This is a genomic window from Mycobacterium sp. E2699, assembly GCF_001666745.1.
GTDB lineage: Bacteria > Actinomycetota > Actinomycetes > Mycobacteriales > Mycobacteriaceae > Mycobacterium.
In genome coordinates this window covers 1-57,163 of the sequence record NZ_LZJH01000077.1, presented here as the reverse complement: position 1 = coordinate 57,163, position 57,163 = coordinate 1, and the positions used below count along the sequence as shown (strand labels likewise).

Below are 57,163 nucleotides of genomic sequence, written 5' to 3'. Positions count from 1 at the left end.
CCGGGACGCGGCTGGTCGATTTTCGTCGGCGTGATCAGCCTGCTCGCCGGTGTCGTCGTGCTGGCGTCGCCGTTCGCGTCGATCGTCACCCTGGCGATCGTGGTCGGCGTCTGGTTCGTGGTGATCGGCGTCTTCGAAATCGTGTCGTCGTTCAGCATCCGCAAGGCGTCCAAACAACTCACACGGCAAGGCATGGCGCCGGTCTGACCCAACTACTACACTGTGTCGTAGCTGGCCGTAGTCAGGAGAGATGACAATGAACGTCGTCGACATTTCGCGGTGGCAGTTCGGTATCACCACCGTCTACCACTTCATCTTCGTACCGCTGACCATCGGCCTGGCTCCCCTGCTCGCCGTCATGCAGACGCTCTGGGTGGCCACCGGAAACGCCGCCTGGTATCGCCTGACCAAATTCTTCGGCAAGCTGTTCCTGATCAACTTCGCCATCGGCGTGGCGACGGGAATCGTGCAGGAATTCCAATTCGGCATGAACTGGAGCGAGTACTCCCGGTTCGTCGGCGACATCTTCGGCGCCCCGCTCGCGATGGAGGGCCTGTTCGCCTTCTTCTTCGAATCCACCTTCATCGGCCTGTGGATCTTCGGCTGGAGCCGGCTGCCGCGGCTGATGCACCTGGCGTGCATCTGGATCGTGGCGATTGCGGTGAACGTGTCCGCCTTCTTCATCATCGTGGCGAACTCGTTCATGCAGCATCCCGTCGGCGCGCACTACAACCCGACGACGCACCGCGCCGAGTTGAACAGCATCGGCGCGCTGCTCCGCAATAACACTGCGCTGGCGGCGTTTTCGCACACCGTGACCGGCGCGTTGCTGACGGCGGGGACGTTCGTGGCCGCCGTGAGCGTGTGGTGGCTGATCCGTTCGCGTAACACGGCGTCCACCGTCCCCGAGGCGGATGCCCGCACCGTGTTCCGCCCCGCGGCCATCCTGGGCTGCTGGGTGGTGCTGCTGGCCGCCGTCGGGCTGTTCTTCACCGGCGACCGTCAGGGCAAGCTGATGTTCGTTCAGCAACCGATGAAGATGGCATCGGCAGAATCGTTGTGCAGCACCGAAACCGACCCGAACTTCTCGATACTGACCGTCGGCACGCACAACAACTGCGACAGCATCACCCGCGTGATCGAGGTGCCCTACGTGCTGCCGTTCCTGGCCGAGGGCCGCACCAGCGACGTCACGTTGCAGGGGGTGCGCAATATCCAGCAGGATTTCGAGCACCGATTCGGTCCGAACGACTACCGGCCCAACCTGTTCGTCACGTATTGGTCGTTCCGCGCGATGATCGGCTTCCTGGCCATTCCGGTGTTGTTCGCGCTGGCGACGTTGTGGTTCACCCGGGGCGGCCGGGCGCCCGGCCAGCGCTGGTTCTCCTGGGTGGCGCTGCTCACCATTCCGACGCCGTTCCTGGCCAACATCTCCGGGTGGGTGTTCACCGAAATGGGCCGCCAGCCATGGATCGTCGCGCCGAACCCGACGGGCGATCAGCAGGTGCGGTTGACCGTTCGCGAAGCCGTCTCCCAGCACGCCCCCGGCATGGTCGTCACGTCCCTGGTGACCTTCACCGTCGTCTACGCGGTGCTGGCGGTCATCTGGTTCTGGCTGCTCAAGCGCTACGTCGTCGAAGGGCCGCAGGAACACGACGCCGAACCGGCACCGCCTCGCGCACCCAGCGACGACGAGGTGGCACCGCTTTCGTTCGCGTATTAAGGAGCTGACCGGTGGCATTGCAACAGTTGTGGTTCGGCATCATCGGGATGCTGTTCCTCGGTTTCTTCATTCTGGAGGGCTTCGACTTCGGCGTCGGCATGCTGATGGAGCCGTTGGCCCGCCTCGCTCCTTCAGGCACCGGCGAACCGGAACTGCGGCGGCGCACCGTCCTCAACACCATCGGCCCGGTCTGGGACGGCAACGAGGTGTGGCTGATCACCGCCGGCGCCGCGATGTTCGCCGCCTTTCCCGGCTGGTACGCCACGGTGTTCTCCACGCTGTATCTCCCGTTGCTGGCGATCCTGTTCGGCATGATCGTGCGCGCCGTGGCGATCGAATGGCGCGGCAAGGTCGACGACACGAAATGGCGCGCCTGGGCCGATTTCGGGATCGCCGCCGGATCGTGGCTGCCCGCGGTGTTGTGGGGGGTCGCGTTCGCCATCCTGGTCCGCGGTCTGCCGGTGGACGCCACCGGCCATGTCGACTTGTCGGTCACCGACGTGCTCAACCCCTACACCCTGCTGGGCGGTCTGGCCACCGCGGGGCTGTTCTGGTTCTACGGCGCGGTGTTCGTGACCCTGAAGACCTCGGGCACCACCCGCGATGACGCGCACCGATTCGGTGTGTGGCTGTCGCTTCCGGTGACCGGATTGGTTGCGGCGTTCGGGCTTTGGACGCAGCTGGCACACGGCAAGGGCTGGACCTGGTTGGTACTGGGCGTTGCCGTCGCCGCGCAGCTCGCGGCGGTGCTGTTGGTGTGGCGGCGCGGGTCGGACGGGTGGGCGTTTGCCTGCACCGCCCTGGTGGTCGCGGCCGTGGTCATCCTGCTGTTCGGCTCGCTGTATCCGAACCTGGTGCCCTCGACGCTGAACCCCCAGTGGAATGTGACGATCTACAACGCCTCGTCGACCCCCTACACCCTCACGATCATGACGTGGGTGACCGCGATCATGGCGCCGCTGACGGTGGTCTACCAGGCGTGGACGTATTGGGTCTTCCGGCAACGTCTTTCGTCAGACCGGATACCGCCGCCGATCGGGCTGGCAAGGCGTCCGTCCTGAGCAGCCGGGCGCCGCTGGACCCGCGACTGTGGCGGGCGTCGGCCGCGTTGCGGCGCTACCTGGTCACCGCCGTGGCCTGCGGGGTGGTGATCTCGGGCTGCGCGATCGGCTCGGCCATCGTGCTGGCGGCCACGGTCGCGCGCGTGGTCGCACATCCCCCGGCGCGCGGCCTGCGCGTGTGGCTGGCGCCACTGTCAATCCTGCTGGCACTGTGGATCGTTCGCACGGTGACGCAATGGCTGCAGGCCCGCCTGGCTCAGCGGGGAGCCGGCGCGGTCATCGCCGACCTCAGCGCCCAGGTGCTGTCGGCGGTGACGGCGCGGCAGCCACGCGAACTGGCCGCCCAGCGTGACGCCGCCGCCGTCGTGGTCACCCGCGGCCTCGACGGGCTGCGCCCCTACTTCACCGGCTACCTGCCCACCCTTCTGCTCGCCGCGATCCTGACCCCGGCGACCGTCGCCGTGATCGCGGCCTACGACCTGAAATCGACCGTGATCGTGGCGGTCACCCTGCCCCTCATACCGATCTTCATGGTGTTGATCGGGCTCGCGACGGCCGATCGCTCGGCGGCGGCGCTGCAGGCTATGACGACCCTGCAGGCCCGACTGCTGGACCTGATCGCCGGCATTCCGACACTGCGGGCGCTGGGACGCGGCCGGGGCCCCGAAGACCGGATCGCCGAACTCGCCGCCGCCCACCGCCGCTCGGCGATGGCGACGCTGCGGATCGCGTTCCTCTCGGCGCTGGTGCTCGAACTGCTGGCCACGCTCGGCGTGGCGCTGATCGCGGTCGGCATCGGCCTTCGCCTGGTGTTCGGCGAGATGACGCTGACCACCGGGCTGACGGTGCTGCTGCTGGCGCCGGACGTGTATTGGCCGCTGCGCCGGATCGGCGTGGAATTCCATGCCGCACAGGACGGTAGGACCGCCGCCGACAAGGCGTTCGCCCTCATCGGCGAGCCGGCCGGCCCAGCGGCGGGCAGTCGGACCGTGGACGCGAGCGGCGCCGAGATCCGCTTGGACAGCCTCAGCGTGGCAGACCGGGACGGCCGCGCCCCGCGCGACCTCACGGCGGTGATCGAGCCGGGGCGGGTGACGGTGCTGACCGGACCCAACGGCGCCGGCAAGAGCACCACGCTGCAGGCCATCGCCGGCATCACCGTGCCGTCGTCGGGCCGGGTCACCGTGGCCGGGGTCGACGTCGCCGACCTGGATCCCGCCGCGTGGTGGCGCCAGCTGTCGTGGCTGCCGCAGCGCCCGGTGCTGGTCCCGGGCACCGTGCGCGACAACCTGGTCTTGCTTGGCGGCGTGGACGATCTCGACGAGGCCTGTGCGGCATCGGGTTTCGACGCGGTGCTGGCAGACCTGCCCGACGGAATGGACACGACGCTCGGGCGCGGCGGCGTCGGGCTGTCGCTGGGACAGCGGCAACGGCTGGGCCTCGCGCGCGCGCTCGGGTCGGCGGCGCCGGTGCTGCTGCTCGACGAGCCCACCGCGCACCTGGACGCGCGCACCGAGCAGCGGGTGCTGCGGGCCGTCGTCGCCCGGGCACGCGCCGGAGCCACGGTCGTCGTCGTCGGCCACCGGGAGCCCGTCGTGGCGGTCGGCGACCGGGTGGTCGAGGTGGCCGCGGAGGCCGGAGTCGATCATGTCGCGGTCTGATCCTCCCGTAGGCGCCGCGGGTCGCCGCGAGATCGCCGTGCAAGCGTTGACGCTCCTGCGCCCGCGGCTGCCGCCGGTCCTGGCGGCCGTGGCACTGGGCGTGCTGTCGCTGGGCAGCGCGCTGGCCCTGGCCGGGTGTTCGGCATGGCTGATCACCCGGGCCTGGCAGATGCCGCCCGTGCTGGACCTGTCCGTCGCGGTCGTCGCCGTGCGCACGTTCGCGATTTCGCGGGGCGTGCTGCACTACTGCGAGCGGCTGGCCACCCACGACACCGCGCTGCGCGCCGCCGGCACCGCGCGGGCGCAGATCTATCACCGGCTCGCCGGCGGTCCGGCGGCGGCCGCCGTCCGCCTGCCCAGCGGTGAGCTGGTGGCCCGGGTGGGCGCCGACGTCGACGAGCTGGCCAACGTCCTGGTGCGCGCCGTGGTGCCGATCGCCGTCGCGGCGGTGCTCGGCTTGGCCGCCACCGTGGCCGTCGCGGTCATTTCGCTACCGGCGGCGACGGTGCTGGCGATCTGCCTGGTGGTCGCCGGCTTCGTCGCCCCCAGGCTGGCCGGCCGGGCCGCGGCCACACAGGAAGAGGTTGCCCGCCAACACCATTCAGATCGCGACAAATCCGCGATGATCGCCCTCGAGCACGCGCCGGAGCTGCGCGTCGCCGGCGCCCTGCCCGGCGTCATCGCCGATTCGCAACGCCGCCAACGCGCCTGGGCCGACGCCCTGGACGCCGCCGCCCGACCGGCCGCCATCGCCGAGGCGATGCCGACCGCTGCGATCGGGGCCAGCGTCCTGGGTGCGGTGGTGGCCGGGATCGCGTTGGCGCACAGCGTCGCACCCACCACCCTGGCCGTGCTGATGTTGTTGCCGCTGTCCGCTTTCGAGGCGACGACGCCGCTACCGGCCGCCGCGGTCCAGCTGACGCGCTCGCGGATCGCCGCGCGACGCCTGCTCGACCTGGCCCCGCCGGACCGCCCGGCCGAGCCCGGCGAGGTCGTGCCCGCGTGCGGGGCGCTTTCCGTCGACGTCCGTTCCGGTCACGCGGATTCGGCGCGATCGGTCCCGGTGCGACTCGACCTGGCGCCGGGTGCCCGGCTCGCGGTGACCGGCCCCAGCGGTTCGGGCAAGACGACGCTGCTGATGACGCTCGCCGGGCTGATCCCCCCGCTGGACGGGCGGGTAACGCTGGACGGAACCGACATCGGCCGCTTCGGCGAGGACGAATTACACAGGGCCGTAAGCTTTTTCGCCGAGGACGCGCACGTCTTCGCCACCACGGTCCGGGACAACCTGCTGGTCGCCCGCGGCGACTGCCGCGACGACGAGCTGACGGCGGCGCTGCGCGCCGTGGGCCTCGGCGGGTGGCTCGCCGGTTTGCCCGAAGGCCTGTCGACGGTGCTGACCGGTGGCGCGCAGGCACTCTCGGCGGGACAGCGCCGGCGACTGCTGCTGGCCCGCGCCGTCATCTCGCCGGCCCGCGTCGTGCTGCTCGACGAGCCCACCGAACACCTCGACGCGGCCGACGCCGACCGGGTGCTGAGCGACCTGCTGGGCCCGGACGCCGGCCTGATGTCGGCGGAGCGGACCGTCGTGGTGGCCACCCACCACGTGCCTGAGGGCATTCGGTGTCGGGAACTTCACGTCGATCACGTCGCGGCCTGACAGGCTCACAACGAGGCGGTAAGGCTCCACAATGCTTCGCGATCAACCGATTCCGAGCGGTCCACCGGGCTGATCACGACGTCCGTCGCGCCCGCGTCCAGATAACGCCGCAGCTGCCGCAGCACCGATTCCCGGGTCCCGATCGCGGCGAGTTCGGTGATGTTGGCGACGCCCTCCCTTGCAATGACGTTCCGGTACGACGGGATGGTCTGGTAGAAGCTCAACTGCTCGCCAGCGGTGGCGCGCGCGGTGTCCGCGTCGTCGGACAGCAGCACGGGAACCGCGGCGATGATCCGCGGTGACGGGCGGCCTGCGTCGGCGGCCGCCTTGGCGATCGCCGGCGCGATGAATTCGGCGATGGTGCGAGGCCCGGCGAGGTAGGGCAGCGTGCCGTCCGCGAGTTCGCCGGTGACGCGCAACGCCTTGGACCCCATCGCGGCGACGTACACGGGCACAGGCGTTCCGCCGGCCACCGCCACAGGAAACGCGGGGCTGGCGCTCAGCTCGGCGCCATGGACGTCGACGCTGCCGGTGTCGAAGACGGCGCGCAGGATGGTGAGATGCTCGCGCAGCCGCTGGATCGTGTTCGACCAGTCGGTGCCGAACGTCTGGCGTTCTATCGCACGGGCGCCGAGGCCGAGTCCGAGGCTGAAGTTGCCGTGCGAGGCGGCTTGCGCCGTCTGAGCCAACGAGGCGACGATCAACGGGTGTCGCGGGTTGATCGGCACCACCGACGTGCCCACCCCCAGCCCAGGCACGGCGGCCCCGATCAGGCCCGCCAGCGCGATCGCGTCGTAATGGGCCTGCTGGGCCAGCCAGATCTGGCGGACGCCGAGTTCGTATGCACGCCTTGCCTGTCCAATCACGTCATCGACGAGGTTTTCGGCATCCTGGCGCGCCGTGATGATGATTCCAGTGGTCATGACGCAACCAACGCACCCGGGTCGGCCGGGGATTCCCCTCGGATCTTATTGATCCCAATCCAGGCGGCGCAGGACGTCCTCGATTGTCTCGGCGTTGCCGTACGGATCGCGCAGCCGCGCCGGACAACGCCCCCACAGCACCAGCGGCAGCTCGTGGGGCAGTAGCTCTATCACCACGCCGTCGCGGCCCGCGGTGGCCGACAGGCCGCGGCCCGGCGCCACAACCAGATCGGACCGGCCATCGCTGCGCAGAACAACCGGCCGCGACACCACGTCGGCGCCGTCGACTGTAGTTGCGACAGGCTCACGATGAATGCGCGCATGGCCTCGTCGCGCAATCCCGATGTTTCGGCCATGGGGCCCACCCAACAGGCCCGCGCGGCCGGAGGCTAGCGGCTTTGCGACATCACAGCCGGCCTTGGCTACCTTCAGTTCTCGGCGGCCAGCACGTCACGCACCGCGGCGTCGACGGTGCTGAGCAGGTCGGCGTCGATGCCGGTCCGACCGCGAACCAGTATCGAGGCGAAATTGGCCGGCGGCAGGCCCTCGGCCGGGCACAGGCCATCGGGAAGCTTTCCGATCATCGGGAGCAGCGCCACCCCGAGACCCGACCGCACGGCCGCGTAGAGCCCGGACAGATCGCCGCACTCGACGGCGATCTCGTAGGCGATGTCGCGCCTTTCGAGGATCGAAAACGCCGGTTCCCGCAACGTGCACGGTTCCGAGAAGATCACCAGCGGCAGCGGATCGCGCGTCGACGCCGCGAAGGTGCGGGCCGAAACCCATTGCAGCGGGACCGATCCCGACGCGTTGACGCGATCCAGGCCCGCTCCGTCGAGCATGACCGCCACGTCCACCAGCCCGCGTTCGATGGAGTCGGCCAGCGACACATTGCGGTCGAGCCGAAAGCGCACCCGCCGGTCGGGAAGTCGCTCGCGCAGCGCCCCGGTCAGGCCGGCCAGCATCACGTCGGCGCCGTGCTCGGTAGCGCCGATCGTCAACAGCGCCTGTTCGGTTGCGCCCAGGTCGTCGAGCGCCGCGTCGTGGGCGGCCAGGATGGCGCGGGCGTGCCGCAGCACCTTGTGGCCGGCTTCGGTGAACACCATGCCGCGGCCCGAGCGTTCGACCAGTGTCTGGCCGACCACCGCTTCGATCCTGCGCAGGTGCTGGCTGACGGCGGACTGGCTCACGTGCAGCGCGGCGGCGGCACGGTGAAATCCGCCACAGTCGGCGACGGCGACGAGGCTGCGCAGGGGTGCGATGTCCAGGACCTGAGCCATGTCTGCACCCTAATTCGATTCGTATTCACGATCAATAGCCGAGGTAACCATGTCGAAAATTGGATTTTGGACCAATCACCGATAAGTGCTCACGATCGATCCCGACCCGTAATAATCGTTGGACTCGGTCAGTCGAGCACGCGAACATGGGTGGCATGGACTTGCCGCGCATGCCACTGTCCACCGCTTCCGCGGTGACCCTCCTCTACGCGTTGGGCTATCCGATCGGGGCCCTGGCCGTGGCGGCGATGACGCCGATGGCCGCCCTGGTCCTCCGGTTCGCTTTGGCCGCTTTGATTTTGGCGGCCTGGACCCTGCTGGCCAAGGCGCCCTGGCCGCGGGGGGTGCAGTTCGGCCACGTGCTGGTGGCCGGCCTGCTGATCCAAGCCGTCCAGTTCTGCTGCCTCTACGAGGCTCTTCAGCTGGGCTCGCCCGCGGTGCTCGGGGCGGTGGCGATCGCGATGAATCCCGTGACCACGGCAATCCTCGGTGCGGTGTTCCTGCGGGACCCGCTCGGCCCGCAGCGGTTGGCCGCACTGGTCCTCGGCGTCGTCGCGGTGCTCGCCGCCTGCGCCCGACGGCTGATGAGCACTCACGGCCTCGACCCCGTCATCGTGCTGCTCGTCGTTGCCCTGCTTGGTCTTTCGGCGGGCGGCGTCTATCAGCAGCGGTTCTGTGCCGGGGTCGACTTCCGCGCGATGAGCGCGATGCAGAACGCGGTGGCGCTGATTCCCGCGGCGGCCCTTGCGGCCCTCACGCCCTTCGCCGTCCACGACGGGATCAAGGCGGCGATGGCGGTCGGCGGCATCGTGCTGTTGAATGCCACGCTGGCGGTCAGCCTGTATGTGCGCGCCATCAATACCCACGGCGCGGCGGCGGTGGCGATGCTGTTCGCCGTCATTCCCGCGGTCGCAGCGGGCCTGTCGTGGCTGATGCTCGGCCAGCGGCCGGATCCCGGCGTCGGGGTCGGCCTGGTGGTCGGCGGACTCGCCTGCTGGCTCAACAGCAGGGCGTCCGGCCGGCGCCGCGACGCCAAGCCCCCCGCCAAAGCCCCGGAGGCCCAGGCGCTTTCCAGGGCATGCGCCGTCGGCTAGAGGTGCCGCCGGCGCGGCATGAACTCGAGCGTCAACAACACGACCACCAACGGAAGCAGTTGGGTCATCGAGATCAGCGCGTAGCGCCGCGCGTCCATGGCGTGGAACTTGCGCACGTAGCGGTACAGCGACTCCAGCGCGATCAGCGGGTCGAGAATGTGGATCAGCCGGTAGAAGACACGCTGGACCCGGCCGCGATTCTTGTCCTCGAAGATCTCGGGGAACGCCGCGAATGACAACGATACCCGCTGCGCCCCAGCCTCTTTGGCGGCCATGATCATGTCGATGCTGAGCCGTTCGTCGATCCCGTTGGGGGAACCGCGGCGGCGCCAGGGGACGTCAAGCGTGACGTCGCTGCCTCCGCCGGCGGTCGCGTAGCGGTGGAAGCCCTGCACGCGACCGTCGGCGTCCCTGGCGATGATCAGCTGAATGCCGGGGAACCGTCCTTCCAGCACGCCGTCGAGGTTCATGTAGAAGCCGCGGTCGTGGTGGGCGCCGCTGGGAGAGGCCCGCACCACCTCGGTGAGCTCCGCGAGCAGCTTCTCGTCGAGTTCCTGCTCGGCCACGATCTCGGTGGTGATGCCGGCGTTGTGCGTGCGCTTCACGGCCTGACGCAGGTTGCGGAACTTGCGGCCCACCATGTCGAAGCCGGCCACGTCGACGACGACGTCGCGGCCAATCGGGACCGCCCGCAGCGATTGTCCGATGACCGCGGGGTCACGCCACAGCTCGAGTCGCCGCTCGCTGCACCCGACCACCGCGATGCGCCAGCCGTGCGTGTGACACATGGCGGCGAAGTCGGCGACCAACTCGGGGAATCTCGCCTCGTCACCGATGGGGTCGCCGCCGACCGCCGCGTACCCCAGCCGGGTCCGGTAGGCCAGCGCGGCCCTGCCGTCGGCGGTGAAGTGGTAGCACTTGCCCGTCTGCATGGCGAAGGGCGCCAACGGGTCGTCGCCGGTGGCGTCGATCAACGACCACACCCGGGGCAGGTCATCGGGCCTCGGACGGGCCGACGTCGGCCACATCAGCACCATCCCGGAGGCGACGATCAGCACATTGCCGAGCAGGTCGAAGGACAGCACGTGCGCCCCCAGCCCGGCGACCACGAAAAGCGCGGCGGCAACGGCGTGCACGGTCGTGACCGGGCGTCCCAGGAAGATGCCGCGCGCGATGAACGCCACCGCGCCCAGCACGGTCAGCGACCAGCCCAGCCGGTCGGCGTAATGCCAATAGGGCTGCTGGTGGTGGCGGGCAAGGACGACAATCAGCCAGCCCGCAGCGCAGAGCAGGGCCAATGCCCCCATCCAGCGGGCCGCAAGTGAATCGACATGGACGACTACGCGTTCCCGCGCGCGGGGCTTCGCTGAGAGGTCGACGGGTCCGTTCACTCTCACCTCCCGATGCGATCAGTTCACTTCGGCAGTTTGTTCCCGCCCACTCGCACCGAATACCCGGCTGTGTAGAACTTACGCCGGATTGCGGCCGCGGTGGGCTCGAATCAGGCGGTTTTCCTGCAGGTATGCCGTACTGTGACCTGTTTATCGTCCGGAGGGCGGGAAATATATCAACACGCCCTCCTGGACGACCGTGGCGACCATCTGCCCGGCGGGGTCGAAGAAATGCCCGGTGCCCAGCCCGCGCGAGTCCGCGGCCACCGGCGACGACGTCGAGTACAGCACCCAGTCGTTGAAGTTGACCTGCCGGTGAAACCACACGGAATGGTTCGCGGACGCGGCGAAGATGCGGTCGAAACCCCAGGACAGCCCGTGGGTGGTGATGACCGAGTCCAGCACCGTGGTGTCCGAGGAGAACAGCATGGTGGCGGTGTGCAGGACGGGGTCGTCGGGCAGCACACCCAGCGCCTTCATCCAGACCCGGTTGTGCGGGAGCCGCTCACCCTTGTCGCGCATCACCCAGGACGGGTCGTTGGTGAAGCGCCACTCGATCGGCTGCAGGGCGTTGACGAAGTGCGGGACGGTCTTTTCGTACCCGCGCAGCAATTCGCCGAGCGGTGGCTGCGTGTGGGGCTGCGCCACCTGCGGCGGGTCGACGGCGTGCTCGAGGCCCGGACCGCCCTGCATGTACGAGATCAGCGCCGAGGACAACACGACGCCGCCCTGCACCGCGTCGACGCGCCGGTTGGCGAAGCGGCGTTCGTCTCGCAGCCGCACCACGTGGAATTCGATGTCCTTGGCGGTGTCTCCACCGTTGACGAAGTGCACCGACAGCGCGCTGGGCGGCAAGTCGTCGCGGTTCAGCGTGCGGCTGGCGGCGACGAACGACTGCGCCATGAGCTGGCCGCCGAAGGTGCGCATCGGGTTCTTGCTGGGGTGGGAGCCGAGGAAGCGATCGTCGGATACGCGGTTGAGGTCCAGTACCGCCAGCAGTTCCTCGAAATCAGAGGTGGTCTTGATCGCGGCCTCTCCTCTCCGGCGAGCTAGACGTCGTCCTCCCCGATCCGGTGCACATGGATCAGGTTTGTCGACCCTACTGTGCCAGGCGGCGCGCCGGCCACGATGACCACCAGGTCACCGCGCTTGTAACGACCGAGTTCGAGCAGCGACTTGTCGACCTGGCGGATCATGCCGTCGGTCGACGTCATCATCGGGACGATGAATGTCTCGGTGCCCCACGTCATCGCGAGCTGGCTGCGCACCTCGGGCCACGCGGTGAAGGCGAGCAGCGGCAGCGGGGTGTGCAGGCGCGCCAGCCGCTTCACCGTGTCGCCGGACTGGGTGAAGGCGACCAGGGCCTTGGCGTCGAGCCGCTCGCCGATGTCGCGGGCGGCATACGAGATCACCCCGCGCTTGGTGCGGGGCACATGCGTCAACGGCGGCGCGGCCGTGGAGTTCTCCTCAACCGCGCAGACGATCCGCGACATCGTCCGGACGGCCGCCAGCGGATACTTGCCCACCGACGTCTCCCCCGACAGCATCAGCGCGTCGGCGCCGTCGAGCACGGCGTTGGCGACGTCGGAGGCCTCGGCGCGGGTGGGCCGCGAGTTCTCAATCATCGAGTCCAGCATCTGGGTGGCCACGATGACGGGTTTCGCGTTCTCCCTGGCGATTTGGATCGCCCGCTTCTGCACCAGCGGAACCTCCTCGAGCGGCAGCTCGACGCCCAGGTCGCCGCGGGCCACCATGATGGCGTCGAACGCCAGCACGATCGCCTCCAGATTGTCGACGGCTTCGGGCTTTTCCAGCTTGGCGATCACCGGTACCCGGCGCCCGATGCGGTCCATCACCTCGTGCACCAGCTCGACGTCGGATGGCGAGCGCACGAACGACAGCGCGACCAGGTCGACGCCCAGGTTCAGCGCGAAGGTCAGATCCTCGATGTCCTTGTCGGACAAGGCGGGGGCGGAGACGTTCATGCCGGGCAACGAGATGCCCTTGTTGTTGCTGACCGGGCCGCCTTCGACGACGGTGCAGACCACGTCGTCGCCGTCGATGGCGTCGACCACCAGGCAGACCTTGCCGTCGTCGACCAGGACGCGGTCACCGACCATGGCGTCCTGGGCCAGCTTTTTGTACGTCGTCGAGACCCGGTCGTGGCTGCCCTCGCAGTCGGCGACGGTGATGCGGACCGTTTCCCCGTCGGCCCAGAACGTGGGCCCGGTGGCGAAGCGTCCCAGCCTGATCTTGGGGCCCTGGAGATCGGCGAGCACGCCGACCGCGCGGCCGGTCGTGTCGGAGGCGGCCCGCACGCGGTCGTAGGCGGCCTTGTGATCGGCGTAGTCGCCGTGGCTGAAGTTCATTCGAGCGACGTCCATTCCGGCCTCTACCAGCGCCAGAATCAGTTCGTCGGAGTTTGTTGCCGGGCCAAGGGTGCAGACGATCTTCCCGCGTCTACTCACGGCGAACCAGCATAGTCGTGCCGGGCGAGAGCAGCCCGAGTTCACCGATTCGACGCAACCCGGCTACCCGCTGAGGACGGTCGGGATCAGCGGGAAGCCCGGCAGGTTGCGCAGCACCGTCCACGCGATCGCCACCACGGTGAGCGTCACCACCGCCGGCGTCGACAGCACCGGCCGGCCCCGCCGCCGGCGAAACACGATCCAGCCGGCCAGCGCCGGGATGGCCAGGAGCACGAAGACGTTGTCGTTGACGGTGGCCGCGAGGTCGCCGTGCAGCAGGTCGTGCGTCATGCGAAGCCCACCGCACAGCGGGCAGTTCCAGCCGGTGAGCCATTTGAAAGGGCACAGCGGATACACCGAATTCGTGTTGTGCGGGTCGACCAGGCCGACGTAGCCGACCGCACCGGCCAGCAGCAGGCCGGTGCCGGCCGCGGCGTACGTGCGGTTCACGTCGTCAACCTTAGTCGGGTGGGCGTCGACTACTCGAGGGAATACGGCGCAATCCGCGCCACGATTCGACCTTCGCGGCGAGTGTGAATCCTGGGCGATGACACGCCGACGAACGCCGCCGCCAGCTCACACCCAAAGCCCTGAGTTCACACTCGGCCCGCCCGCGCCGGGCAGGTCACGCTACGGGTCGCGTCGATTTCTCAGTCGGAAGCTCAATCGCCGCCGGCTGGTGCCGGCCCCGCTGTCCTCCGCGGGCTTCTCCGTGTCGTCCTCCGGCTCCGAGTCGGCTTCGGGCTCTTGACCTTTGGGCTCGGTGGCCTCGGCTTCAAGGTCTTGGGCTTCGGGTTCGGCGCCCGCGGCCTCCTCGGCCTCCGCCGCGACGGCCTCGGACGCTTCGGTCTCCTCGCCGCCCGGCTCGGTCGGTTCGCTTTCCTCGGCCTCCGCCACGGCCGTCTCGGCCTCGGCGACTTCGGGTTCCGACGCCTCGGCCTCTTCGGGTTCTTCTGCTGCTTCGGGTTCCGGTTCCTTGCCTGCGGCCGCCTCAGCCGCTTCGGGTTCCGGTTCTTCGGCTTCCGTGGCTGCGGCCTCGGCCGGGGCGGTCTCCGGCTCTTCGGCTTCCGATTCCGCGGCTTCGGCCCGGGCGGTGGCGGGCTCTTCGGCCTCCGCCGCCGCCGGCGGAACTTCGGCATCGGCGGTTTCCGGCTCCTCGGCCTCCGGCGCCGCCGTCACGGGAACTTCGGCATCGGCCTTCACGGTCTCGGCCTCGGCTTCGGCCTCCGCAGCCGTTACCGGCGCCGGCCGCCTCCGCGGAATCAGCCTGCTCGCCGCCCTGCCCGCCGCCGCCGCACCAGCCACCGCGGCCGCCGCCGCAACCGAAGGGCCGGTTATTCGCTCGGGTTCCTCTTCGGCCTCCGGCTCGGGTGGCGGCGCCTCCTCGGCAACGTAATCCTTGCCCCGCAAGGTCGCGGGATCCTCGCGGCCCTTCGGCGCCAGGATGATGTACACCACCGCGCCGATGAACACGAAAGTCGATGTGAAGACGTTGATCCGGATCCCGGCGATGAGCGTCGCCGTGTCGTTGCGCAGCAGCTCGACGCCGAACCGCCCGACGCAGTAGGCGGCGACATACAGCGCGAACAGCCGCCCATGGCCGAACTTGAACCGCCGGTCCACGTAGATCAGCGCGACGAAAACCAGGACGTTCCAGATCAATTCGTAGAGGAACGTCGGTTGCACCACGAACGCGACCTGCCCGGTCGAGACGCCGTCGAGCGAATGCGGATCGACGTATCCCGACGGGTCGCGCCGGTAGAAGATCTCCAAACCCCACGGCACCGTGGTTTCCCGGCCGTAGAGCTCCTGGTTGAAGTAGTTGCCGAGCCGGCCGATGGCCTGCGCCAAGACGATTCCCGGCGCGATGGCGTCGCCGAAGGCCGGCAGCGGAATCCCCCTACGCCGACAGGCGATCCACGCGCCGACGCCGCCGAGCGCGACCGCACCCCAGATGCCCAGGCCGCCGTCCCAGATGCGCAGCGCCGCGCCGAATCCCGCGCCGCCCGGCCCCCAATAGGTCCGCCAGTCGGTGGCCAGGTGATAGAGCCTGCCGCCCACCAATCCGAACGGCACGGCCCACAGGGCGATGTCGTAGATGACGCCGCGCTGGCCTCCGCGGGCCTCCCAGCGCCGGTCGCCGATCATCAGGGCGACCACGATGCCGACGATGATGAACAACGCGTAGGCGCGAATGGGCAACAGGCCGAGGTGCCATACCCCCCGCGGTGGGCTGGGGATATAGGCGAGCACGCGCGTCACGAGGCGGCCTCCCGTTGCCGCACACCCGTAGCCAGTTCCCCGGTCAGCGCGCGCAGGGCGGGCACGCCGCCGTCACCCAGCGCCGACACCAGCGCCGAGCCGACGATGACGCCGTCGGCGTAGCTGCCGATCTGCGCGGCCTGCTCGCGGGACCGCACGCCCAGGCCGACGCCGACGGGTATGTCGGACACCTCCTTGACCCGGCGCACCAATTCGGGTGCGGCCTGCGACACCGCGTCGCGTGCACCGGTGACGCCCATCGTCGAGGCCGCGTAGACGAAGCCGCGCGACGCCTCGACCGTCAGCGCCAGACGTTCCGGCGTCGAGGACGGCGCGACCAGGAAGATGCGATCCAGTCGATGCTCGTCGGAGGCCGCCAGCCACTGCCCGGCCTCGTCGGGGATGAGGTCGGGAGTGATCAGGCCGTGGCCGCCGGCGGCGGCAAGGTCGCGGGCGAACGCGTCAACGCCGTAGCGCAGCACCGGGTTCCAGTAGGTCATCACCACCGCGCGGCCGCCGGCCGCACTGATCGCCTCGACCGCGGCCAGCGTGTCCCGGACCCGCACTCCCCCGGCCAGCGCGGCTTCGGTCGCCCGCGCGATGGTCGGGCCATCCATGCCCGGATCCGAGTAGGGGACGCCGACTTCGATGATGTCGCAACCGGATTCGACGAGGGCGATCATCGCATCGACGGAGGTGGGCACGTCCGGGTAGCCCGTGGGCAGGTAACCGATCAGCGCCGCGCGGTTGTCCCGGCGGCAGGACTCGAAGGTCGGCCCCAACCGGCTGGCTTCGCTCTGCTGCACCGTCATTGCTCGTCGGGCCCCATCAAGCCGAACCACTTCGCGGCCGTCGCGACGTCCTTGTCGCCGCGGCCCGACAGGTTGACCACGATGACGGCGCCCCTGCCCAATTCGGCGCCGAGCTGCAGCGCGCCGGCCACCGCGTGCGCCGATTCGATGGCCGGGATGATGCCTTCGGTCCGGCACAGCAGCCCGAACGCGTCCATCGCCTGGGCGTCGGTGATGGGCCGGTACTCGGCGCGTCCGGTTTCCCGCAGCCAGGCGTGTTCGGGGCCTACCCCCGGATAGTCCAGACCCGCTGAGATCGAATGGGATTCGATGGTCTGGCCGTCTTCGTCCTGCAACAGGTAGGAGAACGATCCCTGGAAGGCCCCGGGCGAACCGCCGCTGAACGTCGCCGCGTGCCTGCCGGTCTCGACGCCGTCACCGGCCGCCTCGAATCCGACCAGCCGCACGCCGGGATCGTCGATGAAGGCGTGGAAGATCCCGATGGCGTTGGAGCCGCCGCCGACGCAGGCCGTGACCGCGTCGGGCAGCCGGCCCGCCTGCGCCTGGATCTGAACGCGGGTCTCCAGGCCGATGATGCGCTGGAAGTCGCGCACCATGGTGGGGAACGGATGCGGCCCCGCCGCGGTGCCGAAGCAGTAGTAGGTGTTGTCGGCGTTGGTGACCCAATCCCGGAACGCCTCGTTGATGGCGTCCTTCAGCGTTCGCGACCCGCTCTCCACGGAGACGACCTCGGCGCCCAGCAGCCGCATCCGGGCCACGTTGAGCGCCTGGCGGGCGGTGTCCACGGCGCCCATGTAGATCACACAGTCCAGCCCGAGCAGTGCGCACGCGGTGGCCGTGGCAACGCCGTGCTGCCCGGCGCCGGTCTCGGCGATCACCCGGGTCTTGCCCATCCGCTTGGCCAGCAGCGCCTGGCCGAGGACATTGTTGATTTTGTGAGAGCCGGTGTGGTTCAAGTCTTCTCGCTTGAGGAAGATCCGCGCCGAGCCGGCGTGCTCGGACAGCCGGGCGGCCTCGTACAGCGGCGACGGCCGGCCCGCGTAGTTGGCCTGCAATTCGTCGAGGGTGTCCAGGAAGTCGGGGTTGACCCGTTCCTTCTCGTAGGCCGCGGTGACCTCTTCGATCACCGCCATCAGCGCCTCGGCGACGTAGCGGCCGCCGTAACCACCGGGGCCGCCGAAATGACCACCCGGATCGGGGTCGTGGCGGGTGGGTTCGGCGATGGCCGCACTCGAAAGCGGAAGCTCCGGGCGGGACAGGTCTACCATCACCAATTCTCGACGCGGGGACAGCTCATCGGCGGCTAGCGAGACGGTTTGGGGCAGGACGGATGGGTGCCCGCGGTGACCAGGTCGGCGACCGCCGCGCGGGGGTCACCGCTTTTGACCAGACCCTCGCCGACCAGAACCGCGTCTGCGCCGGCGCCGGCGTAGGCCAGCAGGTCCCCGGTGCCGCGCACGCCGGATTCGGCGATCCGGATCACCTTGCTGGGCAGCCCCGGCGCGATGCGGGCGAAGCAGTCCCGGTCCACTTCCAGCGTCGCGAGGTCGCGGGCGTTGACGCCGATCACGTTGGCGCCTGCCTTGAGCGCCCGGTCGGCTTCCTCCTCGGTGTGCACTTCGACCAGCGCCGTCATGCCGAGCGATTCGGTGCGGTCCAGCATCGAGACCAACGCCGACTGTTCCAGCGCGGCAACGATGAGCAACAGCATGTCGGCGCCGTGCGCGCGCGCCTCGTGGATCTGGTAGGGCTGCACCACAAAGTCCTTGCGCAGCACCGGAATTGACACCGCGGCCCGCACCGCGTCCAGGTCGTCGAGCGAGCCGCGGAAGCGGCGCTCCTCGGTCAGCACGCTGATGATGCGGGCGCCGCCGTCTTCGTAGGCCCGGGCCAGCTTCGCCGGATCGGCAATGGGCGCCAGTGAACCCGCCGACGGGCTGGCGCGCTTGACCTCGGCGATGACGCCGATGCCCGGCTCGCGTAGGGCGGCCATCACGTCCAGCGGCGGGGGCGCCGCGGCGGCGGCCGCCTTGATTTCGCTCAGGCTGACAACGGCTTCACGCGCGGCAACGTCGGCCCGGACTCCCTCGAGGATGGAGTCGAGCACGGATGCCGGACTCATGCCTGTCGTTCCCTTCTCACTGCCATCACACTGTCGCCACGATTACTTAGCCGATTTCGATGACGTGAAAGAAGGGTAGCGACCGTCACCGCGCGGCCCGTCACCGACCCTCGGTGTCGGACTCGCGGGCCCGATCGGTCGGGTCACGTCCCTCGTCAAGCGCATCCCAGATCATCCGCTCCGACATGTCCGACATGCCCGGCTTTTCACCGCCCTCCGGCATCGCCCCGCCGGAGTCATCGCGCCGCGCATTCGATCGGCGGGCCGCCGGTGCGACGTATTTCGTTGCGCTGCCCCGGGCCTTGGAGGCCGACCGCATCAACAGAACGGCCGCGGTCAGCGTGCACACGGCCGCGGCCACCGCGATCCCGGCCCCCCAGTAGCGCCGCTCGCTGCCCACCAGGAACATCACCGGGATGTGCGCCAGCTCGGCACCGCGCACCGCCACGTCCGCAAGCGCCCACAGGCTGACGCCCAGATAGCCGACCGCCAGGCTGGCCACCGCCAACAGCCCCGCCAGCACCCGCAGCGGCCAGCCGCGCACGGCGAGCGCCGCGACGGCGGTGGCCAGCATGAGCAGCGCCAACGGCAGCAGCGCCGTCGACCAGGCGGCGCCCGACAGCGCCACCTGCTTCGGCTGGCCCAGCCCGTCGAAAGAGCGGATCACCACCCAAGGCAGCCGCGACGCGACCCACAGCGCCCCCGCGGCCACCACCAGCAGCAGTTGGGCGACGACGATCGTGACCCGGCCCGCCCGAGCCGGGCGCGAATCACCCATTGCGGCCCGGTGGCGGCGCCGTCAGCGTCTCGGCGGCGGCGATCGCGCTGAGCACCGCCCGCGCCTTGTTGGAGGCCTCGGTGTATTCGTAGGGGCCGTTGGAATCGGCCACCACCCCGCCGCCGGCCTGAACGTAGGCCGTGCCGTCGCGCATCAGCGCGGTGCGGATGGCGATCGCGAAGTCGGCGTTGCCGGCGAAGTCGAGGTAGCCGACCACGCCGCCGTACAGACCGCGACGCGTCTTCTCCACCTCCTCGATCAGCTCCATGGCCCGCACCTTGGGCGCGCCCGACAGCGTGCCGGCCGGGAAGCAGGCCGTCACCGCGTCCAGCGCGGTCCGGCCCTCGCCGAGCAGCCCGGTCACCGTCGACACCAGGTGCATGACGTGGCTGTAGCGCTCGATGTGGCTGTAATCGTCGACGCGCACCGTGCCCGGTGTGCAGACCCGCCCGAGGTCGTTGCGGCCCAGGTCGACCAGCATCAGGTGCTCGGCGCGTTCCTTCTCGTCGGCCAGCAGCTCCTTTTCCAGCAGCTGATCCTCCTCGTCGGTGTGCCCGCGCCACCGGGTGCCGGCGATCGGATGTGTCTTCGCCCAGCCGTCGGCGACGGTGACCAGCGCCTCCGGGCTGGAACCCACGATCGAAAAGTCCGTTGCCCCAGCGCCGTTCGGCACATGCAGCAGGTACATGTAGGGGCTCGGGTTGGTCGCCCGCAGCATCCGGTACACGTCGATGGGATCGACGTCGGTGTCCATCTCGAAGCGCTGCGAGGGCACCACCTGAAACGCCTCGCCGGCGGCGATCTGCTCGACCAGGTAGTCGACGATCTTGCCGTACTCCTCGACGGTGCGCTGCGACCGATACCGCGGCTCGGGCCGCGCGAACGTGGCCACCGTCGACGGCAGCGGCTGGCCCAGCGCCGCGGTCATCACGTCCAGCCGGGCGATCGCGTCGTCGTAGGCCTCGTCGACGCGTTCGTCGGTGCCGTTCCAGTTCACGGCGTTGGCGATCAGGGTGATGGTGCCCTCGTGGTGGTCGACGGCCGCCAGGTCCGTGGCCAGCAGCAGCAGCATGTCGGGCAGCCGCAGGTCGTCGACCGCCAGCTCGGGCAACCGTTCCAGGCGCCGCACCAGGTCGTAGGCGAAGAACCCGACCATGCCGCCCGACAGCGGCGGAAGACCGGGCTTGAACGAACTGGGGGCGGCGGTGGCCAGCAGCTCGAGGGTGTCCCGCAGCGCGCGCAGCGGGTCCCCGCCCGTCGGCGCGTCCCGCGGCACGGCCCCCAGCCACACCGCCTCGCCGTCGCGGACGGTCAGCGCCGACGGCGCGCCCGCCCCGACGAACGACCAGCGCGACCAGGATCGGCCGTTCTCGGCCGACTCGAGCAGGAACGTGCCGGGCCGGTTCGCGGCGAGCTTGCGGTAGGCCGACAGCGGAGTCTCGCTGTCCGCCAAGACCTTGCGGGTCACCGGGACCACACGGTGCTCCGCGGCGAGGTGGCGGAACTCCTCCCGTGACGTGGTGGCGGCGAGGTGGGCGTGCACCGACCCATCCTCCCAGATGGGGTAGGGCGGCTCGCGAGCGTAACCTGGCTGCGCTTATCTGCGGCCGGATTCGCAGTGGGGTTACGCTCGGCCCATGAAACCTGGTGACACCGTGGCCGACTTCGAGCTCCCCGACCAGACGGGGACGCCCCGCAAGCTCAGCGCCCTGCTCGCCGACGGGCCCGTGGTGCTGTTCTTCTACCCCGCCGCGATGACGCCGGGCTGCACCAAGGAGGCCTGCCACTTCCGCGACCTCGCCGCGGAATTCGCCGCCGTCGGGGCCAACCGGGTCGGCATCAGCGCCGACCCCGTCGAGAAGCAGGCCAAGTTCGCCGACCTGCGCAAGTTCGACTACCCGCTGCTGTCGGACACCGAGGGCACCGTCGCCGCGCAGTTCGGTGTCAAGCGCGGCCTGCTGGGCAAGCTGATGCCGGTCAAGCGCACCACCTTCGTCATCGACACCGATCGCAGGGTGCTCGACGTGATCGCCAGCGAATTCAGCATGGACACCCACGCCGACAAGGCGCTGCAGACCCTGCGCGCCCGGTCGTCGGCCTAGCCCGTCAGGGGATGACCGCCAGGAACACGTAGGCGGCAAGCAGCACCAGGTGCACCTCACCCTGCAGCCGCGTGGCCCGGCCGGGCACCACGGTGAGCATGCTGATCACCACCGTGAGCGCCAACAGCACCAACTGGGTGGGCGCCAGACCGAGCACCAGCGGTCCCTTCAACCAGATGCTCGCCAGCGCGATGGCCGGGATCGTCAGCCCGATGCTGGCCATCGCCGAGCCGTAGGCCAGGTTCAGGCTGGTCTGGATGCGGCCCCGCCGCGCCGCACGCACGGCCGCGAGCGTCTCGGGGAGCAGCACCAGCATCGCGATCACCACCCCGACGAACGTCTGGGGAAATCCGGCGGCGGTCACCAGACGCTCGACGGCCGGCGACTCCTGCTCGGCCAGACCCACCACCGCGACCAGCGCAACCAGCAACAACAGCAGGCTGATCAGCGCCGTCCGGGCGCTGGGCGGATCGGCGTGGTTCTCGTCCTCCTCGAAAATCCTTTTCTGGCCCCGCTGCGCGACGGGCAGGAAGAAGTCGCGATGCCGGACGGTCTGGGTGAAGACGAACAGCAGGTACAGCAGCAGCGAGGCGGCCGCGGCGAAGATGAGCTGCCCGGGCGAGAACTCCTTACCCGGATGGCTGATGGTGAACGCGGGCAACGCGAGGCTCAGCGTCGCCAGCGTGGTGAGCGTGGCCAGCGCGGCCCCGCTGCCCTCGGCGTTGAACAACGTCACCCCGTATCGGCGGGAGCCCCACGACAGCGACAGGCCGGCGATCCCGTTCGTCGTGATCATGAAGGCGGCGAACGCGGTGTCGCGGGCCAGGGTGGCCGCCTCGTTGCCGCCGGACGCCATCAGCTCGACGATGAGGGCCACCTCGATGATCGTCACCGCACCCGCGAGCACCAGGGACCCGAACGGCTCCCCGACCCGGGCCGCGACCACCTCCGCGTGCTCGACGGCGGCCAGCACGGCGCCGATCAACAGCACGGCCTGCAGCGCGACCAGGGCCGGTCCCAGCTGCTCGTCCCAGGTGGCCATCAGCACGACGACGGCAATCAGCGGCACCACTGTGTTCCAGGACGGCAGCCGCTTCAACATCGCTCGCCATTCTCACCGAATACGCGTCCCGGTGCGCGACGGGCGACCGTGGAGTCAGGCCATCTTCAGTCCGTCACGAAGATTTGGTCGCCACCACGAAATAGCCGCGCGGCACGTAGGGCACGTCGAGCGGAACCACCGGGTGCTCCCATCGGTGCCACCGGCTGCCGGGTTCGGCCACGTCGGTGACGACGGCGCTCCAGCCGTGCCGCTCGACGAGGGCGGCCGGCACGTCGGTGCCGAACGTCCAGGGCGCGCCGAGCCGCCGCATGAATTGCTGGGTGGACTGCAGGAATGGCGCCTGCAGCAACGTCTGGCCGATCACGTTGTACAACAGCACATCCCCCGGGAGCCGGCAGCGCGTCGACGCGCGCGAACAGGGTGCCGACGGCCGGTGCGTCGAGGTACTGCAACAATCCCTCGACCAGCGCCCGGCTCCGGCAGCTGGACCCGCGGTGTCGCCAATGCCCGAAGAATTCGACGTATTCGGCCAGGGGCAATGGCGGTCGGTACAGCGTGGGTCCGTAGACCACGGCAGGTCCTTTCTGCCATTTCGGGCCTCGGCCCTCAGTAACATGCTCACATGCCAGAAAGCGACGGCCTGACCGAGGGACAGGTGTTCGCCGGGTACACGATCATCCGTCGGCTCGGGTCCGGCGGCATGGGCCAGGTGTATCTGGCGCAGCACCCGCGGCTGCCCCGCCGCGACGCCCTGAAGATCCTGCCGCGCGAGCTGACCGCCAACGACGAATTCCGCCAACGCTTCAACCGCGAGGCCGACCTGGCCGCGAGCCTGTACAACGAGCACATCGTCGGCATCCACGACCGCGGCGAATGCGACGGGCAACTGTGGATCTCGATGGACTACGTCGAGGGGACCGACGCGGCGAAACTGCTGCGCACGAAGTACCCGTCGGGGATGCCGAAAGCCGATGTGGTCGAGATCATTTCGGCCGTCGCCGACGCGCTCGACTACGCCCACGAGCGGGGGCTGCTGCATCGCGACGTCAAGCCGGCCAACATCCTGCTCACCGACGCCAGCCCGCGGCGACGGATCCTGCTCGCCGATTTCGGCATCGCCCGCGAGCTGGGCGACATCAGCGGGCTGACGGCGACCAACATGCTGGTGGGCACCACCGCGTACTGCGCGCCCGAGCAACTGCAGGGCGCGGACCTGGACGGCCGGGCCGACCAATACGCCCTCGGCTGCACCGCGTTCGACCTGCTGACCGGGTCGGCGCCGTTCCGCCACTCCAACCCCGCGGTGGTCATCACCCAGCACCTGTCCACGCCGCCACCGAACATCAGCGAACGCCGACCCGAACTGGCCGACCTCGACGGCGCCCTCGCCAAGGCCCTGGCGAAGAAACCCGGGGATCGCTACCCGACGTGCGCCGATTTCGCCGCGGCGCTCGCCAGCCAGCTCAACACGTCCGCATCCGAGGTGCCGGCGGGTCCCACGACGGTCATCCCGGCACCGACCGAAGTCATCGCCGCGCCCCGCAGCCCGTCACCGCCGCCCCCGCCCGAGGCGCGCGCCGGCTCCCGGCGACCGGCGATCGTGATCGGGGCGCTGGTCGCCGTCGCGGTGGTCGCCGTGGGCGCCTACTTCGGCGTCCGCGCCCTCGGCGCCCGAAACCACCAGCACCACAACGCCACCGCCCCGGCTCAATCGGCCGCGCCCGGCAGTCCCGTCGCGCCCGCGCCCACACCGGGGATCAAGCTGTCCGGTCAGATCACCGACCGGGTCGGAGTGCTCGGCCCCCTCGAATACGACGCGGTGAACCGGGTGCTCACCGGGCTGTACAACGGGCGCGGCACCCGGCTGTGGGTGGTATACGTCCCGAACTTCGGTGGCCTCAAGCCGTTCAAGTGGGCCGAGGACACCATGGCGGCCAACCATTTCACCGACAGCGACGCCATCCTGGCCGTCGCGACCGAGGGGCCGGCGTACTCCTTCCGGGTGCCCAACGCGGTGATCACCGGCAAGGCCATCGATCTCGAGGCGATCCGCCGTGACCGCATCTCACCGGCCGTTTTCCGGCACGAGTGGGCCCGCGCGGCCATCGCCGCGGCCCAGGGATTGGACGTCGCGCCGGGCTAACCTTCGGGCCCGAGCAGCAGGTCGGCATCGAAGCAGCTGTGATCGCCGGTGTGGCAGGCGGCGCCGACCTGGTCGACCGTGAGCAGCACGGTGTCGCCGTCGCAGTCCAGCCGCACCGAGTGCACGCGCTGGGTGTGGCCGGATGTCGCGCCCTTGACCCACTGCTCGCCGCGGGACCGCGAAAAGTACGTGCCCTCACGGGTTTCCAGCGTGCGGGCCAGCGCGTCGTCGTCCATCCACGCGACCATCAACACGTCGCCGCTGCCGCGCTCCTGCACGACGGCGGCGATGAGCCCGTCGGCGTTGCGCTTCAACCGCGCGGCGATCGCCGGGTCGAGCGTCATCGGACCGTGATCCTCTCCGCGGCCATGGCCGCCTTCACCTGCCCGATCGTCAACTCGCGGAAGTGAAAGACGCTGGCCGCCAACACCGCATCCGCTCCCGCGGCGACGGCCGGCGCGAAGTGCTCGACCGCCCCGGCACCCCCGCTGGCGATCACCGGAACGGTGACCGCCGCGCGGACCGCGCGCAGCATCGGCAGGTCGAAGCCCGCCTTGGTGCCGTCGGCGTCCATCGAGTTGAGCAGGATCTCGCCGACCCCGAGCTCGGCGCCGCGCGCCGCCCACTCCACGGCGTCGATGCCGGTGCCGCGCCGCCCGCCATGGGTGGTGACCTCCCAGCCCGAGGGCGTCGGCGCGGATCCGGCGGGAACCGTGCGGGCGTCGACGGACAGCACGATGCACTGCGACCCGAATTGCGTTGCCATTTCGGCCAACAGGTCGGGCCGGGCGATCGCGGCGGTGTTGACCGACACCTTGTCGGCCCCGGCGCGCAGCAGCGTGTCGACGTCGGCGACGGTGCGCACCCCGCCACCCACCGTGAGCGGTATGAACACCTGCTCGGCGGTGCGGCGCACCACCTCCAGCATCGTCGCCCTGCCCGACGAGGACGCGGTCACGTCCAGGAAGGTGAGCTCGTCGGCGCCCTCGGCGTCGTATGCCGCCGCCAGCTCCACGGGATCGCCCGCATCGCGCAGGTTTTCGAAGTTGACGCCCTTGACCACGCGCCCGGCGTCGACGTCCAGGCACGGGATCACGCGCACGGCAAGGCCGGTACCCGAGTACATCTCAGTAGTCCCCCGGATCGCCGACCGCGCTCAGGATGTCCAGGATCTCGCCGTGCGCACCGGGTGCGGCGGCCAGCACCGAGTCCGACGCGGGGGTCCACGGCTTGCCGGCCAGGTCGGTGACGATCCCCCCGGCGGACCGCACCTGCGCCACACCAGCGGCGTGATCCCACACGTGACCGCCGAAACTGATTGCGGCACCCACGATTCCGTCGGCGACGTAGACCAGGTCGATCCCGGTCGAGCCGTGCATGCGCAACCGCGACGACACCCGGCTGAGGTTCTCCAGCAGCGCGATCCGGTAGCGCCCGGGGAACCGGCCCCGCGAGTCGGCGCTGAAGGTCCCGACCGCCAGCAGGCTCTCCCCCAGCTCCGTGGTTTCCAGCTGCGGCTGCGGCGCACCGTTTTTGACCAGAGGGCCTCCCGCGACGGCCGTGTAGCGCTCGTCGATGAACGGCAGCCAGGTCAGGCCGGCCACCGGATCTCCGTCGTGCAGCAGGGCCAGCAGGATCGCGGCCATCGGCGAGCCGGCGGCGTAGTTGAACGTGCCGTCCACCGGGTCCAGCACCCACACCCACGGTGAGTCGACGTCGGTGCCGCCGAACTCCTCGCCGTGTACGCCGATCCCGGTGGTGGCTTGCAGAGCGGTGACGACCTGGCGCTCGATCGCGAGGTCGATCTCGGTGGCAAAGTCGTTGCCCTTCTTGGCAACCGCGGAGTCGGCGCGGTGGCCATCCAGGAACCGTGGCACGGCGGCATCGAGGATCTTCGATGCCACGGACACGAGCGCGTTCAGGTCCACCCGGCTACGACCTCACCGCGGCCAGGGCCTGCGGCAGGGTGAACCGCCCGGCGTAGAGCGCCTTGCCCACGATGGCGCCCTCGACGCCGCGGCCGGTGAGGGTGGCGATCGCGCGCAGGTCGTCCAGGCTGGACACGCCGCCCGACGCGATCACCGGCGCCTCGGTGCGGTCGGCGACCGCGGCCAGCAGGTCGAGATTGGGGCCGCCGAGCGTGCCGTCCTTGGTGACGTCGGTGACCACGAAGCGCGAACACCCCTGGCCGTCAAGGCGTTCCAGCACCTCCCACAGGTCACCGCCGTCGGTCTCCCAGCCGCGCCCGCGCAGCCGGTGCCGGCCGTCAACGATCTGGACGTCGAGCCCGACGGCGACCTTGTCGCCGTGCTCGTCGATGGCCCGCGCGCACCATTGCGGGTTCTCCAGCGCCGCGGTGCCCAGGTTGACCCGCGCGCAGCCGGTGGCCAGCGCCGCGGCCAAAGAGTCGTCGTCGCGGATCCCGCCCGACAGCTCCACCTGCACGTCGAGCTTGCCCACCACCTCGGCGAGCAGCTCGCGGTTGGAGCCGCGCCCGAACGCGGCGTCCAGGTCCACCAGGTGGATCCACTCGGCGCCGTCGCGCTGCCAGCCCAGCGCGGCGTCCAGCGCCGAGCCGTACTCGGTTTCGCTGCCGGCCTTGCCCTGCACCAGGCGCACGGCGCGGCCGTCGACCACGTCGACCGCCGGTAACAGAATCAACACAGCCCCTCCCGCGCGCCGAAAGTGCCGCCGGCGACGCCTGTTCTCGGCTTTTGCGTCGCCGGTTGCACTCTCGCGAAGTCGTTCACAGTCCCTCGACCCAATTGCTCAACACGGCCGCACCGGCGTCGCCGCTCTTCTCCGGATGAAATTGCGTGGCCGAGAGCGGCCCGTCCTCGACGGCCGCCAAGAACGGCACCTGGTGGGTCGCCCACGTCAGCACCGCCTCGGCAGCGCCCTCCCAGCGCTGCGCGGCGTACGAATGCACGAAGTAGAACCGGGCGCCGGCGTCCAGCCCCCGGAACAGCACGCTGCCCGGCCCGGCAGTCACCACGTTCCAGCCCATGTGCGGGATCACCGGCGCGTCCAGCCGGGTGACGGCCCCCGGCCACTGCCCACAACCCTTCGTCTCCACCCCGAATTCCACGCCGCGGGCGAACAGGATCTGCATCCCGACGCACACCCCCAGCACCGGGCGCCCCGCGGCCACCCGCTCGGCGATGATCCGCTCCCCGGCGATCTTCCGCAGGCCCGTCATGCACGCCTCGAAGGCGCCGACGCCCGGCACCACGAGCCCGTCGGCGGCGGCGGCGTCGCCCGCGTCGGCGGTTACCTCGACCGACGCGCCCACCCGCTGCAGCGCGCGTTGCGCCGACCGCAGGTTGCCCGAGCCGTAGTCGAGCACCACAACCGATTTCCTTGTCACAGAACACCTTTGGTGGACGGCACGCCCGACACCCGGGGATCGGGTTCGACGGCCTGGCGCAGCGCGCGGGCCACCGCCTTGTATTCGGCCTCGGTGATGTGGTGCGGGTCGCGGCCGTACAGCACCCGCACGTGCAGCGCGATGCGGGCGTTGGCGGCCAGCGTCTCGAACACGTGCCGGTTGACGACGGTGTGATACGGCACCGAGCCGCCGGCGATCGTGGTGTGCTGCAGGTGATCCGGCTCCCCCGTGTGCACGCAGTAGGGCCGCCCGGACACGTCGACCGCGGCGTGGGCCAGCGTCTCGTCCATCGGGATGTAGGCGTCCCCGAAGCGGCGGATGCCCTTCTTGTCGCCCAGCGCCTGGCCGAGCGCCTGGCCCAGCGCGATGGCGGTGTCCTCGATGGTGTGGTGGCCCTCGATCTCGACGTCGCCCTTGGTGCGCACGCTCAGGTCGAAGCTCGCGTGGCTGCCCAGCGCCGTCAGCATGTGATCGTAGAACGGCACACCGGTGTCGACGTCGACCTGGCCGGTGCCGTCGAGGTCGAGTTCGATGACGATGTCGGATTCCTTGGTGCGGCGCTCGATACGCGCCCGCCGCGCTTCGCGAGTGGTCACTGGGCTCCTACTGGGGTGGCTCGGGCCAAGTCGGTGGCCGCGATCTGGGCGCTGGCCCGCAGGAACGCATCGTTCTCCTCGGCCAGCCCCGTGGTGGCGCGCAGATAGCCGGGGATCCCGACGTCACGGATCAGGATGCCGGCTTCCAGGTAGCGCTGCCAGGTGGCCGGCGCGTCGGCGAACTCACCGAACAGCACGAAGTTGGCGTCGCTGGGGATCACCCGGAAGCCCATGCCGATCAACGCCTTTGACACGCGTTCGCGCTCGGCGATCAGGGTGGCGACGCTGCCCAGGGTGTCGTCGGCGTGCCGCAGCGCGGCCCGGGCGGCGGCCTGGGTGACCGACGACAGGTGATAGGGCAGCCGCACCAGCAGCATCGCGTCGATCATCGCCGGCGTGGCGATCAGGTAGCCGAGCCGCCCGCCGGCGAACGCGAACGCCTTGCTCATGGTGCGGGTGACGACGAGCTTGGTGGGATACTCCTCGACGAGCGCGACCGCGCTGGGCCGCGCGGAGAATTCGCCGTAGGCCTCGTCGACGATCAGGATGCCCGGCACCACGTCGAGCAGCCGCCGCAAATCCGGCAGTGAAACGCTTTGTCCCGACGGGTTGTTGGGGCTGGCGATGAAAACGACGTCGGGCCTGCGTTCGGTGACGGCGGCGACCGCCGCGTCCACGTCGAGGCCGAAGTCGTCGGCGCGCGCGGCTTCGAGCCATTCGGTGCGGGTGCCGTCGGCGATGACCGGGTGCATCGAGTAGGACGGGACGAAGCCGATTGCGGTGCGGCCCGGCCCGCCGAACGCCTGCAACAGCTGCTGCAGGATCTCGTTGGAACCGTTGGCGGCCCAGACGTTTTCGGTGGCCAGCGGGACGCCGGTCTGCGCGGTGAGGTAGGCGGCCAGGTCGCGGCGCAGGTCGACGGCGTCGCGGTCGGGATACCGGTGCAGGTCGACGGCGGCCTCGCGCACCGACCGCACGACGTCGTCGACCAGGGCCCGGGTCGGCGGGTGCGGGTTCTCGTTGGTGTTCAGCCGGACCGGGACCGCCAGTTGCGGTGCGCCGTAAGGGGATTTGCCGCGCAGGTCGTCGCGCAGCGGCAGCTCGTCCAGCGTCGGGCGCTCCGCGCTCATCGCTCGAACCTCCGCCGTACCGCCTCGCCGTGCGCGGGCAGGTCCTCGGCCTTGGCCAGCGTGACCACGTGCCCGGAGACGTCCTTGAGGGCCGCCTCGGTGTAGTCGACGACGTGGATGCCGCGCAGGAACGTCTGCACCGACAGGCCGCTTGAGTGGCGGGCGGAGCCGCCGGTCGGCAGCACGTGGTTGGAGCCGGCGCAGTAGTCGCCGAGGCTCACCGGCGCGTAGGGGCCGACGAAAATCGCCCCGGCCGAACGGATTCGGCCGGCGACCCGCGGGGCGTCGGCGGTCTGGATCTCCAGGTGTTCGGCGGCGTAGGCGTTGACGACGGTGACGCCTACGTCGAGGTCGTCGACCAGGATGATCGCCGACTGGGGGCCGCCGAGCGCGGTCGTCACCCGTTCGCGGTGCACCGTCGTCCGCAGCTGGGCGGCCAGCTCGGCCTCGGTGGCCGCCGCCAGGCGCTCGCTGGGGGTCACCAGCACGCTGCCGGCCAGCTCGTCGTGCTCGGCCTGGCTGATCAGGTCTGCGGCCACGTGCGCGGGGTCGGCGGTGTGGTCGGCCAGGATGGCGATCTCCGTCGGCCCGGCCTCCGCGTCGATGCCCACCCGCGAGCGGCACAGCCGCTTGGCGGCGGTGACGTAGATGTTGCCGGGCCCGGTGATCATGTCGACCGGCGCGAGCTCGCGACCGTCGGTGTCGGTGCCGCCGTAGGCCAGCAGCGCGACGGCCTGCGCGCCGCCGACGGCCCAGACCTCGTCGACGCCCAGCAGCCGGGCCGCCGCCAGGATCGTCGGGTGGGGCAGCCCGGCAAAGCGGTCCTGCGGCGGGCTGGCCACCACCAGGGAGCCGACGCCGGCGGCCTGCGCCGGCACCACGTTCATCACCACGCTCGACGGGTACACCGCGTTGCCGCCGGGCACGTACAGGCCGACGCGCTCGACGGGGACCCAGCGCTCGGTGACCGTCGCGCCCGGACCGAGGGTGGTGGTGACGTCGGCGCGCCGCTGATCGGCGTGCACGGCGCGGGCGCGTTCGATCATCACCTGCAGCGCCTCGGCCACGTCGGCGTCGAGCTCGGCCAGCGCCTCGTCGAGCGCCTCGTCGGGCACCCGCACCGCCGGCGGCCGTACGCCGTCGAACGACGCCCCGTACTCCAGCGCCGCCTCGGCCCCGCGCTCGGCGACGGCCTGCACGATCGGGCGCACTTTCGGCAGCACGCTCTCCACGTCGGCGCCGCCGCGGGGCAGCGCGGCCCGCAGCCGGGCGGCCGTCAGCTCCGCGCCGCGCAGGTCGATGCGGGCGATCGGCGACGCTTGGGTGGGGGTCACGTTCTCCATTGTCCCCGATGGGAGCAACCGCATTTGCTCTCGGGGGTTCGGACCGGGCGGGTCGGCGTTCAGCCGCCGAACGCGTTGCTTCCCATGACCAGTGCTGCGGTGCCCCCGTATAGGTATCCCACCTCGACCGCCTCGGTGACCTCGGGTTCGCTCGCGCCCGCCGCCCTGGCGTTGTCGGCCAGCATCCTGACACCATCCGGGTGCGCCGCGATGGCGTCGGTGACCATACCGATGAGCAGCTTGTACTTGGCGGGGATCGCCCCGTCCTTCAGGATGCGCTCCCGCGTCGCCAGGTAGGAGTCGGCGAACTGCGGATCGCGCCGCTCGATCGTTGACAGCCACGGCGGTTTGGGAAGGCCGGCCTGCGGCGGCGGGTCCGCGGCGGGCGCGCCGGGCGGGGCGCAGCCACCCCCCGGCGCCTGCGCCCCGCCGACGTCGCCGCACACGTCGGCCCGGCCCGGTGCAGCGGTCTGCATCAGCAGGGCCGCGCCGACCATCATGGCGGCCACGCACAGGGCCAGATAACCCCGCAGTGTCCGCGGTCGCGAGGTTTCGGCGGCCGCCACGGGCAGACTGGCGGCGCCAACGGATCGTCGGATCTCGACCGCCTCGGCGATCTCCGCGTTCGAGGCGCCGGCCGCTCGAGCGGCGGCGGCCCACGCGCTGACACCGTCGGGACGCGCGGCGGCCATGGCCACGAGCAGTCGGTACTTGGCCGGGATAACGCCGTCATTCATGTGCTCGCACGCGATGGTCATGCGCAAACCGTACGCCCGCGGCGCCGTCGGCCGCAAACGAAATCCCTTGTGCGGCTTGGCTTATTGCGGTACAGGGGTCATGAGCCCCGGTCGCGCACGCGGCGGCCGGGTGCCACACACTCTCCCGGAACGGCTCAAGCAGGCACCCGACCGGTACAGTGCCGGTGAAAGGCCGGGGAAGACCGGCCAAGGCCCGCAGAGATCACTCAAGGAGCCGTCGTGTCCAAAAAGGATCACCCCAACAACGCCCCGGGTGTGCCGATGGTCTTTCCGGTCTGGTTCGAGAACTTTCAGGTGAAATACCTCAACAATGTGCTCAAGCCGATCGCGCGTTTTCTGCCCGGAACCGGGACCATCGAGCATCGCGGTCGCAAGTCCGGGAAGCCGTACGAGACGATCATCACGGCCTACCGCAAGGGAAACGTGCTGGCGATCGCCTTGGCCCACGGCAAGACCGACTGGGTGAAGAACGTGCTGGCGGCGGGCCAAGCGGACGTGCGCTTCGCCCGCCGCCAGGTGCACGTGACCAACCCGCGGATCCTCCCCGCCGGCTACGACGGCCCCGACGCGCAAAACCTGCCGCGAATGGCGCGCATGCAGCTGAGCCGGGTTGGCGTTTTCGTCGCCGACATCGCCTGAATTGAGGCCGCCGCCGTTGAGTGTGCGCTGACGGCTTTCCGCGTGCGCTCAGGGCGCGATTTCGGCGATTTTCGCGCCCCACCCACACACTCAATGCCCTGGATACCCACCCGATAGGCCTACGCCCTGGTGAAGACGGTCTTGCCGGTCATCGCCGGCCACGCCGACGGGGCGTCCTCCCAGGCGACCACGCGGTCGACGGCCGGCGAGAGGTCCAGGCCGCCGGCGAGCAGCTCGAGCACCCGCGGGATGACCGTGCGCGCGCTGACCCGCCCGGTGACGAACCGCACGCCGCGGCTGTACATCGGCAGCAACGGCATCTCGACGTTGTATTCGGGGTAGATCCCGGTGTCGGTGCACACGCCATCCGGCCAGGTCGCGCGCAGGGTGGCCGCGAGCAGCGCCGCGTCGCTGGTGGTGTGCACGGTGACCGGGTACGCGCCCCACGACTTGTCGGGTTTGTCGACGTCGTGCACCACCGCGCCGACCTTTTCGGCGGCGGCCAGCCGCTGCGGATCGGTGTCGACGTAGTCGACGCGCGCCCCCAGCGCCGCCGCGATGGCGGCCGCGTACAACCCGATCGACAGCCGCCCGAGCACCAGGACGCGGCGATCGACGGGATCGAGGCCGTCCAACTCCGCGGTGAACGGGCCGACGGCCCGCCAGCCGTCGGGAATGTTGTCCGACAGCGACGCGATCGAGACGGGGTCCACGCCGTCGGGAAGCGGGACCAGCATCGCGTCCGCGTAGGGCACCAGCACCAGTTCCGACATGAAGCCCCCGCCGTCGAGGCCGACGATCGGGGCCATTCCGTAGGCCGCCATCAGCGGCACCGAGCCGCAGGATCCGGTCACGCCGCGGCGACATTCGCGGCAGGTTCCGCAGCTGATCTGGAACGGCACGACGACGCGGTCGCCGGCCCGGACGCCCGTGACGGCGTCGCCGACGGCGACGACCTCGGCCAATCCCTCGTGGCCCACCGCGTACGGCGGCGGAAACGGCAGCCGCCCGTGGCACACCGCGACGTCGAGGTCGCAGCATGCCACCGTCAACGGCCGGACCAACGCCTGCTCGGGCGCGCTGAGTTGCGGCTCGGGCACGTCGCGCCACGCGTATCGCCCGGTCTCTTCGTAGGTCAACTGCCTCATCTCAGCATTCTTGAGTGGTCATTCAAGTAAAGTCAATAGCGTGCCCCGACCAGATCGCAGCCGCGCGGCGCTGATCGACAAAGCCGCCACCCTGTTCCGCCGGCAGGGCTACGCCGCGACCGGCCTCAACCAGATCCTCGAGGAGGCCGGCGTCAAACCCGGTTCGCTGTATCACCACTTCCCGCGGGGCAAGCAACAGCTGGCCGCCGCGGTCGTCGACGCCGAGGGCACCGGCATCGAGCAACTGCTGCGCCGCTTCCTGGCGACGGGCCGGCCGGTGGCCGACATCGTCGACCGCTGGGTGGACCTGCTGATCGCCGGGTTGGCCGGCGATCAGCGCGACGGCTGCCCGATCGAGCCGATCGCCACCGAATCGGTCAACGCGAGTCCGCTGGTGCGCGAGGCGTCCGCACGCGCCTTCAACGGGTGGTGCGCGGCGGTCGAGGAGCGGCTGCGCTCCGACGGCCGGCCCGCCGCGGAGGCGCACCGCGTGGGGATCGCGGTGATCTCACTGATCGAGGGCGCGCTGATCCTGTCGCGGATCTCCGGTGATGCGGGCGCGCTGGAGGCCGCCAAGCCCGCGGCGCGCACGCTGCTGCGCGGCTGATGCCAATATCGGCGCGAGAGTGCAACTGGCTACGCGTTTCTCGAGTAAAGCTGTCGGTAGCTGCACTTTGGCGGCTGACGCGGACTCTTTACATGTCCAGGCCGATGTCGAGCGCGCGCACCGAATGCGTCAGCGCCCCGACGGCCAGGTAATCGACACCGGTGGCGGCGTAGGTCGCCGCGTTCTCCAGGCTGAGCCCGCCCGACGACTCGAGCAGCACGGCGGGCGCCCGGGTGTCGCGGCGCTGCACGGCGATCTGCGTCTGCCACACCGGGAAGTTGTCCAGCAGGATCAGCTCGGGCTTTTCCGCCAGCACCTCGTCCAGCTGCTCGAGCGAGTCCACCTCCACCTCGCACGGCAGGTCGGGGGCCGCCTCGCGCACCGCGCGCAGCGCCTCGACCACCGAGCCCGCGGCCGCGACGTGGTTGTCCTTGATCAGCGCCGCGTCCCCTAGACCCATTCGGTGGTTGACGCCCCCGCCGACGCGCACCGCGTACTTCTGCAGCACGCGCAGGCCCGGCAGGGTCTTGCGGGTATCGCGGATCTTCGCGTTGGTGCCGTGCACCGCGTCGACCCAGGCCGCGGTCGCGGTGGCGATCCCCGACAGGTGGCACAACAGGTTCAGCGCGGTCCGCTCCGCGGTCAGCATGCCCCGCGTGTCCGCTCGCACCGTCAGTGCCGACTCACCCGGGCCCAGCCGGGCGCCGTCCTCGACGCGATCGAGCACCTGGTAGCCGCCGGTGCCGAGCACCTCGTCGAGGACCAGCAGCGCCACGTCCAGCCCGGCGATCACCCCCGGCTCGCGGGGCACCATCGACGCGGTGGCCACCGCCGCGGCGGGCACCGTGGCCAGCGTGGTGACGTCGGGACCGTAACGCAGATCCTCGCGCAGGGCCTGCCGAATGGCGTCGCGGGCGGCGTCGAGTTCGCAGTCGGAGAACATCGTCAGCACACCGCCGCCAACGCCTCCACCAGCACGGAGTTTCCGTCGTCGGCCAGCCGGAGCACGCTGCTGCGGGCCTGTTCCGGTGCGGCGTCAGGGTACTCGGCGCGGTGGTGGCATCCGCGACTTTCATTGCGCGCCAAGGCCCCGGCGGACACCGCCCGGGCGGTGAGCGTCAACGCGACGTCCTCGAAGTCGCGGCGGCCGGCCACGTCCCGGACCGGCGCGCCGGACAGCTCGTCGCACAAGCGGTTCAGCCCGGCGGCGTCGCGCACCACCGAGGCGTGCCGGCCCATCGCCCGGTGCAGGTCGCCTCGCTCCAGGGCGGTGTGGGCGACGGGCTCGGGGGCCGCCGCTGTGACGCGGCCGGCCGTCGCCGCGTGCGCGGCCGCGGCCCGTCCGGCGCGACCGCCGACCACCAAGCCCTCCAGCAGGCTGTTGGAGGCCAACCGGTTGGCGCCGTGCATTCCGGTGCGGGCCACCTCGCCCGCGGCGTACAGCCCCGGCAGTTCGGTCTGGCCGAACACGTCGGTGACGATGCCGCCGCAGCTGTAGTGCGCCCCCGGAACCACCGGGATGGGCTGGCGGACGGGGTCGATGCCGGCGGCGCGGCACGCGGCGGTGACGGTGGGGAACCGGGCCTCGAAGCCCGCGATGCCGCGCGCGTCGAGGTAGACGCACGGGTCGCCGGTCTCCCGCAGGCGCGCGTCGATGGCCGCCGCGACGACGTCGCGCGGGGCCAGATCGCCCATCGGGTGAACGCCGGCCGTGACCGAATTGCCTCGGCTGTCAAGCAGAATGGCGCCCTCGCCGCGGATGGCCTCGGTGACCAGCGGGCGCCGGCCGCCACTCTTGCCGCCAAACAGCATCGTCGGGTGGAACTGGATGAACTCGAGGTCGCTGACCGGCACGCCGGCCCACAGCGCCAGCGCGATGCCGTCGCCGGTGGAGCCGTCGGGATTCGTGGTCGCGCCGTAGAGGTGCCCGAGCCCGCCGGAGGCCAGGATCACCGACGGCGCGTTGATGATTCCGTAGCCGTCCACGCTGCCCAGCAGGACCCCGGTGACGGCGTCGTCGTTGTGCAGCACCCGCAGGGCCACATGGCCGGGGCGGATGTCCAGCCTGGCCGCGGCGCGGTCGAGCGCCCGCTGCACCTCGGCGCCGGTGGCGTCGCCCCCGGCGTGCACGATCCGCCGCCGGGAGTGGCCACCCTCGCGCGTCACGTCCCAGCGACCGGGGACCACTTCGTCGAATCGCGCCCCGTCACCGACCAATTCGGACACCGCCCGGTAACCCTCGGCGACAATGGAGTACACCGAGTCGGGATCGCACAGGCCCGCGCCGGCGGCCAGGGTATCGGCGACGTGCGCCTCGACGGAGTCGTCGTTGTCCGGCAGCACCACCGCGATGCCGCCCTGCGCATAGTGGGTCGCGGTCCCCCCCTTCGCCTGATCGGCCTTGCTCAGCACCACGACGCTGCGCCCGGCGCGATGCGCGGCCAGCGCGGCGGCCAGCCCCGCGACGCCGGTGCCGACGACGACGACGTCGGCGGTGTGCGTCCAGGTGGGACGGGCCATCATTCGCCGCCGCCCGGCTGGCCGATTGCGATCATGCGCTGCACGCTGCGCCGGCCCGCGGCCGCGATCTCCGGGTCGACGTGCACCTCGTCGGCGCCCTCCACCAGGCAGCGCAACAGGGCCGCCGGGGTGATCATCTTCATGTACTTGCAGGCTGCCCGGTCGTTGACCGCCTGAAAGTCGACTTTCGGTGCGGCCCTGCGTAATTGGTGCAGCATGCCGACCTCGGTGGCGACCAGCACCTTGCGGGCGCGGGTCTGGTGCGCGGCGTCGAGCATGCCGCCGGTGGACAAGATCTTCACCCGCTCGGCCGGGAAGGCGCCCTCGCCGGCGAGGTACAACGCCGAAGTCGCGCAACCACATTCGGGATGGACATACAGTTCGGCGTCCGGATTGGCCCGCGCCTGCGCGGACAGCTCGTCGCCGTTGATGCCGGCGTGCACATGGCATTCGCCGGCCCACACGTGCAGGTTCTCCCGGCCCGTCACCCGGCGCACGTGGGCGCCGAGGAATTGGTCCGGGCAGAACAGCACCTCGCGGTCGGGGTCGATGGACTCGACCACCTCGACCGCGTTGGACGAGGTGCAGCAGATGTCGGTGAGCGCCTTCACGGCGGCCGTGGTGTTGACGTAGGAGACGACGACGGCGCCGGGGTGCTCGTCGCGCCAGGCGCGAAGTTCGTCGGCGGTGATGGAATCGGCCAGCGAGCAGCCGGCCCGCTGGTCCGGGATGAGCACGGTCTTGTCGGGGCTGAGGATCTTGGCGGTCTCGGCCATGAAGTGCACGCCGCAGAACACGATGGTGTCCTCGGGCGCCTCGGCGGCGATCCGCGACAGCGCCAGCGAGTCGCCGACGTGGTCGGCGACGTCCTGGATGGCCGGCAGCTGGTAGTTGTGCGCCAGCAAGGTGGCGCCGCGCAGCTTCGCCAGCCGCCGAACCTCGGCCGCCCACAGTGCGTCGCCGTCGAGACCGGTGTAGCCGGTGGGCGTGTTGGTGATGCGGCCGGTCAGGTCGGCCCCGTTGTCATCGAGCGTGTCCATGCGAGTCAAGACCGTCATGGCGGCTCCTTTCGCGCCGGGAGGTTTTCGACTTACAATCGAAAACATGGGCCATACTAGCACTGAACACGAGGTGCTTGCGGTGGTGTTTCAGGTTCGCCAGGTAACGGCGAGCCCGCGCAGAGAGAAACCGCAGCTGAACGTGCTGTTATGGCAACGCGCCAAGGATCCGCAGCAGGGCGCCTGGTCGCTGCCGGGCGGCCGGCTGCGCAGCGACGAGGACATGACCACCTCGGTTCGCCGCCAACTGGCCGAGAAGGTCGACCTGCGAGAGCTGGCTCACTTGGAGCAGCTGGCTGTGTTTTCCGACCCACAGCGGGTGCCGGGTGCCAGGGTGATCGCGTCGACATTCCTGGGCCTGGTGCCCTCCCCCGCCATCCCCGAGCTGCCGCCGGACACCCGCTGGCACCCGGTGAATGCCCTGCCGCCGATGGCGTTCGACCACGGCACGATGGTGGAGCACGCCCGGACCCGGCTGGTCGCCAAGATGTCGTACACCAACATCGGGTTCGCCCTGGCGCCAAGGGAATTCGCGCTGTCCACGCTGCGCGACATCTACGGCGCCGCGCTGGGCTACCAGGTGGACGCGACGAACCTGCAGAGGGTGCTGGCCCGGCGGGGGGTAATCAGCCAGACCGGCACCATCGCGCAGTCCGGCCGCAGCGGCGGGCGCCCGGCGGCGCTCTACCACTTCACCGACTCGCGGCTGCGGGTCACCGACGAATTCGCGGCGTTCCGGCCGCCGGGCCAGGTTTGAGTTACCGTGAAAGACGCCCCCGTCCGGGCGACCGGGGGTTTTTGCTCGGGCCGCGTCAGTAACTGAGCGGGAAGAACTAGCTCACAATGCGGCGATTACGTTTTGGCCACCCCCAGTACATGCGCGAGAATGCCGGGTGGCCAAGAAGGGACCGGCGAATGGTTGAACTCGGCAATCTTGCGGGAACGCAGGGCGCGCAGTGGATCGCGCGGCCGCCGCACGAGGAGCTGCGGCGCAAGGTGCGCCCGCTGCTGCCCTCGGACGACCCGTTCTACCAGCCGCCGCCGGGCTACCAGCACGCCGAGCCCGGAACGGTGCTGCGCTCGCGCGACGTCGAGCTGGCGTTCCTGGGCCTGGTTCCGCAGCCCGTACGCGCCGTCCAGCTGCTCTACCGGACCATGGACATGAACGGCGAGCCCGAGGCGACGGTGACCACCGTGATCGTCCCGGCGAAGCTCGCTCCGGGGCAGACCTGCCCGCTGCTGTCCTACCAGTGCGCGATCGACGCGATGACGTCGCGCTGCTTCCCGTCCTACGCGCTGCGGCGCCGGGCCAAGGCCCTGGGGTCGCTCAGCCAGTTCGAATACCTGCTGGTCACGGCCGCCGTCGCCGAGGGCTGGGCCGTCTCGGTCCCCGACCACGAAGGCGTCCACGGGTCGTGGGGCGCCCCTTATGAGCCCGGCTACCGCGTGCTCGACGGGATCCGGGCGGCGCTGGGCTCCGAGCGGCTGAACCTGTCGCAGTCGGCGCCGGTCGGGCTGTGGGGTTATTCCGGCGGCGGCCTCGCGAGCGCCTGGGCCGCCGAGGTGTGCGCCGACTACGCGCCGGAACTGGACATCGTCGGGGCGGTGCTCGGATCGCCGGTCGGCGACCTCGGCCACACGTTCCGCAGGCTCAACGGGGGCTTCCTCGCCGGCCTGCCGGCCCTCGTGGTGGCGGCGCTGGCGCACGTCTACCCCGACCTCGACCGGATGATCAAGGAGCACGCCAACGACGAGGGGCGCGCCTTGCTCGAATCGCTGGAGAAGATGACGACCGTGGAAGCGGTCCTGAAGATGGCCGGCAAGAACATGGGCGACTACCTCGACGAGCCGCTGGAAGACATCCTGTCGACGCCGGAGATCATGCACGTCTTCGACAGCATCAAGCTGGGCGCGGCGGTGCCGACGCCGCCGGTGCTGATCGTGCAGGCCGTGCACGACTACCTCATCGACGTGCACGACATCGACGCGCTCGCCGACGCCTACTCGGCCGGTGGCGCCCGGGTCACCTACCACCGGGACGCATTCAACGAACACCTGGTCCTGCATCCGCTGTCCGCCCCGATGACGCTGCGCTGGCTCACCGACCGGTTCGCGGGCCGGCCGCTGACCGAGCACCTGATCCGGACCACGTGGCCGACGATGTTCAACCCGATGACCTACGTCGGCATGGCGCGGCTGGTCAAGATCGCGGCCAAGGTCATCACGGGGCGGAGGATCCCGCACAGGCCGCTCTAGGACGGCTCTGCCGCCGCCACCAGAGTCGCTACGAGACGGCCGCCTCCGGGGCCTCCGGCTCCAGCGGGAGCGCGGAAGCCGGCCGCGCGATGACCGGCAGCCCGCCCAGGTCGTCGCGGGCGTCCGCGGCGGCGAGCAGGGCGTACACCAGGCCGGCGACGCCGGCGGGCCACGCCAGGGTCAGCGCGACCTGCAGCGGCGTCCGCGCGAAGAACACGGGCGGCGCCTGGGTGACGTAGGCGACCGCGGGGCTGCCGGACAGCGGGACGGCATCGAAATTCAGCGCGCCGTAGCCCAGCCGAACCAGCACGACGCCCGTCGCGGCGGCGACGGCGGCGGAGGCCACCATGCCGAGCGACAGCCCGAGGACCATCGCCGCCCCCCGATGCCGGCGCCACTGCCACACCAGCACCGTCCCCACCACCGCCAGGACCGTCAACAGCCCCAGCAGCAGGCACGGCGCGTCGAAGAAGTGCTGGGATTCGCTGCCCAGGTAGTCGTGCACCCGCTCGCCCGCGCGGGTGATCGCCACCACCGCGTGGATCGGCGGGGCGATCCAGGCCCACAGCGCGCCGATCACCACGCCGGTCGCCGTCAGTCCCAGCGCCGCTGTGACGACCGCGCGCGTCCGCGCCGTGCGGGAAACGCCCGTCGGCTCGAACGCCCCGGGCGCCGCCTGCTCGGTCATCGCCGCGCCTCCAGGTCGGCCGAGTCGACCTGGCCGTGCCGCGAACACCGCGCCCGCCAGCCGTCGGGACGGACCTGGACCACCATCCGGCGCCCGCACTCGGCGCAGAACCGCGGCGGCTCGAGGCCCAGCTGGGCGGCCGTCGGCATGGCGGTGCCCCCCAATTCCCCGGTGTAGACGTTGTAGACGCCGGCGCTCACCGGAGCGCCCAGATCCCGAACCACGGCTCCAGTGTCTTACAAGGTGGCTTTACAAACTGGCATTGAGCGCCTTGATCGGCATCTGCAGGTCGTCGAGCAGCTCCAGGTCCGCCTCGGCGGGCCGGCCGAGCGTGGTCAGGTAGTTCCCGACGATCACGGCGTTGATGCCGCCCAGGATGCCCTGCTTGGCGCCGAGGTCGCCCAGGGTGATCTCACGGCCCCCGGCGAAGCGCAGCATGGTGCGCGGGAGCGCCAGCCGGAAGGCGGCGACGGACTTCAGCGCCTCGGCGACCGGCATGACCTCCAGGTCGCCGAACGGGGTGCCCGGCCGCGGGTTGAGGAAGTTCAGCGGCACCTCGTCGGGCCCGAGTTCGGCCAGGTCGGCGGCGAATTCCGCGCGCTGCTCCAGGGTTTCACCCATGCCGAGGATGCCGCCGCAGCACACCTCCATGCCCGCGTCGCGCACCATCGACAGCGTCTGCCAGCGCTCCTCCCAGGTGTGGGTGGTCACGACGTTGGGGAAGAACGAGCGGGCGGTCTCCAAGTTGTGGTTGTAACGGTGCACGCCCATCGCCGCGAGCTGCTGCACCTGTTCGGCGGTCAGCATCCCCAGCGAGCAGGCGATGTTGATCTCCACCTCGTCGCGGATGGCCTCGATGCCGGCCGCGACCTGCGCCATCAACCGTTCGTCGGGCCCGCGCACCGCGGCCACGATGCAGAACTCGGTGGCGCCGGACTTGGCGGTCTGCTTGGCCGCCTCGACGAGGCTGGGGATGTCCAGCCGCGCGCTGCGCACCGGCGAGGCGAACAGCCCCGACTGCGAGCAGAAGTGGCAGTCCTCCGGGCAGCCGCCCGTCTTCAGGCTGATGATGCCCTCGACCTCGACCTCCGGCCCGCACCAGCGCATCCGCACCTCGTGGGCCACGGCCAGCAGGTCGTCGAGCCGGTCGTCGGGCAGCCGCAGCACCTCGAGCACCTGGTCCCGGCTCAGTCCCTCGCCGCGCTCGAGCACCTGATCCCGCGCCACCGCGAGAATGTCGTTGTTCGCGTCGTCGGCGCCGGTCGCCGGCCGAGTTGCCGCTCGAGTCACCAGGTACTCCCCTGCCTTCGTGTCCGTGCGCGCGCAGCCGCGCCTGCCGAATCCGGCAGCCTGAATCAATCGGTGTTCAAAGTAGGGTAACGGCCGCGCAACATGGGGGCTGCGGGGTATCCCTGCAGAATGACCGTTTGGCAGACCGCCCCGCACGTCGAATACCTCGGCCACCACATGCTGCTGCTGGCCATCCCGGCGTTCCTGCCCGCGATCCTCGTCGTCGCCGTCATCCTGTATGTCGCGCTCAAAGACCGGCGCACCGGTGGCAAACCCGCCGAGGGACGTGCCGACGCCGACCAAAAGGGTGATTGACGGGCCCGCGATCGGGGCATTCCGGTTGCTGCGAGTTTGCTCACACCACCTTCGGTCAGGCGTGTTGGGAGGGTTTGACGATGAAATCGGCGGATCTGACTGTTGTTGCCGAGGCACCGGCGCGCGGCGCGGGTTTGAACCAGGTGATCGGGCTGTCGGTCGCCGCGGTGGTGATCGCCGCGGTCATGCTGTGGGTCGGGCACGCCCATCGCACCCATCGCATCGAGTGGCTGACCCGGATCGCGGACAAGATGGGCGAGAAGTTCCACCGCCCGAACTGGGTGGCCCTGCCGGTGCTGGTGTTCACCACGTCGATCATCTGCGCGCTGTTCGGGTTCATCTGGGACGTCAGCTGGCACATCGGCAACGGCCGCGACCCCGGCCCCCTGGCGAATCCGGCGCACTACTTCATCATCATCGGGCTGTTCGGGATCTTCGTCGGGGGCATGCTGGCGGTGGTGCTGCCGTTCGACAAGCCGGGCCCGGCGGCGGTGCGGATCACACGTGACTGGCACGCCCCGGTCGGCGGCGTGCTGATGGCCGGTTGCGGGCTGTACGCGATGATCGGGTTCCCGCTCGACGACATCTGGCACCGCATCTTCGGCCAAGACGTGACCCTTTGGGGCCCAACGCATCTGATGATGATCGGCGGCGCGTGCTTCTCCCTGTTCGCGGTGCTGATGCTGGAGCGCGAGGGCGAGGCTCACGAGGCCGGGGAGGTGTACCACGGCGTCTTCATCACGTTCCTGCGCTACCTGTCGTTCGGCGGCTTGTTCATCGGCCTGTCGGTCTATCAGATCGAATTCGACTTCGGCGTACCGCAATTCCGCCTGGTGTTCCAGCCGATGTTGATCGCCGCGGCGGCCGCGCTGGCGGCCGTCGCCGCCCGCTACACGATGGGACGCGGAGCCGCGATCATCGCGGCGCTGTTCGCCATCGCGCTACGCGGCGCTGTCTCGTTGCTGGTAGGCCCCATCTTGGGCGCGCCGATCAACTGGTTCCCGCTGTACCTGGGCCCCGCGCTGGTCGTCGAACTGGTGGCGCTGACCCCATTGTTCAAGCGCCCCATCGCCTTTGGCGCCGTTTCCGGCCTCGCCGTCGGGACCGTCGGGCTGTGGCTGGAATCGTTGTGGATCGGAGCGGTGTACCACTACCCGTGGCCGACCAGCATGTGGGGCGAGGCGCTGGCGATGGCGGTGCCGGTGGCGGTGCTGACCGGCGTCTGCGGGGGGCTGTTCGGCCTGGTGCTGACGGGGCAGCGCCTGCCCGGCCGCAAGGTCGGCATCGCGGCGGTCGCGCTGACCGTGTTGGTGATCGGCGGCGCGGTGGCCAACGGGCTGCACATCCTCGTGCCGCGGCAGAACACCGCCACCGTCAACTTGACGGACCTGCCCAGCCCGCCCGGGCAGCGCATGGTCTCGGCCGACGTGCAGCTGAATCCGCCGTTCGTCAGCGACCACCCGGACTGGCTGACCATCCTGTCCTGGCAGGGCCGGATGCAGAACAACCGGGGCCTGATGATCGACCGGCTCGCCAAGGTGGGACCGGGGCACTACCGGTCCACCCAGCCGGTCCCGGTGTGGGGGGAATGGAAGACGCTGCTGCGGGTCCAGGACGGCCGCACGATGACGGCCGTCCCCATCTGGGAACCGGCGGACGACGCCATCCCGGCGCCCGAGGTTCCCGCGCTGGCGTCGAGCACGCGGCCGTTCGTGCTGGAGGTCACGATCCTGCAGCGCGAACGCGACCAGGGCGCGCCAACCTGGTTGTTCACCGCCGGCGGGATCGTGGTCCTGATCCTGACGCTGATGGTGATCTCGGCCCTGGCGTGGGGCGCCGGTCGCCTCAACAACGCCGAGCAGGCGCCCGAGCCGGTCGAGGAGAAGCAGCCCCTGCCCGGCGCGCCCAGGGCGGCCTGATTCGATGACGGTTCGGAGCGCCCTCGTCTGGGTGGCGGCGCTGACGTCGGCGCTGGTCGCCTGCGGCGGCTCGCAAAACCAGCCCGCCGGCGCCGGCCCGGTCGTCGACATCACCATCGCCAAGGGGCAGGTCACCCCGACCAACGCCACCCTGCTGGCCAAGGTGCACCAGCAGATCACCCTGCGGGTCAGCAGCGACGCGACCGACGAGCTGCACGTGCACTCGACGCCCGACCACAAGTTCGCGGTCGCGGCCGCGCCCAACCAAACCTTCCAGTTCAGCGTCGACGTGCCCGGTAACGTCGAGGTGGAGCTGCATCACCTGGACCGCACGATCGCGACCATCCAAGTGCAGCCGTGAGCGACCGCGGCGCGGCGGTGGTGCTCGCGCACGGTCTGGGCGGGTCGGGCGACCTTCCGGTGCCGTACCTGTACGCGATGGTCGGCGCGGCGTGGGCGTTGACGTTCACCTTCGCGCTGGTCGCGTTCGCCTGGCGGCGCCCGCGGTTCGACCCCGGCAAGCCCGGCCGTCCGCTGCCGGAAGCGCTGACCGCGGTTGTCGATGCGCCGGCGACCCGGTGGACGGCCGCCCTGCTGGCGCTGGCGTTCACGGTGTGGGCCGTGGCGGCCGGGGTGTGGGGGCCGCAAGCGGAGTCCAACGGGCTGCTCGGGGCGTTCTACGTGCTGCTGTGGGTCGGGTTGGTGGCGCTGTCGCTGGCATTCGGGCCGGTCTGGCGGGTGATCTCGCCGATGCGCACGGTGTATCGGCTGCTGCACCGTGTCCTGCCGGGAGGCGGACGGCGGCCGTGCCCCGAGGGCTGGGGATACCGGCCCGCCGCGGCGGGGCTGTTCGCGTTCGTGTGGGCGGAGCTGGCCAGCCCGAATTCGGCGTCACTGCCGATGGTCAAGGCGTGGCTGCTGGTTTACGCAGTGCTCATGCTGGGCGGCGCGTGGCTGTGCGGGCAGCGCTGGCTGGCGCGAGCCGACCCGTTCGGCGTGTACAGCATGGCGGTGTCGCGGCTGTGCCCGTTTCGCCGCAACCCGGACACCGGGCGGATCGTCGTGGGCAACCCGCTCGACCACCTGCCGTCGCTGCCGGTGCGCCCGGGTGTGGTCGTGCTGTTGGCGGTGCTGCTCGGGTCGACGGCCTTCGACAGCTTCTCGTCGTCAGCGACGTGGCGCGGGTTCGCCGACGGGATTTCGCGCGGCTTCCGCATGCCGCCGACGCTATCCTCGTCGGTGTTGCGAACGGTTGGCCTGGTGGTGTTCATTTTCGTTGTGGCGCTGACGTTTTCGCTGGCCGCCCGCGCCACCGGCGGCGTCGACCGCGAGCGGCGCCGCGCCCTGCCCGGCGAGATGGCGCACTCGCTGATCCCGATCGTGGTGGGCTACATCTTCGCCCACTATTTGAGCTACCTCGTCGAGCGTGGGCAGCAGGCGGTGGCCGCCCTGGCCGACCCGTTGGGCCGCGGCTGGAACCCGTTGGGGCTGGCGCACTTTCACGTCGCCTACGTGCTGTCCAGCCACCCCCCGGTGCTCGCCGGCATCAAGGTGGCGTGCGTGGTCACCGGGCACATCCTGGCGGTGATCGCGGCCCACGACAGGGCGCTGCGGCTGCTACCGGCGGGGCATCAGCTCACCGGGCAGCTCACCATGATGCTGGTGATGGTGGGCTACACCTTCACCGGCCTGTATCTGTTGTTCGGCGGCTAGTCGATCGGGTGTTCGGCCTTGTTGTTGCCGTCCCAGCGCCGCAGGCCGGCGAAGCGGCCGTCGACCTGCGTCGGGCGCCCCGCGATGCGCAGCGCCCGCCCGAGTTGGGCGCCGCCGACGCGGCGGGCCAGCGTGACGTGGGCGGTCCACTGGCCGGGCAGGCTGTTGGACATCGGCTTGGGCAACAGATGCGCACCGCACAACCGGTGCACCTCGGCGTGCAGCGCCAACAGCTCGGTCGTCGGCACCACGAGCCGCGCGAACACGACGGTTGCCCGCCCGAAGAGCACCGGGGCCCCGATCGTGGCCGTCAGCGGCAGGCGCCCGCTGACCGGGCCCAGTAGCGCATCCACGTCGGGGTCGATGCGTTCGGCGACGGCAAGCGTCACGTGCGGCCGGCTGGCGGGCGCCTGGCTGGGGATGCCGGCGCCGGCGAGGTCGGCCCAGATACGGCGGATCGCCGCCTCGGTGTCGGGGTCGAAGACCAGCTCGATCGAATGGACCATCAGCGCACCAGCGCGCTCACCCAGCCGCGGTCGAACGCTGCGACGCTCATCGGGGCGAAGTCGGTGGCGCCCAGCGCTCCGGCACCGGCCGGCAGCACCGCCCGGACGGGCGCCAGCTCGGCCAGCGCGGCGCGGTTCGATTCCTCCACCAGCCCGGGCCGGGGCGGCCAGCTGCCGATCACCAACCCTGCGCATGAAACTCGTTGCGCGGCAAGCGCTTCCAGTGTCAGCGCGGTGTGGTTGAGAGTGCCCAGTTCCGCGGTGACGGCGACCAGCGCGTCCGCGCCCAGCGCGGCGGCGAGGTCGCGCAGCGTGACGCCCCCGTCGGCGAGCTCGACCAGCAACCCGCCGGCGCCCTCCACCAACGTCAGCCGCCCCGGCCGGTCGAGTTCACGGATGAGGCGCTCCAGATCCTCGCGCGTGGGCAGCGCCATGCCCGCCTGCCCGGCCGCGGCCGCCGGCGCCAGCGGTTGCGGGTAGCGGGCGAGCCCGGCGAGCTCGGTGACCCCGGACAGCCGGGCCACCTCGGCCAGGTCGTCGTCGCCGCAGTCGGTGCCGGTCTGGACGGGTTTGCAGACCGCGACGTCGATGCCGGCCTGGCGGGCGTGGCACGCCAGCGCCGCGGTGACGACCGTCTTGCCGACCCCCGTGCCGGTACCGGTGACGACCAGGACGGTCAACGGCGCGCCCTAAACAAGTCCCGTGAGCACGTCCGTCAGCACGCGGCGCGCCAGCTCGAGGTCGGTGTCGTCCAGCGACGCGCGCGCCGACAGGCGCAGCCGCGACGTTCCGGCGGGCACGGTCGGCGGCCGGAAGCAGCCGACCCGCACCCCGGCGTCCAGGCACGCGGTCGCCGCGACCAGCGCCACCTCCGGATCGCCGAGGATCACCGACACCACCGCCGACCGCGGCTCGTCGGGCACGTCGCACGTCTTGGCCAGGAGGCGCGCATGCTGCAGGACCGCCCCCGGGCGCCACGGCTCGGCCTGCAAAACGCGCAGGGCGGCCCGCGCGGCGCCCACCGCCGCCGGGGCGAGGCCGGTGTCGAAGATGAACGGCCGGGCCGCGTCGATCAGGTGTGCGCGCACCTGCGCCGGCCCGAGCACCACCCCGCCCTGGCTGCCGAGCGCCTTGGACAGCGTCGTGGTCATCACGATGTCGGGCGCGCCAGCCAGACCGAGTTCGTGCAGCAGCCCGCGGCCGCCGCCGCGCACGCCGAGGCCGTGCGCCTCGTCGACGATGAGCAGCGCGCGGTGGCGGCGGCACACCGCGTGCAGTTCGCGGACCGGGGCCAGGGAGCCGTCGGCGCTGAACACCGAGTCGGTGACGACGACGGCGCGCTCCTCGTCGCGGGAACCCAGCGCCGCGTCCACGGCGTCGACGTCGCGGTGCGGCGCCACGACCACGCGGGCGCGCGACAGCCGGCAGGCGTCAACGAGCGACGCGTGCGACAGGGCGTCGGACACCAGCAGCGAACCGGGGCCCGAGAGGCCGACGACGGCGCCCAGGTTCGCGGTATAGCCCGACGAGAACAGCAGGCCGGAGGCCGCACCGACGAACTCGGCGAGCTCGGCCTCGAATTGCTGATGCAGTTCGGTGTCGCCCGTGACCAGGCGCGAACCGGTGGCCCCCGCGCCCCAGATGCGGAGCGCCGCGACCCCGCCCTCGATCACGTCGGGGTGCTGGGACAGCCCGAGGTAGTCGTTGGACGCCAGGTCGAGCTCGGTGGCGACGGCCGGGCGCGGCCGCAGCGAGCGGCGCAGCCCGGCCTCGCGGCGCTGCTTCTCCACCTCGTCCAGCCAGGCCAGCGGTGACGTCTCGATCGGTGCCCTCATCGGAGCTCAGCCTACGAGTCGCGCGGCCTCTGCCGTCGCGGAGGTGATCCGCCGGGTGCTGAGCGGAGGGACCGCTGTTGTCCGACCGCCTGGCGAATCCGTCAGCCGCCGGCGCCCCCGGCGCCCGCGGTGCCGCCGGCGCGGCCGGTCCCGCCGGTGGCACCGGTGGGGGCGCTGCCCGTATTGCCGCCGCCGCCGTTGGTGCCGGGGAGGCCGGGAACCAAACCGAGGTTACCGCCGCCGCCCGTGCCACCGTTGCCGCCGAAACCACCGGTGCCGCCCGTGCCGCCGGTGCCGGTGCCGTTGGCGTTGCCACCGCTGCCGCCCGTGCCGCCGATCGCACCCGACCCGCCTTTGCCGCCCGACCCGAGGAGGCCACCGCCGGTGCCGCCGGTGCCGCCGTTGCCGCCGACGCCACCACCGCCACCGGTACCGCCGTTGCCGTTGCCGCTGCCACCGGCGCCGCCGACGCCCGCGATACCGGCCGTGCCGCCGGTACCGCCTTGGCCGCCGCTGCCGGTGCCGATGCCGCCACCGCCGGTCCCGCCCGTTCCGCCCGTGCCGGCAACGCCTCCAGTGCCGCCGGTACCGCCGCCGGTGCCCCCGACGCCACCGGTCCCCGCGGTGCCGCCGGTGCCACCTTGGCCCCCGATGGCGCCATTGCCGGTGCCGGTGTTGGCGCCGCCGGTACCACCGGACCCGCCGGTGCCGCCGCCACCGCCGGTTCCGCCCTGGCCGCCGCCGACCCCGCCGATACCGGCACCACCGGTACCACCGGTACCGCCGGCACCGCCCTGACCGCCCTGGCTGCCGCCGGTGGGACTGGCGCTTGACGTGCCGTTGGCACCCGTGCCCCCGTTTCCGCCGGTGCCGCCGGCGCCGCCCTGACCGCCGGTGCCGATGCCGCCGTTCGCGCCGCCGTCGGTTCCGACGCCGGCGGCACCCGCGGCGCCCCCGGTGCCGCCGTTCCCGCCGGTCGCCCCATTGCCGCTGCCGGTGTTGCTGCCGCCGTTGCCGCCGGCACCACCGGCTCCGCCGATGCCGCCGGTTCCGCCCTGGCCCCCGCCGACCCCGCCGATGCCCGCACCGCCGCGACCGCCGGCACCGCCGCCACCGCCCTGACCGCCCTGGGTGCCCGCGGTGGGACTGGCGCCCGACGTGCCCGCAGCACCGGGACCGCCGACGCCGCCGGTGCCGCCCGTGCCACCCGTGCCGCCGGTACCGATGCCGGCCCCACCGGAAGCCCCGGCCGCGCCACCTTGACCACCCTGGCCGCCGGTACCGCCGTTGCCCACGGTGCCGATGCCGGCCCCCGCCGAGCCACCGGTGCCGCCGTTACCGCCGGTACCTCCGGCACCACCGGCCAGGGTTGCCGTGCCGGTGCTGCCGGTTCCCCCGGCCCCACCCTGCCCGCCGGTTCCACCGACGCCGTTCACCGCAGTGGCATTGTTGGCTGCCCCGCCCTGGCCACCGGCGCCCCCGTTACCGCCACTGCCCGCATGACCGGGAGCGCCGACACCGCTGCCCGCGTTGCCGCCGACGCCGCCGGCGCCGCCGTTCCCGCCGATGCCCGCGGTGCTCCCGGCGTTGCTCACCGCCGCACCGGCACCGCCCTGACCACCCGTTCCGCCGGAACCACCCGAGCCGTCATTTCCCCCGGCTATACCGGCGCCGCCGCCGCCACCGGCGCCGCCGGTCCCGCCGGTGCCGGCGGTGCCGGCCGCGCTGATGATCGAGCCGCTGCCCGCGGCTCCGCCGAGGCCGCCGTTCCCGCCGTTGCCGCCGTCGGCCCCCGTCAGACCGGTGCCCCCGGCACCACCGACACCGCCGGTGCCGCCGTTGCCGCCCGTGCCGCCCGTGCCGCCCGTGCCGACCGCCCCGCCGGCGCCTCCGACACCGCCGGCGCCGCCGTTACCGGCGACGGCCCCGGCCAGCGCGTGCGGGTCGGTCGACGGGTCATACCCGGCACCCCCGGCACCGCCCTGACCACCCTGACCACCCGAGCCGTTGATGGCCGTGGCGCCGGTGGCATTACCGCCGTTGCCGCCCGCACCGCCGCTACCGCCGGCCGTGCCGTCCGGGCTGAGGGCCGTGCCGGCCGTCCCGGCAAGACCGGTACCGCCGTTTCCGCCCTGTCCCCCGACGGCCGAACCGGTTCCGTAGTTGTACGCGGCACCGCCGGTGCCCCCGTTTCCGCCGAGGCCGAGCAACCCTGAGGCACCGCCGGCTCCGCCGTTCCCGCCGGTGGCTGTTCCCCCGGCGTAGTCGAAGGCAGCGCCGCCGTTGCCGCCGTGGCCGGCAACCAAAGCACCGGTACCACCGACTCCCCCGTTACCGCCGGTGGCGTTCAGGCTCGCGGGCGCGTTGAGGAACCAGGTGCGGTCGCCTGCCGTGGTGAAGGGGTAGTTACCCATGACGGCGTCGCCACCGTTGCCGCCCGCACCGCCGGTGGACGCGGGGCCCGTGCCGTTACCGCCGTCACCGCCGTTCCCGCCGACGATGGAAGTCCCGAATCCGTCGGCCAGTACGCCCCCGCCGTTCCCGCCGGCCCCGCCGCCCAGGAACCCGTCTCCACCGTGCCCGCCGGTACCGCCAACCGCGACGCCATTCCCGCCGTTGCCGCCGCCCCCGCCGGTGAAGGTCGCGCTGGTGCCACCCGCACCCCCGTTGCCCGGGGTCCCGAAAAAGCCGACGCTGCCGCCATTCCCGCCGGCCCCGCCGTCGCCCAGGAGACCGGTCGCGTTGCCGCCGATGCCGCCGGGGCCGCCGTTGCCGGCGAAGAACCCGCCGTTACCGCCGTTCCCGCCGGCCCCGCCGGCAAGAAGCCCACTGGACCCCCCGGCACCGCCGGCCCCGCCGTTACCGAGCAGCAGCGCGCTTCCACCGTTGCCGCCGGCCTGGCCGGCCGCACCGGCGCTGCCGTTGCCCCCGTTACCGATCAGACCGGCGTTGCCGCCGCGGCCGCCGTCAACCCCGTTTCCACCGTTGCCGAGCAGCCATCCGCCGTTATAACCGTCGGGGTGCGACGGCGTCCCGTTGGCGCCGTTGCCGATCAAGCCGCCCGTCAGTTGGATGAAGGGCTGGCCAAGTGCCGCTTTGACGTCGTTGATGACGATTCCCACGTCCGTCAGGTTGTTTCCGACGAGCGGGTCGACGCCGCTGGGGCCCATGGAGCCGAGGTTCAGGCCGATATTCGAGGGGGCGCCGGTGCCGGTCATCATGTTGATGGCGAGGCCCGTCGTGCCCGGGGCGCCGACGCCGCCCAACCCGACCCCGGGGAGTCCGGGGGCCCCGCCGGTGACCGTGCCGCCGTTCAGGTAGTTCGTGAGAACGGACGCCAGGATGTTGTTGAGGGCGTTATTGCTCTGCGCGGCTTCGACATAGAAGGGCCGGAGGAAGTTGTAGCCACCCAAAAACGCGTTCCCGCCGTTGCCCGCGTTCCCGCCGACGCCGGTGGTGCCGGCTCCTCCGTTACCGCCGGTACCGCCGGTGATGGCGGCGAAACCTCCCAAGTCGTTGTTGAACACCGAGCCGCCGTTACCGCCGTTACCGCCGATGACGCCGTCGCCGCCGTTGCCGCCGGTGCCGCCGAGATAGATTCCGGAACCGCCCACGCCGCCGTTGCCGCCGGTGCCGGCGGTGCTGCTACCGCCGTTACCGCCGATCCCGGGGTGTGCCTTGAACTCGGTTGGGCCGCCGAGGTTGAACCAGCCCGCGCCGCCGCCGTTACCACCGTTACCGCCGTTGCCGGCGGAACTCGACGCCGCCCCGCCAGCCCCACCGGCCGCGCCCATACCCTCGAGGAAACCGCCGGCCCCGCCGTTTCCACCGTTCCCGCCGTTGCCGCCGAAGAGCCCGGCCAGGCCGGCGCCACCGATCCCGCCTAGACCACCGTTACCGAGGAGGGTCGCGTTCCCGCCATTCCCTCCACTCGCGCCGGCCCCACCGCTCCCGCCATTTCCACCGTTGCCCACCAATCCGGCATTACCACCGCTGCCACCGGCTTGCCCGGGGACATTGGAGTTCCAGCCGTTGCCGCCGTTGCCGAACAAGATGCCGCCGGGCTTGCCATTGGGGCTGGCGGCTGTCCCGTTGGCGCCGTTGCCGACCAGGGGGGTGCTCAGGAAGGTGGTGCCGACCAAATTGATGTTGTCGAGGATCGTCTGCAATGAGAACTGGTAGGGGAATATGGCCGCGGGCGTTTCCGCCGCGACCAAGCCTTGCGCCGCCTGCAACGGCGCGACATTGACCGCCTCCGCACCCGCGTACGCGCCCCCCGACCCGGTCAGGGCCTGCACGAACTGGGCATGAAAGGACGCCGCCCGAGTGGTCAGGGCATGGAACTGCTGCGCGTAGTTGGAAAACAGCGCCGAGATCGCTGCCGACACCTCGTCCTGAGCGGCGGCCACGATCTGGGTGGTCCGGGCTGCCGCCACCGAATTAGCCGCGCTGATCGACGAGCCGATCCCTGCCGCCTCTGCCGCCGCGGCGACCAACACTTCCGGCGCCGCGATCACATACGACATTGGTGTCCTCCGAAGGCTATCTCGGCGTCGTGCCCTCCCACACCGCGGTCACGATCCACCAGCCAAAGTGAAAACGTATCGTGTTCGACACGTGCCCTACAACGTTTCGCGGAATTTCGTAGACGCCCTCGATTGGGCACTGCCGCAGCGCTGCTGCCACGTCCGTCGCATTCGGGATACATAACGTCATTCCTCTGAGTACAAGGCAATCCATCCTAAATCACGATTGCGTTCGATATTCCCAACTTTGGGTATATTTGCCCGACCTGCGTATACGACCTTGGCGCATCGCGGCTCAGGATCGCGCCTCGCCGCTTGCGACCATTCGACGATCGGGCGATTTTGCTGTCGCCGAGCTGCGCCCGGGTGATCGCGACGCGGACCGTGCCGGGCTGGCTCGCTCAAACTAAGCCGGCTCCATCGGTACCGCAGGCGGGTACCGGGGCGCGCCCCCGAGCGTTGCTGGTCGCCTCGCGCGGCTCGCGGCGGGCGGGCCGTCCTCTCGCGGCCGACCGCCTCAGGCGGACGTCGCGCCGCAATCGCGTCGGCGTCGCCGGCGTCGAGAAAATCGGCCGGCGGGCAATTTCACGAGCTGCTTTGTGGCCTACTACCGTCATCTGCCGCTCGGAGTTGTGAGGCTGAATCGCCTTCGTCGGCCGGCCCGCGGGCCGGCGACAAACTGAAAACCATAATTTGCATTTACGAGTCGGTTGGATAGCTGCCAATCGTATTTGCCAACCTCTGGCGGCGGCGTGGGCACCTCGACCCGTCGATCGCGGGCTTGGGACCAAATGCTTTGTTGTGCAGCGGTCTAATTTGCCGCCTCGGCACGGCGACTCGTTGGCCGGGATGCCTGATGGCCTGCCTGAAGTTTGCTTGCCATGCAGCGCGGATATTCTGCTCAGCGGACGCTTAATGAGTAAAATAGGAACCACAACAATTGCTCAAACTCGGCTTGCGGGAAAATTGCGGGCGGTGACTTGTCTTACGCGTGAGCGGGCGAAGGGCACTCAATCTGTCATTGAGACTTGATCGGGGGGACATGCAGGAGGACGACTTTCTGATAGCCGTGGGCGAGGCGGCACAGGATGCGGTTTGGGAAACGCAGCATCCGCTCACCCACCACTTGGCGGAGGACGACCCGCGCCGGGAGCAGTACCTGCGCGAGTACCAAATGTCGGTCGGTCGCCAGGTGCTGGCGGCCATCGAGGGCCTGCTGCGGGGCAGTTCATGTCACGGGAGGCCGCAGGGATGCCCGCCCGCGGTACCGCCGTTGGCCGTTTTCGCTCCCTTTCTGTAGAGCCGCCTACCCGCCGGATGTCGCCGGTGCCCGGGCGACGAAATCCGGCCGCTGATCGCCGACGCGCAACGTCCTTCGTCGACGCACCAACGGCGCACATCACGCTCGCTGAGCGCAGCACAAGCTCGCCGTCGGATTCGTACACATCCTTCGGAATGGGGCGGTAGTTTCAGTCCGGCGCATCTGTCGTCGCTGCCCGCAGCGATGCCGCGCCGACAGCCTGCGGTACGGGACGGACTTAGGAGGATCGGTGAAAACCGTTCCCAAGATGGTGGTCTTCGGTCTGGTCGAGTTTGTCGTGTTCGGCTCGATGTTGTTTCTTCCGGCAGGCACGTTCGATTACTGGCAGGCGTGGGTCTTTCTGGTGGTGGTCGGCCTTTCGGCGTGGATCCCCGTCGTCTACCTGGCACGAACGAATCCTGTTGCGCTGCAGGCGCGAATGCGCGGGGGGCCGGCGGCCGAGACTCGGATGGCGCAGAAGGTCGTCATCGCCGGCCTGTACCTGTCGTTGGCGGCGATGGTGGTGTTCAGCGTCCTCGACCACCGCTACGGCTGGTCGCCGGTGCCCGCGGCAGCCTGCCTGGTCGGTGACGTGCTGGTCGCCATCGGGCTGGGCGTGGTGGGGGCAGTCGTCATTCAGAACAGCTATGCCGCCGCAACCGTCCGGGTGCAGGCGGGGCAAAACGTCGTCTCCACCGGACTGTACGGGCTCGTGCGCCATCCCATGTACACCGGCAACTTAATCATGATGCTCGGCATCCCCCTGGCGCTCGGCTCGTACTGGGGACTGGTCTTCGTCGTGCCCGGGCTGATCGTGCTCGCCTCGCGCATCCACGACGAGGAGGAGCTGCTCCGGAAGGAGCTGGACGGATACCGCGAGTACACGCAGAAGGTGCGCTATCGCCTGATGCCTGGTATTTGGTAGCCGCCCCGGCACCTCCACTTCGGAGTTGCGGCAGCCCGGGTCTTCCTAAGACTCGCCGGCCGGACTCACGAGGGGCACTTCCGCTTCCGAGCAGGCCTGTCCACCCAGCCACTGGCTCAAGCGACTGACGGAGGGCGCCTCGAAGAGGGCGGCCACCGCGAGGTTGGTGCCCAGGGCTGTGTTGATCCCGACAATGGCCCGCATGGCGGCCAGCGAGTCCCCGCCGAGGTCGAAAAACGACTCGTCGACTCCGACGCGCTCCACACCGAGGACCCGCGTGTAGACGCCGGTGACGATCTGTTCGACCGGGCTGGCGGCGGCATGGTGATCGCCGCCGTTGGGATGGGGTGGGGTTGCCGACACCGTTGTCGGTGCGGGCTTGGGCGGCGGCATCTGGTCGCTCGGCCCGCCCAGGCCGGCATGCTTGCCCGTTTGGTGACCATCGGGAGACGACAACGGTCGCGTCGGATCGGTGGTCATCGCCACCAGCGCCTGGGTGAACCGCTCGATCAGCGCCTCGACGTCGGCCGCGTCGAACACATCCGCCCGGAATTGGAGGTGGAATTCCAATTCGCGGCCCGGGACGGCCTGGATCGCGAGCGGGTAGTGGTAGTAGTCGCGGTTGGTGAGCTCGGTGACACTCAACCCGTCGGCGCCCGACAACGCCGCAGCGTCGGTTGGGTAGTTCTCATACACGAAAACGGTGTCGAAGAGTCGTCCATGGCCGGCGACGCGGTGGATCTCGCTGAGCGCCAGGTGCTGGTGATCGAGCGTCCGGTTGTGGGCGCTTTGCAGCTGATCGAGCAGGTCGGTGGCAGTGGTGGGCGCGGTGATGCGGGCGCGCACCGGCACCGTGTTGATGAACAGGCCGACCATCGAGTCGGCGCCGGGCACCTCGGCCGGCCGGCCCGACACCACGGTGCCGAAGGCGACTTCGCGCTGGCCGGTCAGCCAGGTCAGCAGCTGGGCCCAGGCGGCCTGCAGGACGGTGCTGACGGTGGTGTGCCGCGAGCGCGCGAGCTCGCCGATGGCCCGCGTGGTCTGTTCGGGTACGCGGAACGAGGCGACGCCTCGCCGCCCGAGCCCGAACCAATCCGGTGGGCCGACCAACGTGGGCGTGTCGAAACCGTCCAGCACCTCGCGCCAGGCCGCGCGGGCGGCATCGAGGTCGCGGTCGGCCAGCCAGGTCACGAACCGGCGGTAAGAGCCCGCCGCGGGCAGTCGCTGCCCGTAATAGCTGGCAAACAGTTCACCCAGCAGGATCGACAACGACCACCCGTCGAGCACGATGTGGTGGTTCGTCAGCACGAACCGGTGCTGATCCTCTCCGGTGCGGATCAGGGCGACCCGCAGGGCCGGATGGTCGGCCAGGTCGTAAACGGCGGCGCGTTCGGCGGCGCACACCTGCTGGATCCGCTCGTCGAGGTCCGGGCCGGCGCCGGTGAGGTCGACATACCGCCAGGGCACCACCGGATCGGCCGGGATGATCTGCACCGGCTGGTCGAAGCGTGCGCTGAACCTGGCCGCCAGGTTGGGATGGCGGGTCACCACGGTGTGTACCGCCTCGCGCAGGCGATCCTGATCGAGCCGGCCGCTCAACGTGACATCGAGCTGCACCGCGTAGACATCGTCGCCGCCGCGGGCGGTGCTGGCATGGAACAACAGGCCCTGCTGCAAGGGGGTCAGCGGCAGGACGTCGGCGATGGGGTACCGCCGCTGCAGCTCGTCGATCTCCGGCTGGCTCAGGCGAGCGGGCAGGAGGTCCGACGGCGTCAGCCCGCCCCCGCCGCCGCGCACATGCGCGCAGATGCCGGCCAGCGCGTCAAACCACAATCGGCTCAGCCGGGAGACCTGCGCGTGATCCAGGGCCGAGGGCGCCCACGTCCACCCAGCCCGCAGGCGCGGGCCTGCGCTGGTGTCCAGGGTGCCCGCGTTGAGCTCGACGGTGTGCATCAACGGCATCGGGATCGCCGCGGCGACACCGGTCACCGACCAGCCGTCCTGGCGGATCTCCCAGATATCACCGGACACCTCGGCCGCTCCGGCGCCCAGCCGTCCCAGATAGTTGAACCCGATCGCCGGGTCGGAGCCGTCCAGGTCGGTCTCGCCGTTCAGGTAGCGCAGCACGCCGTAGGTCAGGCCATCCGGCAGCGCGCGCAG

53 protein-coding genes and 1 pseudogene (1 of these 54 cut by a window edge) are annotated in these 57,163 nt (G+C 70.7%); 18 read left to right on the top strand and 36 right to left on the bottom strand.

Annotation, left to right across the window (positions count from 1 at the left end; translation table 11 throughout):
- The 5 genes in view from A5696_RS12205 to cydC are tightly spaced (at most 49 nt apart) and all read left to right on the top strand, a layout consistent with a single transcriptional unit that may run on beyond the window.
- On the top strand, window positions 1-207 hold the final stretch of the coding sequence (locus A5696_RS12205; RefSeq protein ID WP_156738359.1) for an HdeD family acid-resistance protein. 390 nt of this gene lie to the left of the window's left edge; 207 of the gene's 597 nt are visible here — the last part of the coding sequence; the start codon falls outside the window, past its left edge; the stop codon is at window positions 205-207.
- Between the two features lie 49 nt (window positions 208-256).
- A complete protein-coding gene (locus A5696_RS12200) occupies window positions 257-1,723 on the top strand; it encodes a cytochrome ubiquinol oxidase subunit I (RefSeq protein ID WP_067878474.1) in 1,467 nt (488 codons plus the stop codon).
- A gap of 11 nt (window positions 1,724-1,734) precedes the next feature.
- Window positions 1,735-2,784 (top strand): cytochrome d ubiquinol oxidase subunit II, encoded by a 1,050-nt coding sequence (gene cydB, locus A5696_RS12195; protein WP_067878472.1) that lies wholly within the window; start codon window positions 1,735-1,737, stop codon window positions 2,782-2,784.
- Between the two features lie 47 nt (window positions 2,785-2,831).
- A complete protein-coding gene (cydD, locus tag A5696_RS12190; protein ID WP_067878468.1) occupies window positions 2,832-4,445 on the top strand; it encodes a thiol reductant ABC exporter subunit CydD in 1,614 nt (537 codons plus the stop codon).
- A complete protein-coding gene (gene cydC, locus A5696_RS12185; RefSeq protein WP_067878462.1) occupies window positions 4,432-6,105 on the top strand; it encodes a thiol reductant ABC exporter subunit CydC in 1,674 nt (557 codons plus the stop codon). Before cydD ends, cydC begins: the two co-directional genes overlap by 14 nt.
- A gap of 5 nt (window positions 6,106-6,110) precedes the next feature.
- Here the strand turns inward: cydC and A5696_RS12180 are convergent, their stop codons facing one another.
- The 3 genes from A5696_RS12180 to A5696_RS12170 form a co-directional block, all read right to left on the bottom strand.
- Complete coding sequence (locus A5696_RS12180) at window positions 6,111-7,028, bottom strand: LLM class F420-dependent oxidoreductase (RefSeq protein ID WP_067878459.1); 918 nt, start codon at window positions 7,026-7,028, stop codon at window positions 6,111-6,113.
- 45 nt (window positions 7,029-7,073) lie between these two features.
- Window positions 7,074-7,301: a hypothetical protein gene (locus A5696_RS12175; protein WP_067878456.1), complete on the bottom strand. Its 228-nt coding sequence runs from the start codon at window positions 7,299-7,301 to the stop codon at window positions 7,074-7,076.
- Window positions 7,302-7,456: 155 nt separating this feature from the next.
- The gene (locus A5696_RS12170; RefSeq protein WP_067878453.1) at window positions 7,457-8,308 is read right to left on the bottom strand and encodes a LysR family transcriptional regulator; all 852 of its coding nucleotides are present in this window, start codon (window positions 8,306-8,308) and stop codon (window positions 7,457-7,459) included.
- Window positions 8,309-8,478: 170 nt separating this feature from the next.
- Here A5696_RS12170 and A5696_RS12165 point away from each other — a divergent pair, with 170 nt between their 5' ends.
- A complete protein-coding gene (locus A5696_RS12165) occupies window positions 8,479-9,402 on the top strand; it encodes a DMT family transporter (RefSeq protein WP_082969010.1) in 924 nt (307 codons plus the stop codon).
- On the opposite strand, the gene A5696_RS12160 is transcribed toward A5696_RS12165, so the two are convergent.
- The 10 genes from A5696_RS12160 to A5696_RS12115 form a co-directional block, all read right to left on the bottom strand.
- Entirely contained in the window at window positions 9,399-10,793 is a 1,395-nt protein-coding gene (locus A5696_RS12160) for a bifunctional lysylphosphatidylglycerol flippase/synthetase MprF (RefSeq protein ID WP_067878450.1), read from the bottom strand. The two genes, A5696_RS12165 and A5696_RS12160, sit on opposite strands and share 4 nt — an antisense overlap.
- 150 nt (window positions 10,794-10,943) lie before the next feature.
- The gene (locus A5696_RS12155; protein WP_067878447.1) at window positions 10,944-11,819 is read right to left on the bottom strand and encodes an acyl-CoA thioesterase II; all 876 of its coding nucleotides are present in this window, start codon (window positions 11,817-11,819) and stop codon (window positions 10,944-10,946) included.
- Window positions 11,820-11,842: 23 nt separating this feature from the next.
- A complete protein-coding gene (gene pyk / locus A5696_RS12150) occupies window positions 11,843-13,261 on the bottom strand; it encodes a pyruvate kinase (RefSeq protein ID WP_067878444.1) in 1,419 nt (472 codons plus the stop codon).
- Window positions 13,262-13,324: 63 nt separating this feature from the next.
- Window positions 13,325-13,711 carry a DUF2752 domain-containing protein gene (locus tag A5696_RS12145; protein ID WP_067878441.1) on the bottom strand — a complete coding sequence of 129 codons (387 nt, stop codon included), beginning with the start codon at window positions 13,709-13,711 and terminating at the stop codon, window positions 13,325-13,327.
- A gap of 180 nt (window positions 13,712-13,891) precedes the next feature.
- Window positions 13,892-15,523: a prolipoprotein diacylglyceryl transferase gene (locus A5696_RS12140; RefSeq protein WP_067878438.1), complete on the bottom strand. Its 1,632-nt coding sequence runs from the start codon at window positions 15,521-15,523 to the stop codon at window positions 13,892-13,894.
- Window positions 15,520-16,335, bottom strand: a complete 816-nt coding sequence (gene trpA / locus A5696_RS12135; protein ID WP_067878435.1) for a tryptophan synthase subunit alpha — start codon at window positions 16,333-16,335, stop codon at window positions 15,520-15,522. Before trpA ends, A5696_RS12140 begins: the two co-directional genes overlap by 4 nt.
- Complete coding sequence (trpB, locus tag A5696_RS12130) at window positions 16,332-17,606, bottom strand: tryptophan synthase subunit beta (protein WP_197516957.1); 1,275 nt, start codon at window positions 17,604-17,606, stop codon at window positions 16,332-16,334. Before trpB ends, trpA begins: the two co-directional genes overlap by 4 nt.
- 32 nt (window positions 17,607-17,638) lie before the next feature.
- Window positions 17,639-18,457, bottom strand: coding sequence for an indole-3-glycerol phosphate synthase TrpC (gene trpC / locus A5696_RS12125; protein WP_067878427.1), 819 nt, complete (start codon window positions 18,455-18,457; stop codon window positions 17,639-17,641).
- A gap of 100 nt (window positions 18,458-18,557) precedes the next feature.
- Window positions 18,558-19,235, bottom strand: coding sequence for a TIGR02234 family membrane protein (locus A5696_RS12120; RefSeq protein WP_067878424.1), 678 nt, complete (start codon window positions 19,233-19,235; stop codon window positions 18,558-18,560).
- Complete coding sequence (locus A5696_RS12115) at window positions 19,228-20,778, bottom strand: anthranilate synthase component I (RefSeq protein WP_067878421.1); 1,551 nt, start codon at window positions 20,776-20,778, stop codon at window positions 19,228-19,230. The genes A5696_RS12120 and A5696_RS12115 overlap by 8 nt, the downstream gene beginning before the upstream one ends.
- A gap of 94 nt (window positions 20,779-20,872) precedes the next feature.
- On the opposite strand from A5696_RS12115, the gene A5696_RS12110 reads away from it, so the two are divergent.
- A complete protein-coding gene (locus tag A5696_RS12110) occupies window positions 20,873-21,337 on the top strand; it encodes a peroxiredoxin (protein WP_067878418.1) in 465 nt (154 codons plus the stop codon).
- Window positions 21,338-21,341: 4 nt separating this feature from the next.
- Here the strand turns inward: A5696_RS12110 and A5696_RS12105 are convergent, their stop codons facing one another.
- Complete coding sequence (locus A5696_RS12105) at window positions 21,342-22,439, bottom strand: calcium:proton antiporter (RefSeq protein WP_067878414.1); 1,098 nt, start codon at window positions 22,437-22,439, stop codon at window positions 21,342-21,344.
- A gap of 73 nt (window positions 22,440-22,512) precedes the next feature.
- Window positions 22,513-22,867, bottom strand: a pseudogene (locus A5696_RS12100) (SAM-dependent methyltransferase); the annotation flags it as partial.
- Window positions 22,868-23,022: 155 nt separating this feature from the next.
- Between A5696_RS12100 and A5696_RS12095 the strand changes: the two are divergent.
- Window positions 23,023-24,543: a serine/threonine-protein kinase gene (locus tag A5696_RS12095; RefSeq protein WP_067878408.1), complete on the top strand. Its 1,521-nt coding sequence runs from the start codon at window positions 23,023-23,025 to the stop codon at window positions 24,541-24,543.
- On the opposite strand, the gene hisI is transcribed toward A5696_RS12095, so the two are convergent.
- The 9 genes from hisI to A5696_RS27085 all read right to left on the bottom strand — a co-directional run bounded on the left by hisI (window position 24,540) and on the right by A5696_RS27085 (window position 31,758).
- Window positions 24,540-24,887 (bottom strand): phosphoribosyl-AMP cyclohydrolase, encoded by a 348-nt coding sequence (hisI, locus tag A5696_RS12090; RefSeq protein ID WP_067878404.1) that lies wholly within the window; start codon window positions 24,885-24,887, stop codon window positions 24,540-24,542. The genes A5696_RS12095 and hisI overlap by 4 nt on opposite strands.
- On the bottom strand, window positions 24,884-25,669 hold the full coding sequence (gene hisF / locus A5696_RS12085) for an imidazole glycerol phosphate synthase subunit HisF (protein WP_067878401.1): 786 nt from the start codon (window positions 25,667-25,669) through the stop codon (window positions 24,884-24,886). Before hisF ends, hisI begins: the two co-directional genes overlap by 4 nt.
- 1 nt (window position 25,670) lies before the next feature.
- Window positions 25,671-26,471, bottom strand: coding sequence for an inositol monophosphatase (locus A5696_RS12080; RefSeq protein WP_067878398.1), 801 nt, complete (start codon window positions 26,469-26,471; stop codon window positions 25,671-25,673).
- Window positions 26,472-26,475: 4 nt separating this feature from the next.
- Window positions 26,476-27,207 (bottom strand): bifunctional 1-(5-phosphoribosyl)-5-((5-phosphoribosylamino)methylideneamino)imidazole-4-carboxamide isomerase/phosphoribosylanthranilate isomerase PriA, encoded by a 732-nt coding sequence (gene priA, locus A5696_RS12075; RefSeq protein WP_067878395.1) that lies wholly within the window; start codon window positions 27,205-27,207, stop codon window positions 26,476-26,478.
- Window positions 27,208-27,289: 82 nt separating this feature from the next.
- Entirely contained in the window at window positions 27,290-27,910 is a 621-nt protein-coding gene (gene hisH / locus A5696_RS12070; RefSeq protein WP_067878391.1) for an imidazole glycerol phosphate synthase subunit HisH, read from the bottom strand.
- Window positions 27,907-28,527 carry an imidazoleglycerol-phosphate dehydratase HisB gene (gene hisB, locus A5696_RS12065; protein ID WP_067878388.1) on the bottom strand — a complete coding sequence of 207 codons (621 nt, stop codon included), beginning with the start codon at window positions 28,525-28,527 and terminating at the stop codon, window positions 27,907-27,909. Before hisB ends, hisH begins: the two co-directional genes overlap by 4 nt.
- Complete coding sequence (locus tag A5696_RS12060; protein WP_067878384.1) at window positions 28,524-29,657, bottom strand: histidinol-phosphate transaminase; 1,134 nt, start codon at window positions 29,655-29,657, stop codon at window positions 28,524-28,526. Before A5696_RS12060 ends, hisB begins: the two co-directional genes overlap by 4 nt.
- Window positions 29,654-31,000: a histidinol dehydrogenase gene (gene hisD / locus A5696_RS12055; RefSeq protein WP_067878382.1), complete on the bottom strand. Its 1,347-nt coding sequence runs from the start codon at window positions 30,998-31,000 to the stop codon at window positions 29,654-29,656. Before hisD ends, A5696_RS12060 begins: the two co-directional genes overlap by 4 nt.
- Before the next feature lie 59 nt (window positions 31,001-31,059).
- The gene (locus A5696_RS27085) at window positions 31,060-31,758 is read right to left on the bottom strand and encodes a carboxymuconolactone decarboxylase family protein (RefSeq protein ID WP_082968999.1); all 699 of its coding nucleotides are present in this window, start codon (window positions 31,756-31,758) and stop codon (window positions 31,060-31,062) included.
- A 219-nt stretch (window positions 31,759-31,977) separates the two neighbouring features.
- Between A5696_RS27085 and A5696_RS12045 the strand changes: the two genes are divergently transcribed.
- Window positions 31,978-32,397 (top strand): nitroreductase family deazaflavin-dependent oxidoreductase, encoded by a 420-nt coding sequence (locus tag A5696_RS12045; RefSeq protein WP_067878379.1) that lies wholly within the window; start codon window positions 31,978-31,980, stop codon window positions 32,395-32,397.
- Between the two features lie 119 nt (window positions 32,398-32,516).
- Here A5696_RS12045 and A5696_RS12040 read toward each other — a convergent pair whose 3' ends face one another.
- Entirely contained in the window at window positions 32,517-33,545 is a 1,029-nt protein-coding gene (locus tag A5696_RS12040; RefSeq protein WP_067878376.1) for a zinc-binding dehydrogenase, read from the bottom strand.
- A gap of 40 nt (window positions 33,546-33,585) precedes the next feature.
- Here A5696_RS12040 and A5696_RS12035 point away from each other — a divergent pair, with 40 nt between their 5' ends.
- Window positions 33,586-34,152, top strand: coding sequence for a TetR/AcrR family transcriptional regulator (locus tag A5696_RS12035; protein WP_067878373.1), 567 nt, complete (start codon window positions 33,586-33,588; stop codon window positions 34,150-34,152).
- 88 nt (window positions 34,153-34,240) lie between these two features.
- On the opposite strand, the gene nadC is transcribed toward A5696_RS12035, so the two are convergent.
- Genes nadC through nadA form a run of 3 tightly spaced genes read right to left on the bottom strand, consistent with a single transcriptional unit; the run spans window position 34,241 to window position 37,730 of the window.
- Window positions 34,241-35,095 carry a carboxylating nicotinate-nucleotide diphosphorylase gene (gene nadC / locus A5696_RS12030; protein WP_197516966.1) on the bottom strand — a complete coding sequence of 285 codons (855 nt, stop codon included), beginning with the start codon at window positions 35,093-35,095 and terminating at the stop codon, window positions 34,241-34,243.
- Window positions 35,096-35,097: 2 nt separating this feature from the next.
- Complete coding sequence (locus A5696_RS12025) at window positions 35,098-36,672, bottom strand: L-aspartate oxidase (RefSeq protein WP_369803330.1); 1,575 nt, start codon at window positions 36,670-36,672, stop codon at window positions 35,098-35,100.
- Window positions 36,672-37,730 (bottom strand): quinolinate synthase NadA, encoded by a 1,059-nt coding sequence (gene nadA, locus A5696_RS12020; RefSeq protein WP_067878367.1) that lies wholly within the window; start codon window positions 37,728-37,730, stop codon window positions 36,672-36,674. The genes A5696_RS12025 and nadA overlap by 1 nt, the downstream gene beginning before the upstream one ends.
- Window positions 37,731-37,776: 46 nt before the next feature.
- Between nadA and A5696_RS12015 the strand changes: the two genes are divergently transcribed.
- Both A5696_RS12015 and A5696_RS12010 read left to right on the top strand, forming a co-directional pair.
- The gene (locus A5696_RS12015; RefSeq protein ID WP_067878365.1) at window positions 37,777-38,487 is read left to right on the top strand and encodes an NUDIX domain-containing protein; all 711 of its coding nucleotides are present in this window, start codon (window positions 37,777-37,779) and stop codon (window positions 38,485-38,487) included.
- A 158-nt stretch (window positions 38,488-38,645) separates the two neighbouring features.
- Complete coding sequence (locus A5696_RS12010; RefSeq protein WP_067878362.1) at window positions 38,646-39,986, top strand: lipase family protein; 1,341 nt, start codon at window positions 38,646-38,648, stop codon at window positions 39,984-39,986.
- 28 nt (window positions 39,987-40,014) lie between these two features.
- Here the strand turns inward: A5696_RS12010 and A5696_RS12005 are convergent, their stop codons facing one another.
- The 3 genes from A5696_RS12005 to bioB are packed head-to-tail and all read right to left on the bottom strand — an operon-like array spanning window position 40,015 to window position 41,964.
- Window positions 40,015-40,674, bottom strand: a complete 660-nt coding sequence (locus A5696_RS12005) for a DUF2567 domain-containing protein (RefSeq protein ID WP_067878359.1) — start codon at window positions 40,672-40,674, stop codon at window positions 40,015-40,017.
- Window positions 40,671-40,898, bottom strand: a complete 228-nt coding sequence (locus tag A5696_RS12000) for a hypothetical protein (RefSeq protein ID WP_067878355.1) — start codon at window positions 40,896-40,898, stop codon at window positions 40,671-40,673. The genes A5696_RS12005 and A5696_RS12000 overlap by 4 nt, the downstream gene beginning before the upstream one ends.
- Before the next feature lie 25 nt (window positions 40,899-40,923).
- Complete coding sequence (gene bioB / locus A5696_RS11995; protein WP_067879132.1) at window positions 40,924-41,964, bottom strand: biotin synthase BioB; 1,041 nt, start codon at window positions 41,962-41,964, stop codon at window positions 40,924-40,926.
- Window positions 41,965-42,093: 129 nt separating this feature from the next.
- On the opposite strand from bioB, the gene A5696_RS11990 reads away from it, so the two are divergent.
- From A5696_RS11990 to A5696_RS11975, 4 genes are all read left to right on the top strand, one after another.
- On the top strand, window positions 42,094-42,279 hold the full coding sequence (locus A5696_RS11990) for a hypothetical protein (RefSeq protein WP_067878352.1): 186 nt from the start codon (window positions 42,094-42,096) through the stop codon (window positions 42,277-42,279).
- Between the two features lie 80 nt (window positions 42,280-42,359).
- Window positions 42,360-44,198 carry a hypothetical protein gene (locus A5696_RS11985; protein ID WP_067878347.1) on the top strand — a complete coding sequence of 613 codons (1,839 nt, stop codon included), beginning with the start codon at window positions 42,360-42,362 and terminating at the stop codon, window positions 44,196-44,198.
- A gap of 4 nt (window positions 44,199-44,202) precedes the next feature.
- Entirely contained in the window at window positions 44,203-44,559 is a 357-nt protein-coding gene (locus tag A5696_RS11980; protein WP_067878345.1) for a hypothetical protein, read from the top strand.
- A complete protein-coding gene (locus A5696_RS11975) occupies window positions 44,556-45,911 on the top strand; it encodes a hypothetical protein (protein ID WP_067878343.1) in 1,356 nt (451 codons plus the stop codon). The genes A5696_RS11980 and A5696_RS11975 overlap by 4 nt, the downstream gene beginning before the upstream one ends.
- On the opposite strand, the gene A5696_RS11970 is transcribed toward A5696_RS11975, so the two are convergent.
- The 4 genes from A5696_RS11970 to A5696_RS11955 all read right to left on the bottom strand — a co-directional run bounded on the left by A5696_RS11970 (window position 45,908) and on the right by A5696_RS11955 (window position 52,778).
- Window positions 45,908-46,417, bottom strand: a complete 510-nt coding sequence (locus tag A5696_RS11970; protein WP_067878339.1) for a 2'-5' RNA ligase family protein — start codon at window positions 46,415-46,417, stop codon at window positions 45,908-45,910. The genes A5696_RS11975 and A5696_RS11970 overlap by 4 nt on opposite strands.
- Window positions 46,417-47,097, bottom strand: coding sequence for a dethiobiotin synthase (gene bioD, locus A5696_RS11965; RefSeq protein ID WP_067878336.1), 681 nt, complete (start codon window positions 47,095-47,097; stop codon window positions 46,417-46,419). The genes A5696_RS11970 and bioD overlap by 1 nt, the downstream gene beginning before the upstream one ends.
- A 9-nt stretch (window positions 47,098-47,106) precedes the next feature.
- Window positions 47,107-48,252 (bottom strand): 8-amino-7-oxononanoate synthase, encoded by a 1,146-nt coding sequence (locus A5696_RS11960; protein ID WP_067878334.1) that lies wholly within the window; start codon window positions 48,250-48,252, stop codon window positions 47,107-47,109.
- A 101-nt stretch (window positions 48,253-48,353) separates the two neighbouring features.
- Complete coding sequence (locus A5696_RS11955) at window positions 48,354-52,778, bottom strand: PE family protein (protein WP_067878331.1); 4,425 nt, start codon at window positions 52,776-52,778, stop codon at window positions 48,354-48,356.
- Between the two features lie 1,021 nt (window positions 52,779-53,799).
- Between A5696_RS11955 and A5696_RS11950 the strand changes: the two genes are divergently transcribed.
- Together A5696_RS11950 and A5696_RS11945 are read left to right on the top strand one after the other, a co-directional pair.
- Window positions 53,800-54,078: a hypothetical protein gene (locus tag A5696_RS11950; protein ID WP_156738358.1), complete on the top strand. Its 279-nt coding sequence runs from the start codon at window positions 53,800-53,802 to the stop codon at window positions 54,076-54,078.
- Between the two features lie 268 nt (window positions 54,079-54,346).
- Complete coding sequence (locus tag A5696_RS11945) at window positions 54,347-55,003, top strand: isoprenylcysteine carboxylmethyltransferase family protein (RefSeq protein ID WP_156738371.1); 657 nt, start codon at window positions 54,347-54,349, stop codon at window positions 55,001-55,003.
- 45 nt (window positions 55,004-55,048) lie between these two features.
- On the opposite strand, the gene A5696_RS11940 is transcribed toward A5696_RS11945, so the two are convergent.
- Window positions 55,049-57,163 (bottom strand): condensation domain-containing protein (locus A5696_RS11940; protein ID WP_231964302.1); only part of this gene is annotated, 2,115 nt, incomplete at its 5' end.

Coding starts and splice junctions, on each gene's coding strand:
- A5696_RS12200 (WP_067878474.1), top strand. CDS start 257: ATGAACGTCGTCGACATTTCGCGGTGGCAGTTCGGTATCACCACCGTC.
- cydC (WP_067878462.1), top strand. CDS start 4,432: ATGTCGCGGTCTGATCCTCCCGTAGGCGCCGCGGGTCGCCGCGAGATC.
- A5696_RS12180 (WP_067878459.1), bottom strand. CDS start 7,028: ATGACCACTGGAATCATCATCACGGCGCGCCAGGATGCCGAAAACCTC.
- A5696_RS12170 (WP_067878453.1), bottom strand. CDS start 8,308: ATGGCTCAGGTCCTGGACATCGCACCCCTGCGCAGCCTCGTCGCCGTC.
- A5696_RS12165 (WP_082969010.1), top strand. CDS start 8,479: ATGCCACTGTCCACCGCTTCCGCGGTGACCCTCCTCTACGCGTTGGGC.
- trpA (WP_067878435.1), bottom strand. CDS start 16,335: ATGACGGTGCAGCAGAGCGAAGCCAGCCGGTTGGGGCCGACCTTCGAG.
- trpC (WP_067878427.1), bottom strand. CDS start 18,457: ATGAGTCCGGCATCCGTGCTCGACTCCATCCTCGAGGGAGTCCGGGCC.
- A5696_RS12120 (WP_067878424.1), bottom strand. CDS start 19,235: ATGGGTGATTCGCGCCCGGCTCGGGCGGGCCGGGTCACGATCGTCGTC.
- A5696_RS12110 (WP_067878418.1), top strand. CDS start 20,873: ATGAAACCTGGTGACACCGTGGCCGACTTCGAGCTCCCCGACCAGACG.
- A5696_RS12105 (WP_067878414.1), bottom strand. CDS start 22,439: ATGTTGAAGCGGCTGCCGTCCTGGAACACAGTGGTGCCGCTGATTGCC.
- A5696_RS12095 (WP_067878408.1), top strand. CDS start 23,023: ATGCCAGAAAGCGACGGCCTGACCGAGGGACAGGTGTTCGCCGGGTAC.
- hisI (WP_067878404.1), bottom strand. CDS start 24,887: ATGACGCTCGACCCGGCGATCGCCGCGCGGTTGAAGCGCAACGCCGAC.
- hisF (WP_067878401.1), bottom strand. CDS start 25,669: ATGTACTCGGGTACCGGCCTTGCCGTGCGCGTGATCCCGTGCCTGGAC.
- A5696_RS12060 (WP_067878384.1), bottom strand. CDS start 29,657: ATGAGCGCGGAGCGCCCGACGCTGGACGAGCTGCCGCTGCGCGACGAC.
- hisD (WP_067878382.1), bottom strand. CDS start 31,000: ATGGAGAACGTGACCCCCACCCAAGCGTCGCCGATCGCCCGCATCGAC.
- A5696_RS27085 (WP_082968999.1), bottom strand. CDS start 31,758: ATGACCATCGCGTGCGAGCACATGAATGACGGCGTTATCCCGGCCAAG.
- A5696_RS12040 (WP_067878376.1), bottom strand. CDS start 33,545: ATGAGGCAGTTGACCTACGAAGAGACCGGGCGATACGCGTGGCGCGAC.
- nadC (WP_197516966.1), bottom strand. CDS start 35,095: ATGTTCTCCGACTGCGAACTCGACGCCGCCCGCGACGCCATTCGGCAG.
- A5696_RS12025 (WP_369803330.1), bottom strand. CDS start 36,672: ATGGCCCGTCCCACCTGGACGCACACCGCCGACGTCGTCGTCGTCGGC.
- nadA (WP_067878367.1), bottom strand. CDS start 37,730: ATGACGGTCTTGACTCGCATGGACACGCTCGATGACAACGGGGCCGAC.
- A5696_RS12015 (WP_067878365.1), top strand. CDS start 37,777: ATGGGCCATACTAGCACTGAACACGAGGTGCTTGCGGTGGTGTTTCAG.
- A5696_RS12010 (WP_067878362.1), top strand. CDS start 38,646: ATGGTTGAACTCGGCAATCTTGCGGGAACGCAGGGCGCGCAGTGGATC.
- A5696_RS12005 (WP_067878359.1), bottom strand. CDS start 40,674: ATGACCGAGCAGGCGGCGCCCGGGGCGTTCGAGCCGACGGGCGTTTCC.
- A5696_RS11990 (WP_067878352.1), top strand. CDS start 42,094: ATGACCGTTTGGCAGACCGCCCCGCACGTCGAATACCTCGGCCACCAC.
- A5696_RS11985 (WP_067878347.1), top strand. CDS start 42,360: ATGAAATCGGCGGATCTGACTGTTGTTGCCGAGGCACCGGCGCGCGGC.
- A5696_RS11980 (WP_067878345.1), top strand. CDS start 44,203: ATGACGGTTCGGAGCGCCCTCGTCTGGGTGGCGGCGCTGACGTCGGCG.
- A5696_RS11970 (WP_067878339.1), bottom strand. CDS start 46,417: ATGGTCCATTCGATCGAGCTGGTCTTCGACCCCGACACCGAGGCGGCG.
- A5696_RS11960 (WP_067878334.1), bottom strand. CDS start 48,252: ATGAGGGCACCGATCGAGACGTCACCGCTGGCCTGGCTGGACGAGGTG.
- A5696_RS11955 (WP_067878331.1), bottom strand. CDS start 52,778: ATGTCGTATGTGATCGCGGCGCCGGAAGTGTTGGTCGCCGCGGCGGCA.
- A5696_RS11945 (WP_156738371.1), top strand. CDS start 54,347: ATGGTGGTCTTCGGTCTGGTCGAGTTTGTCGTGTTCGGCTCGATGTTG.